The 55,500-nt window shown below is 71.3% G+C and carries 53 protein-coding genes; 39 read left to right on the forward strand and 14 right to left on the reverse strand.

Going from position 1 to position 55,500, the window contains the following annotated elements; all coding sequences use genetic code 11:
• The 4 genes from ACIPYQ_RS26535 to ACIPYQ_RS26550 all read left to right on the forward strand — a co-directional run.
• Positions 1-1,026: vitamin B12 dependent-methionine synthase activation domain-containing protein (locus ACIPYQ_RS26535; RefSeq protein ID WP_401255800.1), on the forward strand; the 1,026-nt coding region annotated here is incomplete at its 5' end.
• Positions 1,027-1,137: 111 nt separating this feature from the next.
• The gene (locus ACIPYQ_RS26540) at positions 1,138-1,839 is read left to right on the forward strand and encodes an HAD family hydrolase (RefSeq protein ID WP_401255803.1); all 702 of its coding nucleotides are present in this window, start codon (positions 1,138-1,140) and stop codon (positions 1,837-1,839) included.
• A gap of 571 nt (positions 1,840-2,410) precedes the next feature.
• Positions 2,411-4,015, forward strand: a complete 1,605-nt coding sequence (locus ACIPYQ_RS26545) for an ABC transporter substrate-binding protein (protein WP_401255806.1) — start codon at positions 2,411-2,413, stop codon at positions 4,013-4,015.
• A gap of 70 nt (positions 4,016-4,085) precedes the next feature.
• Complete coding sequence (locus tag ACIPYQ_RS26550) at positions 4,086-5,669, forward strand: ABC transporter substrate-binding protein (RefSeq protein ID WP_361764873.1); 1,584 nt, start codon at positions 4,086-4,088, stop codon at positions 5,667-5,669.
• A gap of 74 nt (positions 5,670-5,743) precedes the next feature.
• Here the strand turns inward: ACIPYQ_RS26550 and ACIPYQ_RS26555 are convergent, their stop codons facing one another.
• A complete protein-coding gene (locus ACIPYQ_RS26555; RefSeq protein ID WP_319730008.1) occupies positions 5,744-6,415 on the reverse strand; it encodes a response regulator transcription factor in 672 nt (223 codons plus the stop codon).
• Between the two features lie 64 nt (positions 6,416-6,479).
• Positions 6,480-7,373 carry a RecB family exonuclease gene (locus tag ACIPYQ_RS26560; protein WP_401255810.1) on the reverse strand — a complete coding sequence of 298 codons (894 nt, stop codon included), beginning with the start codon at positions 7,371-7,373 and terminating at the stop codon, positions 6,480-6,482.
• Here ACIPYQ_RS26560 and ACIPYQ_RS26565 point away from each other — a divergent pair.
• The 3 genes from ACIPYQ_RS26565 (at position 7,372) to ACIPYQ_RS26575 (ending at position 10,478) form a co-directional block, all read left to right on the forward strand.
• On the forward strand, positions 7,372-8,742 hold the full coding sequence (locus ACIPYQ_RS26565) for a site-2 protease family protein (RefSeq protein ID WP_401255813.1): 1,371 nt from the start codon (positions 7,372-7,374) through the stop codon (positions 8,740-8,742). The two genes, ACIPYQ_RS26560 and ACIPYQ_RS26565, sit on opposite strands and share 2 nt — an antisense overlap.
• A gap of 18 nt (positions 8,743-8,760) precedes the next feature.
• The gene (locus tag ACIPYQ_RS26570; protein WP_030016358.1) at positions 8,761-9,657 is read left to right on the forward strand and encodes a tRNA (adenine-N1)-methyltransferase; all 897 of its coding nucleotides are present in this window, start codon (positions 8,761-8,763) and stop codon (positions 9,655-9,657) included.
• A 278-nt stretch (positions 9,658-9,935) separates the two neighbouring features.
• On the forward strand, positions 9,936-10,478 hold the full coding sequence (locus ACIPYQ_RS26575; protein ID WP_401256363.1) for a hypothetical protein: 543 nt from the start codon (positions 9,936-9,938) through the stop codon (positions 10,476-10,478).
• Positions 10,479-10,482: 4 nt separating this feature from the next.
• On the opposite strand, the gene ACIPYQ_RS26580 is transcribed toward ACIPYQ_RS26575, so the two are convergent.
• Positions 10,483-10,803, reverse strand: a complete 321-nt coding sequence (locus tag ACIPYQ_RS26580; protein WP_361764864.1) for a ferredoxin — start codon at positions 10,801-10,803, stop codon at positions 10,483-10,485.
• 264 nt (positions 10,804-11,067) lie between these two features.
• Here ACIPYQ_RS26580 and arc point away from each other — a divergent pair, with 264 nt between their 5' ends.
• From arc to prcA, 6 genes are all read left to right on the forward strand, one after another.
• Positions 11,068-12,834, forward strand: a complete 1,767-nt coding sequence (gene arc, locus ACIPYQ_RS26585; RefSeq protein ID WP_319730019.1) for a proteasome ATPase — start codon at positions 11,068-11,070, stop codon at positions 12,832-12,834.
• Positions 12,835-13,096: 262 nt separating this feature from the next.
• Positions 13,097-14,608 (forward strand): depupylase/deamidase Dop, encoded by a 1,512-nt coding sequence (dop, locus tag ACIPYQ_RS26590; RefSeq protein WP_376619386.1) that lies wholly within the window; start codon positions 13,097-13,099, stop codon positions 14,606-14,608.
• A 184-nt stretch (positions 14,609-14,792) separates the two neighbouring features.
• Positions 14,793-15,005: a ubiquitin-like protein Pup gene (locus ACIPYQ_RS26595; RefSeq protein ID WP_030233608.1), complete on the forward strand. Its 213-nt coding sequence runs from the start codon at positions 14,793-14,795 to the stop codon at positions 15,003-15,005.
• Between the two features lie 358 nt (positions 15,006-15,363).
• The gene (locus ACIPYQ_RS26600; protein WP_401255819.1) at positions 15,364-15,606 is read left to right on the forward strand and encodes an endonuclease VII domain-containing protein; all 243 of its coding nucleotides are present in this window, start codon (positions 15,364-15,366) and stop codon (positions 15,604-15,606) included.
• The gene (gene prcB, locus ACIPYQ_RS26605) at positions 15,587-16,426 is read left to right on the forward strand and encodes a proteasome subunit beta (protein ID WP_365483794.1); all 840 of its coding nucleotides are present in this window, start codon (positions 15,587-15,589) and stop codon (positions 16,424-16,426) included. The genes ACIPYQ_RS26600 and prcB overlap by 20 nt, the downstream gene beginning before the upstream one ends.
• Before the next feature lie 46 nt (positions 16,427-16,472).
• Positions 16,473-17,237 carry a proteasome subunit alpha gene (prcA, locus tag ACIPYQ_RS26610; RefSeq protein ID WP_351295700.1) on the forward strand — a complete coding sequence of 255 codons (765 nt, stop codon included), beginning with the start codon at positions 16,473-16,475 and terminating at the stop codon, positions 17,235-17,237.
• A 72-nt stretch (positions 17,238-17,309) separates the two neighbouring features.
• Here prcA and ACIPYQ_RS26615 read toward each other — a convergent pair whose 3' ends face one another.
• Positions 17,310-18,308 carry a LacI family DNA-binding transcriptional regulator gene (locus ACIPYQ_RS26615; RefSeq protein WP_401255824.1) on the reverse strand — a complete coding sequence of 333 codons (999 nt, stop codon included), beginning with the start codon at positions 18,306-18,308 and terminating at the stop codon, positions 17,310-17,312.
• 135 nt (positions 18,309-18,443) lie between these two features.
• On the opposite strand from ACIPYQ_RS26615, the gene ACIPYQ_RS26620 reads away from it, so the two are divergent.
• From ACIPYQ_RS26620 to ACIPYQ_RS26690, 15 genes are all read left to right on the forward strand, one after another.
• Complete coding sequence (locus ACIPYQ_RS26620) at positions 18,444-19,706, forward strand: MFS transporter (RefSeq protein WP_401255826.1); 1,263 nt, start codon at positions 18,444-18,446, stop codon at positions 19,704-19,706.
• 138 nt (positions 19,707-19,844) lie between these two features.
• Positions 19,845-21,206 carry a Pup--protein ligase gene (pafA, locus tag ACIPYQ_RS26625; RefSeq protein WP_030016332.1) on the forward strand — a complete coding sequence of 454 codons (1,362 nt, stop codon included), beginning with the start codon at positions 19,845-19,847 and terminating at the stop codon, positions 21,204-21,206.
• Between the two features lie 115 nt (positions 21,207-21,321).
• The gene (locus ACIPYQ_RS26630) at positions 21,322-22,263 is read left to right on the forward strand and encodes an FKBP-type peptidyl-prolyl cis-trans isomerase (protein WP_361764845.1); all 942 of its coding nucleotides are present in this window, start codon (positions 21,322-21,324) and stop codon (positions 22,261-22,263) included.
• 28 nt (positions 22,264-22,291) lie between these two features.
• Positions 22,292-22,687 carry an FKBP-type peptidyl-prolyl cis-trans isomerase gene (locus ACIPYQ_RS26635; RefSeq protein WP_361764842.1) on the forward strand — a complete coding sequence of 132 codons (396 nt, stop codon included), beginning with the start codon at positions 22,292-22,294 and terminating at the stop codon, positions 22,685-22,687.
• A gap of 125 nt (positions 22,688-22,812) precedes the next feature.
• On the forward strand, positions 22,813-23,769 hold the full coding sequence (locus ACIPYQ_RS26640; RefSeq protein ID WP_361764839.1) for a WYL domain-containing protein: 957 nt from the start codon (positions 22,813-22,815) through the stop codon (positions 23,767-23,769).
• 136 nt (positions 23,770-23,905) lie between these two features.
• Positions 23,906-24,874: a helix-turn-helix transcriptional regulator gene (locus tag ACIPYQ_RS26645; RefSeq protein ID WP_401255832.1), complete on the forward strand. Its 969-nt coding sequence runs from the start codon at positions 23,906-23,908 to the stop codon at positions 24,872-24,874.
• A gap of 14 nt (positions 24,875-24,888) precedes the next feature.
• Positions 24,889-25,116: a hypothetical protein gene (locus ACIPYQ_RS26650; protein WP_327413009.1), complete on the forward strand. Its 228-nt coding sequence runs from the start codon at positions 24,889-24,891 to the stop codon at positions 25,114-25,116.
• Positions 25,117-25,142: 26 nt separating this feature from the next.
• Positions 25,143-25,343 (forward strand): hypothetical protein, encoded by a 201-nt coding sequence (locus ACIPYQ_RS26655; protein WP_327413008.1) that lies wholly within the window; start codon positions 25,143-25,145, stop codon positions 25,341-25,343.
• Between the two features lie 169 nt (positions 25,344-25,512).
• Positions 25,513-25,806 carry a Sec-independent protein translocase subunit TatA gene (gene tatA, locus ACIPYQ_RS26660; protein ID WP_401255836.1) on the forward strand — a complete coding sequence of 98 codons (294 nt, stop codon included), beginning with the start codon at positions 25,513-25,515 and terminating at the stop codon, positions 25,804-25,806.
• Positions 25,807-25,853: 47 nt separating this feature from the next.
• A complete protein-coding gene (gene tatC, locus ACIPYQ_RS26665) occupies positions 25,854-26,810 on the forward strand; it encodes a twin-arginine translocase subunit TatC (protein WP_361764829.1) in 957 nt (318 codons plus the stop codon).
• Positions 26,811-26,827: 17 nt separating this feature from the next.
• Positions 26,828-27,715 carry a diacylglycerol kinase gene (locus ACIPYQ_RS26670; RefSeq protein ID WP_401255840.1) on the forward strand — a complete coding sequence of 296 codons (888 nt, stop codon included), beginning with the start codon at positions 26,828-26,830 and terminating at the stop codon, positions 27,713-27,715.
• A 46-nt stretch (positions 27,716-27,761) separates the two neighbouring features.
• The gene (locus ACIPYQ_RS26675) at positions 27,762-30,602 is read left to right on the forward strand and encodes a DEAD/DEAH box helicase (protein ID WP_361764823.1); all 2,841 of its coding nucleotides are present in this window, start codon (positions 27,762-27,764) and stop codon (positions 30,600-30,602) included.
• Between the two features lie 90 nt (positions 30,603-30,692).
• Complete coding sequence (locus tag ACIPYQ_RS26680; RefSeq protein ID WP_401255843.1) at positions 30,693-31,355, forward strand: helix-turn-helix domain-containing protein; 663 nt, start codon at positions 30,693-30,695, stop codon at positions 31,353-31,355.
• 73 nt (positions 31,356-31,428) lie between these two features.
• Complete coding sequence (locus tag ACIPYQ_RS26685) at positions 31,429-32,055, forward strand: RNA polymerase sigma factor (RefSeq protein ID WP_401255846.1); 627 nt, start codon at positions 31,429-31,431, stop codon at positions 32,053-32,055.
• On the forward strand, positions 32,055-33,155 hold the full coding sequence (locus ACIPYQ_RS26690; protein ID WP_401255849.1) for a CU044_5270 family protein: 1,101 nt from the start codon (positions 32,055-32,057) through the stop codon (positions 33,153-33,155). The genes ACIPYQ_RS26685 and ACIPYQ_RS26690 overlap by 1 nt, the downstream gene beginning before the upstream one ends.
• Here ACIPYQ_RS26690 and ACIPYQ_RS26695 read toward each other — a convergent pair.
• The 4 genes from ACIPYQ_RS26695 to ACIPYQ_RS26710 form a co-directional block, all read right to left on the reverse strand.
• Complete coding sequence (locus ACIPYQ_RS26695) at positions 33,127-34,125, reverse strand: pseudouridine synthase (protein ID WP_401255852.1); 999 nt, start codon at positions 34,123-34,125, stop codon at positions 33,127-33,129. The two genes, ACIPYQ_RS26690 and ACIPYQ_RS26695, sit on opposite strands and share 29 nt — an antisense overlap.
• Before the next feature lie 19 nt (positions 34,126-34,144).
• Positions 34,145-35,698, reverse strand: a complete 1,554-nt coding sequence (locus tag ACIPYQ_RS26700; RefSeq protein WP_401255855.1) for a serine hydrolase — start codon at positions 35,696-35,698, stop codon at positions 34,145-34,147.
• Positions 35,699-35,958: 260 nt separating this feature from the next.
• Entirely contained in the window at positions 35,959-36,798 is an 840-nt protein-coding gene (locus tag ACIPYQ_RS26705) for a siderophore-interacting protein (protein WP_401255858.1), read from the reverse strand.
• Between the two features lie 49 nt (positions 36,799-36,847).
• Positions 36,848-37,753, reverse strand: a complete 906-nt coding sequence (locus tag ACIPYQ_RS26710; protein WP_401256366.1) for a 5'-3' exonuclease H3TH domain-containing protein — start codon at positions 37,751-37,753, stop codon at positions 36,848-36,850.
• A gap of 265 nt (positions 37,754-38,018) precedes the next feature.
• Here ACIPYQ_RS26710 and ACIPYQ_RS26715 point away from each other — a divergent pair, with 265 nt between their 5' ends.
• Both ACIPYQ_RS26715 and ACIPYQ_RS26720 read left to right on the forward strand, forming a co-directional pair.
• Entirely contained in the window at positions 38,019-38,567 is a 549-nt protein-coding gene (locus ACIPYQ_RS26715) for an XRE family transcriptional regulator (protein WP_361764885.1), read from the forward strand.
• A 4-nt stretch (positions 38,568-38,571) separates the two neighbouring features.
• The gene (locus tag ACIPYQ_RS26720; protein WP_401255860.1) at positions 38,572-39,318 is read left to right on the forward strand and encodes a helical backbone metal receptor; all 747 of its coding nucleotides are present in this window, start codon (positions 38,572-38,574) and stop codon (positions 39,316-39,318) included.
• Here the strand turns inward: ACIPYQ_RS26720 and ACIPYQ_RS26725 are convergent.
• A complete protein-coding gene (locus ACIPYQ_RS26725) occupies positions 39,287-40,411 on the reverse strand; it encodes a TDT family transporter (protein ID WP_401255863.1) in 1,125 nt (374 codons plus the stop codon). The two genes, ACIPYQ_RS26720 and ACIPYQ_RS26725, sit on opposite strands and share 32 nt — an antisense overlap.
• 70 nt (positions 40,412-40,481) lie before the next feature.
• Here ACIPYQ_RS26725 and ACIPYQ_RS26730 point away from each other — a divergent pair, with 70 nt between their 5' ends.
• A complete protein-coding gene (locus ACIPYQ_RS26730) occupies positions 40,482-41,405 on the forward strand; it encodes a LysR family transcriptional regulator (RefSeq protein ID WP_401255866.1) in 924 nt (307 codons plus the stop codon).
• 191 nt (positions 41,406-41,596) lie between these two features.
• On the opposite strand, the gene ACIPYQ_RS26735 is transcribed toward ACIPYQ_RS26730, so the two are convergent.
• The 3 genes from ACIPYQ_RS26735 to ACIPYQ_RS26745 all read right to left on the reverse strand — a co-directional run bounded on the left by ACIPYQ_RS26735 (position 41,597) and on the right by ACIPYQ_RS26745 (position 44,748).
• Entirely contained in the window at positions 41,597-42,304 is a 708-nt protein-coding gene (locus tag ACIPYQ_RS26735; protein ID WP_401255869.1) for a gamma-glutamyl-gamma-aminobutyrate hydrolase family protein, read from the reverse strand.
• Between the two features lie 45 nt (positions 42,305-42,349).
• Complete coding sequence (eat, locus tag ACIPYQ_RS26740) at positions 42,350-43,831, reverse strand: ethanolamine permease (RefSeq protein WP_361764791.1); 1,482 nt, start codon at positions 43,829-43,831, stop codon at positions 42,350-42,352.
• A 170-nt stretch (positions 43,832-44,001) separates the two neighbouring features.
• Complete coding sequence (locus ACIPYQ_RS26745; protein ID WP_401255872.1) at positions 44,002-44,748, reverse strand: FadR/GntR family transcriptional regulator; 747 nt, start codon at positions 44,746-44,748, stop codon at positions 44,002-44,004.
• A 77-nt stretch (positions 44,749-44,825) separates the two neighbouring features.
• Here ACIPYQ_RS26745 and ACIPYQ_RS26750 point away from each other — a divergent pair, with 77 nt between their 5' ends.
• The 4 genes from ACIPYQ_RS26750 to ACIPYQ_RS26765 all read left to right on the forward strand — a co-directional run bounded on the left by ACIPYQ_RS26750 (position 44,826) and on the right by ACIPYQ_RS26765 (position 49,799).
• Positions 44,826-46,190 carry a glutamine synthetase family protein gene (locus ACIPYQ_RS26750; protein ID WP_361764785.1) on the forward strand — a complete coding sequence of 455 codons (1,365 nt, stop codon included), beginning with the start codon at positions 44,826-44,828 and terminating at the stop codon, positions 46,188-46,190.
• Between the two features lie 46 nt (positions 46,191-46,236).
• Complete coding sequence (locus ACIPYQ_RS26755) at positions 46,237-47,616, forward strand: aldehyde dehydrogenase family protein (RefSeq protein WP_401255876.1); 1,380 nt, start codon at positions 46,237-46,239, stop codon at positions 47,614-47,616.
• A gap of 5 nt (positions 47,617-47,621) precedes the next feature.
• On the forward strand, positions 47,622-48,416 hold the full coding sequence (locus ACIPYQ_RS26760; RefSeq protein ID WP_361764780.1) for a 3-oxoacyl-ACP reductase: 795 nt from the start codon (positions 47,622-47,624) through the stop codon (positions 48,414-48,416).
• Between the two features lie 102 nt (positions 48,417-48,518).
• On the forward strand, positions 48,519-49,799 hold the full coding sequence (locus ACIPYQ_RS26765; RefSeq protein WP_401255879.1) for a haloacid dehalogenase-like hydrolase: 1,281 nt from the start codon (positions 48,519-48,521) through the stop codon (positions 49,797-49,799).
• On the opposite strand, the gene ACIPYQ_RS26770 is transcribed toward ACIPYQ_RS26765, so the two are convergent.
• Positions 49,796-50,998: an amino acid deaminase/aldolase gene (locus ACIPYQ_RS26770; protein ID WP_401255882.1), complete on the reverse strand. Its 1,203-nt coding sequence runs from the start codon at positions 50,996-50,998 to the stop codon at positions 49,796-49,798. The two genes, ACIPYQ_RS26765 and ACIPYQ_RS26770, sit on opposite strands and share 4 nt — an antisense overlap.
• Positions 50,999-51,141: 143 nt before the next feature.
• On the opposite strand from ACIPYQ_RS26770, the gene ACIPYQ_RS26775 reads away from it, so the two are divergent.
• From ACIPYQ_RS26775 to ACIPYQ_RS26785, 3 genes are read left to right on the forward strand one after another with little or no spacing between them, the layout of a single operon-like run.
• Positions 51,142-51,936 carry a hypothetical protein gene (locus ACIPYQ_RS26775; protein WP_401255884.1) on the forward strand — a complete coding sequence of 265 codons (795 nt, stop codon included), beginning with the start codon at positions 51,142-51,144 and terminating at the stop codon, positions 51,934-51,936.
• Complete coding sequence (mycP, locus tag ACIPYQ_RS26780) at positions 51,933-53,156, forward strand: type VII secretion-associated serine protease mycosin (RefSeq protein WP_401255887.1); 1,224 nt, start codon at positions 51,933-51,935, stop codon at positions 53,154-53,156. Before ACIPYQ_RS26775 ends, mycP begins: the two co-directional genes overlap by 4 nt.
• Positions 53,157-53,177: 21 nt before the next feature.
• Positions 53,178-53,918, forward strand: a complete 741-nt coding sequence (locus tag ACIPYQ_RS26785) for an SseB family protein (protein WP_361765623.1) — start codon at positions 53,178-53,180, stop codon at positions 53,916-53,918.
• 103 nt (positions 53,919-54,021) lie between these two features.
• Here ACIPYQ_RS26785 and ACIPYQ_RS26790 read toward each other — a convergent pair whose 3' ends face one another.
• On the reverse strand, positions 54,022-54,399 hold the full coding sequence (locus ACIPYQ_RS26790; RefSeq protein WP_351303530.1) for a DUF1844 domain-containing protein: 378 nt from the start codon (positions 54,397-54,399) through the stop codon (positions 54,022-54,024).
• A gap of 325 nt (positions 54,400-54,724) precedes the next feature.
• Here ACIPYQ_RS26790 and infC point away from each other — a divergent pair, with 325 nt between their 5' ends.
• A complete protein-coding gene (gene infC / locus ACIPYQ_RS26795) occupies positions 54,725-55,444 on the forward strand; it encodes a translation initiation factor IF-3 (RefSeq protein ID WP_361765619.1) in 720 nt (239 codons plus the stop codon).
• Positions 55,445-55,500: the final 56 nt, after the last annotated feature.

A 55,500-nucleotide genomic window follows, 5' to 3' on the forward strand; every position in this document is an offset into this window, starting at 1 on the left:
GCCTACGTCGAACAAGACCTCCACGAAATCTACGAAGGCGAAGTCCGCTACGCCCGCGACGCCTTCGAAGGCCTGCGCCTCATGGACGCCCTGATCGCCGTCAAGCGCGGCGTCCCCGGCGCCTCCCTCCCCGAGCTCAAGCAGCGCCGCGTCGCCAAGCGCGACACCCCGGTCCTCCAGGTGGACGAGCCGGAGGAGACCGGTGGCCGCTCCGACGTGTCCGTCGACAACCCGGTCCCGACCCCGCCGTTCTGGGGCACCCGCGTCGTCAAGGGCATCCCGCTCAAGGACTACGCCTCCTGGCTCGACGAAGGCGCCCTCTTCAAGGGCCAGTGGGGCCTCAAGCAGGCCCGCGCGGGCGGGGCCACGTACGAGGAGCTCGTCGAGAGCGAGGGCCGCCCGCGCCTGCGCGGCCTCCTGGACAAGCTGCACACCGAGAACCTCCTCGAGGCCGCGGTCGTCTACGGGTACTTCCCCTGCGTGTCCAAGGGCGAGGACCTGATCATCCTGGACGAGGCGGGCAACGAGCGGACCCGTTTCACCTTCCCGCGCCAGCGCCGCGGCCGCCGCCTGTGCCTGGCGGACTTCTTCCGCCCGGAGGAGTCCGGCGAGACCGACGTCGTCGGCCTCCAGGTGGTCACCGTCGGTTCGAGGATCGGCGAGGCCACGGCCAAGCTCTTCGAGTCCGACTCCTACCGCGAGTACCTGGAGCTGCACGGCCTGTCCGTGCAGCTCGCCGAGGCCATGGCCGAGTACTGGCACGCCCGCGTCCGCGCCGAGCTCGGCTTCGGCGGCGAGGACCCGGCCCAGGTCGAGGACATGTTCGACCTCAAGTACCGCGGCGCCCGGTTCTCCCTCGGCTACGGGGCCTGCCCCGACCTGGAGGACCGCGCGAAGATCGCCGACCTCCTCCAGCCGGAGCGGATCGGCGTCCACCTGTCGGAGGAGTTCCAGCTCCACCCGGAGCAGTCCACCGACGCGATCGTGATCCACCACCCCGAAGCGAAGTATTTCAACGCACGCTGAGGTCAACCGACGTACACTTGTCGGTCCCATACAGGCCGGTCGCCTGTTCCCAGGGGAATGCCCCGCGGGAAGAGGTGACCGGCCTTCTCGTCCCTTCTGAGAGGTCCGCGCATGACGAGCACCATTCCCGCCCCCGTCGCCCGTACGGCCGACGGCTCGGCCCTGCAGGCGGTGCTCCTCGACATGGACGGCACCCTGGTCGACACCGAGGGCTTCTGGTGGGAGATCGAGGCGGAGATCTTCCAGGAGCTGGGCCACCGGCTCGACGAGTCCTGGCGCGACGTGGTCGTGGGCGGCCCGATGAGCCGCAGCGCGGCCTTCCTGATCGAGTCCACCGGCGCCGCCATCGGCCTCGCCGAGCTGAGCGTCCTGCTCAACGAGCGCTTCGAGGCCCGCATCGCCGACCGGGTGCCGCTGATGCCGGGCGCCGAGCGGCTGCTGTCCGAGCTGGCCCGGCACAACGTGCCCACCGCCCTCGTCTCCGCCTCGCACCGCCGGGTCATCGACCAGGTCCTGCTCACCCTCGGCCGGGACCGCTTCACGATGACGGTCGCCGGAGACGAGGTCGCCCGTACCAAGCCGCACCCGGACCCGTACCTGCTCGCTGCGCGGACGCTGGGCGCCCACCCCTCGCGCTGTGCGGTCATCGAGGACACCAGCACCGGGGTGGCGGCCGCCGAGGCCGCCGGCTGCCGGGTCGTGGCGATCCCCTCGGTGGGCGTGATCGAACCGGCTCCGGGACGTACGGTCGTGCGCTCGCTGGAGGACGTGGACCTGGCGTTCCTGCGCTCCCTCATCGCCCCGATGAACTGAGCGGGAGCCCGCACCGCCGTGGCACCCCCCCCGGTTACCCACGGCAACCTCGGCACGCATCCCCAGATGCCGACACGGACCGACACCTTCTGGGCACGCTCCGTACCGAACGGAACGCCTGCGAGATGAAGGTCCTGCGGAAGGATCTTCCGTCACAGGCCCCGGAGGCTGAAATTCCATCCTCCTCCGGGGTGGTTGCTCAGAGTGAGCTTGGTCACGCGCCAAACCCCCCAAGGGCCTGTCCAGGGGCCCCAGGGCCTTCCCTTGTGTCCGGATTGATTAGTCACTGACCGAATCTGCGCACCCCTGCGCATGAACAGGCAGTTCGCTCCCATCACGGTGCGATTACACCGCAAGTCCGGCCAGTTCCAGCCATCCCGTCCCGGGCCACTAATGTCAACGCGGGCACCAAGCCGCACCTCTGCCGTCCCGGGCGCACACCCCTGTGCCGGGACCGCGTGGACCGATCGTCACTTCACCGGCCCGATCGTTCCGCCCTGAACGGGCGACCGTCGCGAAGTGCCCTTTACGCCGCTTTGAGCAAGTGCCGGTTACAGGGAGTACTTCCAGCATGAACCGCAAGACCATGGTGCTGACGGCCGCGGCCGGACTGCTCACCCCCGTACTCGCCGCATGCGGCAGCGCGAGCGGCGGAGGAGCAGGATCCGGAGCGATCGTCGTCGGGACCACCGACCGGTTCGAAGCCGCAGACTTCGCTCCCGCCCCCTTCGACCCGGCCTACGCCTACGACGCCGGCGCCTGGAACGTCCTGCGCCAGACCGTCCAGACGCTGATGCACACCCCGCGCGGCGGCGGCCAGCCCGTCCCCGAAGCGGCCTCCGCCTGCCGCTTCACCGACGCCAGCAACGAGAGCTACCGCTGCACCCTGCGCCCCGGCCTCAAGTTCGCCGGCGGTGACCCGCTCACCGCCAAGGACGTCAAGTTCTCCATCGACCGCGTCCTCGCGATCAAGGACGAGAACGGCCCCTCCTCGCTGCTCTCCACCCTCGACAGCGTCGAGGTCAAGGGCGCCGACACCGTCGTCTTCCACCTGAAGACCCCGGACGCGACCTTCCCGTACAAGCTCTCCACCCCCGCCGCCGGCATCGTCAGCGAGAAGACCTACGACGCCAAGAAGCTCCGCGAGGGCTTCTCCGTGGACGGCTCCGGCCCGTACACGATGAAGGCCGAAGTCAAGGACAACCGGCTCGTCCGCGCCGTCTTCAGCAAGAACCCGAACTACAAGGGCGACATCAAGCTGCAGAACGACAAGGTCGAACTGCGCACCTTCGCCGACTCCCGGGCCATGGGCAAGGCACTCACCGACGGGAAGATCCACATGGTCTCCCGCACCCTGTCGCCCGCCCAGATCACCGAGTACTCCGCCCAGCCGCCCAAGGGCGTCAAGCTCGTCCCGATGCCCGGCCTGGAGATCCGCTACATCGGCTTCAACACCGACGCGCCGGTCGTCAAGGACAAGGCCGTGCGCCAGGCCCTCGCCGCCGCCGTCGACCGCGGCGCACTCATCTCCAAGGTCTACGGCAAGTCCGCGCAGCCGCTCTACTCGCTGGTCCCCACCACCGTGACCGGCCACGTCAACTCCTTCTACAACAAGTACGGCGAGGCCAACACGGCCAAGGCCGCCGCACTGCTGAAGGAAGCCGGGATCAAGACCCCGGTCAAGCTGACCCTGCACTACACCAACGACCACTACGGCGACGGCACGGCCGCCGAGTTCGAGGCCCTCAAGGCCCAGCTCAACTCCACCCAGCTCTTCGACATCACCGTCCAGGGCAGTGAGTGGGCAGAATTCCGTCCCGCGCAGAAGAAGGGCGACCACGCCGCCTACGGGCTCGGCTGGTTCCCCGACTACGCGGACGCCGACAACTTCCTCGCTCCGTTCCTGGAGCAGGACAACTTCCTGGGCACGCCGTACGCCAACAACGCGGTGCGCACCAGGCTCATCCCCGAATCGCGGCGCGCCGCCGACCGAGGCGTCGCCGTCCCCGCGATCACGGAGATGCAGGACATCGTCGCCGAGGACGTGCCCGTCCTGCCCCTGTGGCAGGGCCGGCAGTACGTCGCCGCACGCGACGGGATCACCGGAGTGGAGTGGTCGGTCAACGCCATCTCCGACCTCCAGCTGTGGGAGCTCGGCCGCGGCGTAAGCGGCTGAGCAAGGCAACGACCGGCAGCGGGTGTCGCGAGCCGGGCAACGAAACAGTTCGACTGTGAAGGACGTTCGCGTGAATCGACGTAACCAGTGGCTGGCGGCTCCGCTCGGCGCAGCCACCGCCGCCGCGCTGCTCAGCGGTTGCGGTTCGACCGATGGCTCCAATGCCGGCAGCGGCAAGGGCGTGGTCATGGGCATATCCGACAAGGTGAAGTCCACCGACCCGGCCTCGGGCTACGACCCGGGCTCCTGGCTGCTCTTCAACAACGTCTTCCAGTCGCTGCTGAGCTTCCCCAAGGGCGGTACCACCCCCGAGCCCGACGCCGCGCAGACCTGCGGCTTCGAGGGCGCGGACAGCAAGCTCTACAAGTGCACCCTGAAGGCCGGCCTGAAGTTCAGCAACGGCCACAGCCTCACCTCGAAGGACGTCAAGTTCTCCTTCGAGCGCACGCTGAAGATCAACGACGAGAACGGCCCGGCCGTGATGCTCTCGTCGATCGCCGGCATCGACGCCCCCGACGACAAGACCGTCGTCTTCCGCCTCAAGACCTCCGACGCGACCTTCCCCAGCAAGATCGCGTCCGGTGCGGGCTCCATCGTCGACCACAGCGAGTACCCCTCGGACAAGCTGCGCACGGACAACAAGGCGATCGGCTCCGGCGTCTACAAGCTCGACTCGTTCAGCGACAAGAGCGCCAGCTTCTCGGTCAACGACTCCTACACCGGCAAGGCCAAGGCCAAGAACACCGGCGTCACGCTGAAGTTCTTCAACGGCGACCAGAGCGGCCTCAAGAAGGTCCTGGAGAGCGGGGACGTGGACTTCGCGTTCCGCGGCCTCGCCGCCAAGGACATCGCCGCCCTCGCCTCGACCAAGACCGGCGACAACAAGGTCGACGTCGTCCAGGGCACCGGCGCCGAGGTCGAGCACATGGTCTTCAACGTCAACGACCCCGTCGTCGGCAAGCTGCCCGTCCGCAAGGCCATCGCCTACCTCGTCGACCGCGAGGCGCTCGTCCGGGACGTGTACGCGGGCACCGCCACCGCGCTCTACTCCATCGTGCCGACCGGCATCGCCGGCCACACCACCCCGTTCTTCGACCGCTACGGCGGCTCCCCCCAGCCCGAGAAGGCCAAGGCCGTCCTCAAGGCCGCCGGCATCAACGGCAAGGTCAAGCTGACCCTGTACTCCACCCCGTCCCGCTACGGCCCCTCCACCGACCAGCAGTTCGAGGTCATCGCCAAGCAGCTCAACGAGAGCGGCCTCTTCGACGCCGACGTCAAGTCCGTCGAGTTCGAGCAGTACGAGAAGGACATCCAGGACGGCAAGTACGGCGTCTACGTGAAGGGCTGGGTCCCCGACTACCCGGACGCCGACAACTTCACGCAGCCGTTCTTCGGCCCGGACAACGTCCTGAACAACAACTACGAGAACAAGGAGATCACCGGGACGATCATCCCGTCGACCTCCGCCAAGTCCGACCGCACCGCGGCCAACACGGACTACAACCGCCTCCAGGACATCGTCGCCGACGAGCTCCCGCTCCTCCCGCTCTGGCAGGGCAAGCAGTACGCCGTCACCCGCCAGAACGTGAGCGGCCTCCAGTGGTCCCTCGACGCCTCGACCGTCTTCCGCTTCTGGGAGATCAGCAAGGGCTGACCCCTACCGGGCCACGCACAACGGGCCGGCAGCCGCACCACGCGGCTGCCGGCCCGTTCGCGTCCCCCCGGCCACTACTGGGCGCCGGGACGCACCAGACCGCTCTCGTACGCGTACACCGCCGCCTGGACCCGGTCGCGCAGCCCCAGCTTCGTCAGCACGTGCCCCACATGCGTCTTGACCGTCGTCTCGCTCACGAACAGGTCCGCCGCGATCTCCGCGTTCGACAGCCCCCGGGCCACCAGCTTCAGCACCTCGACCTCACGCTCGGTCAGCGTCCCCAACGAGTCCGGGACGCTCTCCTCACCCGACGGCAGATGCCCCGCGTACTTGTCCAGCAGCCGCCGCGTGATGCTCGGCGCGAGCATCGCCTCACCACCCGCCACCACCCGGATCGCCTGCACCAGCTCCGCGGCCGGCGCATCCTTCAACAGGAACCCGCTCGCCCCCGCCCGCAGCGCCTCCACCACGTACTCGTCCAGATCGAACGTCGTCAGCACCAGCACCTTCGCCGGCCCGTCCCGCCCCGGACCGGTGATCTGCCGGGTCGCCTCCACCCCGTCCATCCGCGGCATCCGGATGTCCATCAGCACCACATCGGGCTGCAGCGCCCGCACCTGGTCCAGCGCCTGCAGACCGTCCCCGGCCTCACCGACCACCGCCAGGTCCTCCTCGGCCTCCAGGATCATCCGGAAGCCGGTGCGCAGAAGGGGCTGGTCGTCGACCAGCAGGACGCGGATGGCCACGGGGTCTACCTCGTATTCGTCGGACGGCTACGGCGGGCCCGTCCATTCTGCCCTGATCCGACGATCATGATTCCGCCGGGCGCTCCGACCCCGGCCGCGGGCCGATCACCAGCGGATACGGCGGGGGAGTCCCCCCGAACTCCGGACACACCGCCTGATGATCACACCAGCCGCACAGCTTCGTCGGCCGCGGCCGCCACTCACCCGACTCCGTCGCCTCCCGGATCGCCTCCCACAACGCGAGCAGCTTCCGCTCCACCCGCTCCAGGTCCGCCACCACCGGGTCGTACGTCAACACGTCCCCACTGCCCAGATACACCAGCTGCAGCCGCCGCGGCACCACCCGCTTCAGCCGCCACACCACCAGCGCGTAGAACTTCATCTGGAACAACGCACCCTCGGCATACTCCGGCCGCGGCGCCTTGCCCGTCTTGTAGTCGACGATCCGCACCTCACCCGTCGGCGCCACGTCCACCCGGTCGATGATCCCCCGCAACCGGAGCCCCGACTCCAGCTCCGTCTCCACGAAGAACTCCCGCTCCACCGGCTCCAGCCGCGTCGGATCCTCCAGCGTGAACCAGCGCTCGACCAGCGCCTCCGCCTCCGTCAGCCACCGCGCCAGCCCCGCCCCCTCGTCACCCTCCGGGAACAGCTCCGTCAGCTCCGGCTTCGCCTCCAGCAACCGGTCCCACTGCCCCGGAACCAACTCCTTCGCCCGCGGAACCGTCCGCTCCGGCGCCGGATGATCGAAGAGCCGCTCCAGCACCGCATGCACCAGCGTCCCGCGGGTAGCCGCCGCACTGGGCTTCTCCGGCAACCTGTCGATCACCCGAAACCGGTACAGCAGAGGGCACTGCATGAAATCACTCGCCCGCGAAGGGGAGAGCGAAGCGGGCGCCACAGCACTCGGCGTCGCGGCATCGGCTGCGCCTGGCACAGCACCGGGGCTCGTCGTCATGGACAAAACCCTACGACCCGCCACCGACAGCACGCGCATACCATCGACGCCGGACCCCCTCGCACTGCATGATCGGAGCATCACAGCCCGCTTACGCACTGCGGACCACACTGGAAACACCGATCCCCGGAACTCCCTCCCGGGGCACCCCGAGGAACGAAGGACAGCCGTGGCAGACACCGACGAAACCGGCGAGCGCGCGGGCCGGCGCTCCGGACCGGGCGGCGGACTCCTCATGGGCCGCCCCTTCGGCGTACCCGTCTACGTCTCGCCCAGCTGGTTCCTCGTCGCCGCCCTCATCACCTGGGTCTTCGGCGACCAGCTCGACCGCGTCCTGCCCGACCTCGGACCCGTCCGCTACCTCGTCTCCCTCTTCTTCGCCGTCGCCTTCTACGCCTCCGTCCTCGTCCACGAACTCGCGCACACCGTCGCCGCCCTCCGCTTCAAACTCCCCGTGCGCCGCATCCAGCTCCAGTTCTTCGGCGGAGTCTCCGAGATCGAAAAGGAATCCGAGACACCCGGCCGCGAATTCGTCCTCGCCTTCGTCGGCCCCCTGCTCTCCCTCGTCCTCACCGGAGCCTTCTACCTCGGCATGAAGGCCGTCGACCCGGCCACCGTCCCCGGCGTCCTCCTCGCCGGCCTGATGATCTCCAACCTCCTCGTCGCCGCCTTCAACCTGCTCCCCGGCCTCCCCCTCGACGGCGGCCGCATGCTCCGCGCCGTCATCTGGGGCATCACCGGCAAACCCATGACCGGCACCGTCGCCGCCGCCTGGGTCGGCCGCGGCCTCGCCATCGCCGTCCTCCTCGGCCTCCCCCTCCTCACCCACACCGGCGTCCTCGGCAACCGCACCTCGGAAATCGGCGGCATGAACACCGTCATGGACGCCCTCCTCGCCGCCATCCTCGCCGGCATCATCTGGACCGGCGCCGGCAACAGCCTGCGCATGGCCCGCCTGCGCGAACACCTCCCCGAACTACGCGCCCGCACCCTCACCCGCCGCGCCATCCCCGTCGAGAACGCCACCCCCCTCTCCGAAGCCCTCCGCCGGGCCAACGAAGCAGGAGCACGCGCCCTCGTCGTCGTCGACGGCCACGGCGACCCCACCGCCATCGTCCGCGAGAGCGCCATCGCCTCCGTCCCCGAACACCGCCGCCCCTGGGTCGCCGTCAGCACCCTCGCCCAGGACCTCACCGACGGCATGAAGGTTTCCGCGGAACTCACCGGCGAAGAACTCCTCGACCGCCTCCGCGCCAACCCCGCCACCGAGTACCTCGTCCTCGAACCCGGCGGCGCCATCTACGGCGTCCTGTCCACCCTCGACGTCGAAAAGGCCTTCGTGAAGGCCATGGCACGGCCCCAGTCCTGAAGCCAATACACTGGTCACATGTCCGAACCGACCGGTGCCGCCCGCCGACGCGGGCCCTTCGAGGTCGGGGACCAGGTTCAGCTCACCGACCCCAAGGGCCGCCACTACACGTTCACGCTCGAAGCCGGGAAGAATTTCCACACCCACAAGGGTTCCTTCCCCCACGACGAGCTGATCGGTGCCCCCGAGGGCAGTGTTGTCCGCACCACGGGCAACGTCGCCTACCTCGCGCTGCGTCCCCTGCTCCCCGACTATGTCCTGTCCATGCCCCGCGGCGCCGCCGTGGTCTACCCGAAGGACGCCGGCCAGATCCTGGCCTTCGCCGACATCTTCCCCGGCGCCCGCGTCGTGGAAGCAGGTGTCGGCTCCGGCTCCCTGAGCAGCTTCCTGCTGCGCGCCATCGGCGACCAGGGCATGCTCCACAGCTACGAGCGCCGCGCGGACTTCGCCGAGATCGCCACCGCCAACGTGGAACGCTACTTCGGCGGACCCCACCCGGCCTGGCAGCTGACCGTCGGCGACCTCCAGGACAACCTGTCCGACACGGACGTCGACCGCGTCATCCTCGACATGCTCGCCCCCTGGGAATGCCTGGAGGCCGTCTCCAAGGCCCTGGTGCCCGGCGGCATCCTCTGCTGCTACGTGGCCACCACCACCCAGCTGTCCAAGACCGTCGAGTCCATCCGCGAGATCGGCTGCTTCGCCGAGCCGCAGCCCTGGGAATCGATGATCCGCAACTGGCACGTCGAAGGCCTGGCCGTCCGCCCGGACCACCGCATGATCGGCCACACCGGCTTCCTCGTCACCGCCCGCCGCCTCGCGGACGGCGTCGAGCCCCCCATGCGCCGCCGCCGCCCCGCCAAGGGCGCCTACGGCGAGGACTACGACGGACCCGGCAGCGACCGCTCCGCGTAACCCCACCGCCGACCCAACACGAAGGCGCTGTGGCACAGTTCCCCCGGCCAACCGGGAACTGCGCCACAGCGCCTTTTCGTTGTCCCCGTGCCGACCCCGTCCCGTCCGCCCCCGCGGCTCACACCGCACCGGATCCAACGGGACCGGACCCGGCCGTTCCACCTCCGTGTGAGGTATGGCACGATGCTGGCTCCCCGTCACCCTTCGCACAGGAGACACCCCGCGTGCTGCACAGCCCCGCCGAGCTGACGCCGACCCCGGACACCCTGGCGCACAGCATGGCCAGGCCCCTCCACTGGCTCGCCACGGCCACCGCCATGGCCGCCGTCATAGCCACCGCGGGACTCGTACAGCCGGCCACCGGCACCCCCGCCGCCACGCCGGACCCCACCGCGAACGGCCCCCAGGCCGCCGCTCCCGACCCCGCGGCCGCCACCTACCCCCTCGACTGCAAGGGCGCCCCGCAGACCGTCACGGCCACCGCCCAGGGCGACCTCGACGGCGACGGCCGCCCCGAGACCGTGGCCGCCGTCCGCTGCGAAGCCGGCTCGGGCACCCCGCCCCACGCGATCTACGTCCTCGTCCAGGACCGCACCGAAGGCGCCCGCCCCCGCGTCGTCGCCACCCTCCTCGACCCCGGACAACGCCAGACCGCCACGGAACTCACCGTGCGCGACCGCACCGTCACCGCGAACCTCCTCGGCTACTCCGCACCCGAGGTCCCGCGCTGCTGCCCCGACAAGAAGCAGCTCGCCAAGTGGCGCTGGAGCGACGGAAAATTCCGCCAGGAGCTGACGGACTCAGCCGCCAGAAGTGTTTGAAGCGTCACTCCGCGTCAGGACCGAAGACTTCCACCCTGTCCGAAACGCGCCTTACGTGAATACAGTCCCCCGGGCATTCCTTCGCCGAGTCGACCACGTCCTGGAGCAGCGTCAGCGGAACCGGAGTGCTCGCCCCCGCCTCCTGCAACAGCTCGTCCTCGGGACTCTTCACGTACGCCAGACCATCGATGTCCAGCTCGAACACCTCGGGCGCGTACTGCACGCAGATGCCGTCCCCGGTGCAGAGGTCCTGGTCGATCCAGACCTCAAGCGGCTCGCCGGCCTCACCGGCCGCGCCCGTCGGAGCCTCGTGCTGCACGGTCATATCTCCTGCCGTTCCCTGCGCTGAGTGATCCATCCCGGTCACAACCCGCAGCAAGTCGCGCGAGCCCTGACGGGTGTTGAACAGTTCGACCTTACAACCGGCCGCTTCCCGAGTTTGATGGGTGGGTATTTCCTTGGCGTGAGGGAGTACGCAAGGGTGAAGATCGGACACACCTCTACCGTCTTTGTGATCTAGGGGTTTCAATCACCACCAGCCCAGGTAGGGTCAGGAAGCGTCCAGCTCCCCTTGGAGGAGGTGAGGACCGTGGCAGCCCACGACGACGACATCAACCGCGGCATCCGGCCCGGGCGAGGGTCTGAGGACCCCGCCGGCCAGGTTGCCTATCTCGAGCAGGAAATCGCCGTCCTGCGACGTAAGCTCGCCGACTCTCCGCGACACACGAGGATTCTCGAAGAGCGGATCGTCGAGCTGCAGACAAATCTTGCCGGCGTCTCCGCACAGAACGAACGACTCGCGAATACCCTCCGTGAGGCCCGTGACCAGATCGTGGCCCTCAAGGAAGAAGTCGACCGGCTCGCACAGCCGCCGGCCGGTTTCGGTGTCTTCCTGCAAGCCAACGAGGACGGCACCGTCGACATCTTCACCGGAGGTCGAAAGCTCCGCGTGAACGTCAGCCCCAGCGTCGACCCGGAAGACCTCCGGCGCGGCCAGGAGGTCATGCTCAACGAGGCCCTCAACGTGGTCGAGGCCATGGAATTCGAGCGGGCCGGGGACATCGTCACCCTCAAGGAGATCCTCGAGGACGGCGAGCGCGCCCTGGTCGTCGGGCACACCGACGAGGAGAGGGTGGTGAGGCTCGCCGAGCCGCTCCTGGACATCACCATCCGCCCCGGCGACGCCCTCCTGCTCGAACCCCGCTCCGGCTACGTCTACGAGGTCGTCCCCAAGAGCGAGGTCGAAGAACTCGTCCTCGAAGAGGTCCCCGACATCGACTACGACAAGATCGGCGGCCTGGGCGACCAGATCGAGCTGATCCGCGACGCGGTCGAGCTCCCGTACCTCTACCCGGACCTCTTCAAGGAACACGAACTGCGCCCGCCCAAGGGCATCCTGCTCTACGGCCCGCCCGGCTGCGGCAAGACGCTCATCGCCAAGGCCGTCGCCAACTCCCTTGCCAAGAAGGTCGCCGAGGTGACCGGCCAGCCCGCCGGGAAGTCCTACTTCCTGAACATCAAGGGCCCCGAACTCCTCAACAAGTACGTCGGCGAGACCGAGCGGCACATCCGCCTCGTCTTCCAGCGTGCCCGGGAGAAGGCGAGCGAGGGCACCCCCGTCATCGTCTTCTTCGACGAGATGGAATCCCTCTTCCGCACCCGCGGATCCGGAGTCAGCTCGGACGTGGAGAACACCATCGTCCCCCAGCTGCTCGCCGAGATCGACGGCGTGGAAGGCCTGGAGAACGTCATCGTCATCGGCGCCTCCAACCGCGAGGACATGATCGACCCGGCCATCCTGCGCCCCGGCCGCCTCGACGTGAAGATCAAGATCGAGCGCCCGGACGCCGAGGCCGCGAAGGACATCTTCGCGAAGTACCTCAAGGCCTCGCTGCCCCTGCACACGGACGACCTGTCCGAACACCAGGGCTCCAAGGACGGCACCGTCCACAGCATGATCCAGACCGTCGTCGAGCAGATGTACGCCGAAACCGAGGAAAACCGCTTCCTCGAGGTCACGTACGCCAACGGCGACAAGGAAGTCCTCTACTTCAAGGACTTCAACTCGGGCGCCATGATCCAGAACATCGTGGACCGTGCGAAGAAGATGGCGATCAAGGCCTTCCTCGAGCACAACCAGAAGGGCCTCCGGGTCTCCCACCTCCTCCAGGCGTGCGTGGACGAGTTCAAGGAGAACGAGGACCTGCCCAACACCACCAACCCGGACGACTGGGCCCGAATCTCCGGAAAGAAGGGAGAGCGGATCGTATTCATCCGCACCCTCGTCACCGGAAAGCAAGGCGCGGACACCGGACGCTCCATCGACACGGTGGCGAACACCGGTCAGTACCTCTGACGCGGAGCGGCTGCGGATGCCCTCCCCGGGCATCCGCAGCCGACTGCTTTACCCGACCGCTTTACCGGCCGCTTTTCAGCCGGTGAAAGGGCGGATTCAATGACGGAAATGATCTCCCCACGAGCGCGCAGTGGTTCTAGGCTCTTCCGTACCGCCGGACGCGCAGTGCGGGGACGGGCACCGCACAGGCACACGCACCGGAGCACCAGCGGTACTTGAGCGCCGCTCCCGAAGGGGAGCGCCGCCGGGCAAGGAGGGCCGCATGACCGTACGGCGAGTAATGGGGATCGAGACGGAGTACGGGATCTCCGTCCCGGGGCACCCGAACGCCAATGCCATGCTCACCTCGTCCCAGATCGTCAACGCCTACGCGGCGGCGATGCACCGGGCGCGACGCGCCCGCTGGGACTTCGAGGAGGAGAATCCGCTGCGGGACGCCCGCGGCTTCGACCTCGCCCGCGAGGCCGCCGACAACAGCCAGCTCACCGACGAGGACATCGGCCTCGCCAACGTCATCCTCACCAACGGCGCACGGCTCTACGTCGACCACGCGCACCCCGAGTACAGCTCGCCGGAGATCACCAACCCGCTCGACGCCGTGCTCTGGGACAAGGCCGGCGAGCGGATCATGGCCGAGGCCGCCGTACGGGCCGCCCAGCTGCCCGGCGCCCAGCCGATCCACCTCTACAAGAACAACACCGACAACAAGGGCGCCTCCTACGGCACGCACGAGAACTACCTGATGAAGCGGGAGACCCCCTTCTCGGAGATCGTGCGCCACCTGACCCCCTTCTTCGTCTCCCGGCAGGTCGTGACCGGCGCCGGCCGCGTCGGCATCGGCCAGGACGGCCGCGACCACGGCTTCCAGATCAGCCAGCGCGCCGACTACTTCGAGGTCGAGGTCGGCCTGGAGACCACCCTCAAGCGCCCCATCATCAACACCCGGGACGAGCCGCACTCCGACGCCGAGAAGTACCGCCGGCTCCACGTGATCATCGGCGACGCCAACCTCTCCGAGATCTCCACGTACCTGAAGCTCGGCACGACCGCACTTGTCCTGTCCATGATCGAAGACGGGTTCATCAACGTCGACCTCGCCGTCGACCAGCCCGTACGCACCCTCCACCAGGTCTCCCACGACCCCGACCTGAAGCACCTCATCACGCTGCGCAGCGGCCGGACACTGACCGCGGTGCAACTGCAGATGGAGTACTTCGAGCTGGCCCGCAAGTACGTGGAGGAGCGTTTCGGCTCCGACGCGGACGAGCAGACCAAGGATGTGCTGGTCCGCTGGGAGGACGTGCTGGGCCGGCTGGAGAGCGACCCGATGAGCCTGTCGGGCGAGCTGGACTGGATCGCCAAGCGGGAGATCCTGGAGGGCTACCGGCGCCGGGACGGGCTGGGCTGGGACGCGGCGCGGCTGCACCTGGTCGACCTCCAGTACTCGGACGTACGGCCCGAGAAGGGTCTCTACAACCGCCTGGTGGCCCGGGGCAAGATGAAGCGCCTGGTGGAGGAGCCGGCGGTGGAGCGGGCACAGAGCAAGCCCCCGGAGGACACCCGGGCCTACTTCCGCGGCCGCTGCCTGGAGCAGTACGCGGACGACGTGGCCGCGGCGTCCTGGGACTCGGTGATCTTCGACCTTCCCGGCCGGGACTCGCTCCAGCGGGTCCCGACGCTGGAACCCCTGCGGGGGACCCGGAACCACGTCAAGGAGCTCCTGGACCGCTGCCGCACGGCGGAGGACCTGGTGCGGGTGCTTTCGGGGCAGTGAGCGGTGCCATGGGGGCCTGAAAAGGCCCCGGTCCGGGAATCATGAGGAGAACCGGACGTTGTGAAAGTGCGGGGACGAATGTCGGACCCTCCTAGTAAGGTCCGACATAGGGTCTGATCTTGAGAGATCCCGAATCCCGGGGTCTCTCGACGTGAGCGTGCGAACCGAGCGGGGTGAGGTAGACATGGCGACCAAGGACACCGGCGGCGGACAGCAGAAGGCGACGCGCTCGACCGAGGAGGTCGAGGAGGCCGCGGTCGAAGAATCGACCGACCTCAAGGAGCGCCAGGAAAAGCTCTCCGACGACGTCGACTCCGTACTTGACGAAATCGATGATGTGCTCGAGGAGAACGCCGAGGACTTCGTGCGATCCTTCGTTCAAAAGGGTGGCGAGTGATTTCATCTTCGAATCGAAGGTGATGGCCCCAGGGAGGGGTTGGGTGACAGGGGCTGTGAAGCGGTGTCCTCGCTGTGGTGCAGAGAAGCCTCGTGAGGCATTCGCGGCCAACCGTGCCGCGCGAGATGGCCTGCAGTGCTATTGCAGGCCGTGCGCGGCGGAGTATCACCAAGAGCGTCAGCTGGCCAAGGGGAAGAAGGTCCGCCCCTTGGTCGCGGCTCCACCCGGGCATAAACACTGCCGCCGATGTGGGGAGATCAAGCCCCACTCGGAATGGGATCGGAACAGAACGGCCTCCGACGGTTTGTCGACGCGCTGCAAAGCGTGCCGAGCCGTTGAGGGCCGAGCGCACTATCTCATGCGTTCGTACGGCATCACTGAGGCTGTGCGAGACGCGATCATTGCAGCTCAGGGAGGGGTCTGCTACCTCTGCCTTCGGGCTCCGGCCGTTCATGTGGATCATTGCCACAAGACGGGTAGGGTCCGAGGCGTACTTTGCTTGAACTGCAATGTGGGCGTAGGCCTGTTCAAGGAAGACCCCGAACGCATGCGTCGGGCCGCTGAGTATCTGGAGGGAACGCGTGGAAGCCAACACTCGTAGCACAGGGCGTCTACCGGCAGCCTTCCTGACGCCGGGGTCGTCGTCCTTCATGGACTTCCTGGGCGCGCACTCGCCCGAGATGCTGCCCGGCAACCGCAGGCTGCCGGAGGGCGTGGTCGAGGCGCCGCACGGGACGACCATCGTGGCCGCCACCTTCCCCGGCGGGGTCGTCCTCGCCGGTGACCGGCGGGCGACCATGGGGAACATGATCGCGCAGCGGGACATCGAGAAGGTGTTCCCGGCGGACGAGTACTCCGCCGTCGGCATCGCCGGTACGGCCGGCCTGGCCGTGGAGATGGTGAAGCTGTTCCAGCTGGAGCTGGAGCACTTCGAGAAGGTGGAGGGGACGACCCTCTCCCTGGAGGGCAAGGCCAACCGGCTGTCCACCATGATCCGGAGCAATCTGGGCATGGCGATGCAGGGGCTGGCCGTCGTGCCGCTGTTCGCGGGGTACGACGAGGCCAAGGAGAAGGGCCGGATCTTCTCCTACGACGTGACCGGCGGCCGCTCCGAGGAGCACGGCTTCGCCGCCACCGGTTCCGGTTCGATCTTCGCCCGGGGTTCGATGAAGAAGCTCTTCCGCCCCGATCTGACGGAGGAGCAGGCCACCACGCTGGTCGTGCAGGCGCTGTACGACGCCGCCGACGACGACTCGGCGACCGGTGGGCCGGACCTGTACCGCCACATCTATCCGATCGTCACCGTCATCACCGACGAGGGATTCCGCAGGCTGACGGACGCAGAGTCGCAGGAACTCGCCCGTACGGTCACCAACCGTCGTCTGGAGCAGCCCGACGGCCCGCGCGCCGCCCTGCTCTGACCATCCGTCGCCCCTCAGGAGCCCAGAAGAAAGGGACGGAAAGCCGGTGTCGACTCCGTTCTATGTGTCACCCCAGCAGGCCATGGCCGACCGGGCGGAATATGCCCGGAAGGGCATCGCCCGCGGTCGCAGCCTTGTCGTGCTGCAGTACGCCGACGGCATCGTGTTCGTCGGCGAGAACCCGTCCCGTGCGCTGCACAAGTTCAGCGAGATCTACGACCGGATCGGCTTCGCGGCCGCCGGCAAGTACAACGAGTACGAGAACCTGCGGATCGGTGGTGTGCGGTACGCGGATCTGCGCGGGTACACCTACGACCGTGACGATGTGACGGCCCGTGGGCTGGCGAACGTGTACGCGCAGACGCTCGGCACGATTTTCTCCAGTGCGGGTGAGAAGCCGTACGAGGTGGAGCTGGTCGTCGCCGAGGTCGGTGCGACGGCGGCCGGGGACCAGATCTACCGGCTGCCGCACGACGGGTCGATCGTGGACGAGCACGGTTCGGTCGCGGTCGGTGGCAATGCCGAGCAGATCAGTACGTTCCTCGATCAGCGTCACCAGGACGGGATGACCCTGTCGGAGGCGTTGAAGCTGGCGGTGCAGGCGCTGTCCAGCCAGGCGAACGGTGCGGACAAGGCGATTCCGGCCGAGCGGCTGGAGGTGGCGGTGCTGGACCGTACGCGGGCGCAGCAGCGCAAGTTCAAGCGGATCCGGGGCCGGCAGCTGTCGCGGTTGCTGGAGGCGGACGTGCCGGCGGCCGCGCAGGCGGATGCCGTGTCGAACGACGAGGCGCCGGAGGACGACGCCGAGTAGTCCGGTGGTGCGAGGGCCCCGGTTCACCGTGTTCGGTGGGCCGGGGCTTCGTCGTGTCCGGGTCCCGTCCGGTCAGGGGATGGGGGCGGGGCCGGTGGAGTCGCGGACGACGAGGCGGACGGGGATGTCGGGGGCGGTCCAGGGGGTGCCTTCGAGGACGGCGAGGAGGGCGGTCATGCCTTGTTCGCCGACGCGTTCGGCGGGGAGGTGGACGGTGGTGAGTTCGGGTTCGACGGCGGTGGCGAGGGCGAGGTCGTCGAAGCCGGTGACGGAGAGGTCCTCGGGGATGCGCAGGCCGAGGCGGCGGGCGGCCTTGCAGGCGCCGGCGGCGAGGATGTCGTCGTCGCAGACGATGGCGGTGGGTCTGTCCCGGGGGGTGGCGAGGGCGGCCTCCATGGCGGTGCGGGCGCCGTCGACGGTGAGGGGGGACCGTACGGTGCGCAGTTCGGTTCCGGGGCCCAGGAGGGCGGTCAGGGCTTCGGCGCGGGTGTCGAAGGTCCAGGAGTCGACGGCGGAGGCGAGGTGGAGGAAGCGGCGGTGGCCGAGGGTGAGGAGGTGTGCGGTGATCTGGCGCATGCCGTCGGCCATGGCGAGGTTGACGTGGGCGGCGGCGGTGCCGGCGGCGGGGTCGCTGTCGAGCATGACGAGGGGGAGGGTGTCGCCGCCGATGGCGTCGAGGGCGTCGGCGGCCATGGAGGAGGCGATGACTCCGTCGAGGGCGGCGCGGGCGGAGGCGAAGGGGTCGCGGGCGGGGCCGGTGCCGTCGGGGGAGGGGTAGAGGACGACGCCGAAGCCGTGTTCGGCGGCGATGCGGGCGGCGCCGGTGTAGACGCGGGCGAAGAATTCGTTGGTGAGGGCGGGGACGACGAGGAGGGCGGTGCGGGTGGAGCCGAGGCGGAGGTTGCGGGCGGCGAGGTTGGGGCGGTAGCCGAGGCGGGTGGCGGTTTCGCGGACGAGGGCGGCGGTGCGTTCGGAGACGCGGCCGGGCCATTTGTCGCCGAGGACGAGGGAGACGGTGGCCTGGGAGACCCCGGCGGCGGTGGCCACGTCGCGGCTGGTGGGTCTCGTCACAGGTGGCTCCTGAAGTGCGAGGTCGGGGGTGGTGTCGGGGTCCGTGGGGTGGACCCGTGGACTGCGGCCATGGTACGTATGACGGGTCACGTTATACGTATTACCCCGGCGGGATCCGGGCAGAAGGGGGCGGACATGGCCGCGGGATACGCGGAGCTGCTGCGGACCCGGCACGCCGCGAGGCTGCTGGTGGGCACGCTCATAGGGCGGCTGCCGAACGCGACGGCGCCGATCGCGATCGTGCTGTTCACGCGTGCCGAGGGAGGCAGCTACAGCCTCGCGGGGGCCCTCGCCGCCGCGTACGGGGTGGCCAACGCGGTGGGCCAGCCGTTGCTGGGCCGGGCGGTGGACCTGTTCGGGCAGCCGCGGGTGCAGCTGCCGGCCGCCGTGGTGTCGGCGCTGGGCGTGGTGTGGCTGGCGCTGGCGGGCACGGGGTCGGCGGTGGCCGCGTATGCCGCGGTGGTGGTCGCGGGGCTGTTCACGCCGCCGCTGGAGGGCGGGCTGCGGGCGCTGTGGCCGGGTGTGCTGGGGGGCCGCGAGGAGAAGGTGCACGCGGCGTACGCGATGGACGCGGTGGCCCAGGAGGTCATGTTCACGGTCGGTCCGCTGCTGGTGACGCTGTTCGTGGCGCTGTGGTCGCCGGCCGGGGCGCTGCTGGCGCTCAATGCGATCGGGGTGCTGGGTGCGCTGTCGGTGGTGGTGAGCGAGCCTTCGCGCAGGTGGCGTTCGGCGCCGCGGGAGGCGCACTGGCTGGGGGCGCTGCGTTCGCGGGGGCTGCTGGCGCTGCTGGGTGCGTTCTTCTTCGTGGGGATGGCGCTGGGTTCGATCACGGTGGCGGGTGTGGCGTACGCGGACGATCACGGGAACCAGGCGGTGTACGGGTGGCTGATGGCGGCGCTCGGGCTGGGTGCGCTGATCGGCGGGGTGACGTACGGGGCGCGGCAGTGGGCGGGTGCGCCGGAGCGGCGGCTGCGGATGCTGGTGGCGTTGCTGGCGCTGGGGTATCTGCCGCTGATGCTGATTCCGGGGCCGGTGGCGATGACGGCTCTGGCGGCGCTGTCGGGGGTGTTCCTGGCGCCTGCGCTGGCGTGTGCGTTCATCGTGGTGGACCGGCATGCTCCGGCGGGCACGGTGACGGAGGCGTTCTCGTGGCTGGTGACGTTCTTCGGGGTGGGTGCGGCGATCGGTACGGCGGTGGCGGGGCCGGTGGTGGAGCTGGGCGGTACGGCGGCGAGCTTCGGGGTGGCGTCGGTGGCGGGTGCGGCTGCGCTGTTGGTGCTGATGGTCACTCAGCGGGTGATGGCAACTGCGGTGCCGAGCCGCGCGGTGGCGGGTTCGTCTGACGGGGTGTCGGGTGGCGGGCGCGAGGTGGCGTCAGAGGCCTCGTCGGCGGGGTGATTGCGGGCGCCACACCGGTCGGCGGGCCGTTGCCGGGGCCTGTTCGGCGGCGAGTCGGCGGGCCTGCTGCGGGGAACTGATCGAAACGGCGCTCCCGAACCCGGTTTCAGAAGAGGGCAGAAGGCGTAATGTTCAGTCATGGACCGCCGCATTTTCGGGCTGGAGAACGAGTACGGCGTCACGTGCACGTTCAGGGGACAGCGCCGACTGTCTCCTGACGAAGTGGCGCGCTACCTCTTCCGCCGTGTTGTGTCATGGGGCCGCAGCAGCAATGTCTTCCTGCGGAACGGCGCCCGCCTGTACCTCGATGTGGGTTCGCATCCGGAATATGCAACTCCCGAATGCGACAACGTGACCGAACTGGTCACCCACGACAAAGCAGGCGAGCGCATTCTCGAAGGACTGCTCGTCGACGCCGAACGCCGCCTGCACGAGGAGGGAATCGCGGGCGACGTCTATCTCTTCAAGAACAACACCGACTCGGCGGGCAACTCGTACGGCTGCCACGAGAACTACCTGGTGGCCCGGCACGGGGAATTCTCCCGCCTGGCGGACATTCTCATTCCGTTCCTTGTCACGCGGCAGCTGATCTGCGGCGCCGGCAAGGTGCTGCAGACGCCACGGGGCGCGGTCTACTGCGTGAGCCAGCGGGCCGAGCACATCTGGGAGGGTGTCAGTTCCGCCACGACCCGTTCGCGGCCGATCATCAACACCCGGGACGAGCCGCACGCGGATGCCGAGCGCTACCGCCGGCTGCACGTGATCGTGGGTGACTCGAACATGTCCGAGACGACCATGCTGCTCAAGGTCGGGGCCACCGACCTGGTGCTGCGCATGATCGAGGCGGGCACGGTGATGCGGGACCTGACCCTGGAGAACCCGATCCGGGCGATCCGCGAGGTCAGCCACGACATCACGGGTCAGCGCAAGGTGCGCCTGGCGAGCGGCCGGGAGGCGTCGGCGCTGGAGATCCAGCGGGAGTACTACGACAAGGCGGTGGACTTCGCCGAGCGCCGGGGGATCCGTACCGGTGTGGTGGACCAGGTGCTGGAGCTGTGGGGCCGCACGCTGGACGCGATCGACGCGGAGGATCTGGACCGGATCGGGACCGAGATCGACTGGGTCATGAAGTACCAGCTGATCGAGCGGTACCGGGCCAAGCACAACATGACCATGTCGAATCCGCGGGTGGCTCAGATAGACCTCGCGTATCACGACATCCACCGTCGGCGCGGGCTGTACTACCTGCTGGAGCGCAAGGGGCAGGCGGCGCGGATCTGCAACGACCTCAAGATCTTCGAGGGCAAGTCGGTGCCCCCGCAGACGACGCGGGCGCGGCTGCGCGGGGACTTCATCCGGCGGGCGCAGGAGCAGCGGCGGGACTTCACGGTCGACTGGGTACACCTGAAGCTCAATGACCAGGCGCAGCGGACGGTGCTGTGCAAGGACCCGTTCCGGTCGGTGGACGACCGGGTGGAGAAGCTGATCGCCGGCATGTAGGCCGGCAATGTGACATCGCACTCCTTACCGGGGCCCCGTACGTCTCTCGTACGGGGCCCTGTGCACGGCTTAGAGTGGCGGGCGACCGCCTTGCCGTCTGAGATCTGAGGAACCCGTGCGCCGACTTGCCGGCCTGCTTGTCGTACCCCTTCTGCTGCTGACGACAGCAGCGTGTGGCGACGACAGCGGCTCCGACTCCGCCCAGATGAAGAACGGGGCGCCCGCGATCACGAAGGGTGCCAAGTTCGGGGAGACGCCCACCCTGTCGAAGGGGAAGGGTGCGCCGCCCAAGGAGCTGAAGGTGGTGACCATCAGCGAGGGCACCGGGCAGGTGCTGAAGAAGAACGACATCGCGCAGGTCAATTACCTCGGCCAGGTGTGGGACGGCAAGGAGCCGTTCGACCAGAGCTTCGGCCGGCCCGCGCCGTTCGACCTGACCATCGGTGCCGGCGCCGTGATCAAGGGCTGGGACCAGGGCCTGGAGGGTCAGAAGGTCGGCAGCCGCGTCGAGCTGGTGATCCCGCCGGAGCTCGGTTACGGGGCCCAGGGCTCGGAGCCGAAGATCAAGCCGAACGCCACGCTGGTCTTCGTCGTGGACATCGTCAAGGGCGCCACCGTCCCGGCCTCGGCGACGGGCAAGGAGGTCGCCCAGGACAACAAGGACCTGCCCAAGGTCGGCACGAACACGGACGGCAACGAGGTCTCCGTGACCGTCCCGAAGGACACCGCCGAGCCGGCCAAGCTGGTCTCGAGCTACGTCCTGGAGGGTGACGGCGCGGTGGTCAAGGACACCGACTCCGTGGTCGTGAAGTTCAACGGCAAGACGTGGAAGGACGACAAGTCCTTCGAAAGCACGTACACCTCGGGCCAGACGGTGACGTGGCCGCTGAAGGAGCTCTCGGTCGCGGGCCTGAAGGACGGCCTGATCGGCAAGAAGGTCGGCAGCCGCATCCTGCTGGTCATCCCGCCGGACCAGGCCTTCGGTGACAAGGAGCAGGGCACCATCCCGGCGAAGTCGACGCTGGTCTTCAGCCTCGACATCCTCACCGTGATGTAAGACTGTTCCGGTTGACCGTTTCGTACGTATGAGGAGCAGTTCCGTGAGCGACAAGCTCGAGAAGCCCGAGATCGACTTCCCCGAGGGCGAAGCCCCCAAGGACCTCGTCATCGAGGAGATCCAGGTCGGCGACGGCGCCGAGGCCAAGAAGGGCGACCGGGTCTCCGTGCACTACGTGGGCGTGGCTTTCTCCACCGGTGAGGAGTTCGACGCCTCGTGGAACCGTGGTTCCGCGCTCCAGTTCCAGCTCGGTGTCGGCCAGGTCATCGCCGGATGGGACCAGGGCGTCCAGGGCATGAAGGTCGGCGGCCGTCGCAAGCTGACGATCCCGGCGCACCTCGCCTACGGTGACCGCGGCGCGGGCAGCGCGATCGCCCCGGGCGAGACGCTGATCTTCGTCTGCGACCTGGTGAAGGTCGGCTGATCCGGACTTCCGTGATCTGCTGAGGGCCCCTGCCGTGAGGCGGGGGCCCTCGCTTTTGCCGGGGACCGCCGGGGCGGTACGGTCAACGGTCACGAGTGTGTGTCGAGAACGGGGGAAGGGCGTCGATGGCGATTGCCAAGGCCGAGCGGCTGATGAATCTGGCGCTGTGTCTGCTGGGGACCCGCCGGCCGCTGAGCAAGCGCGAGTTGCGCGGCTCCATCGAGGCCTACATGGAGGCCGGCAACGACGAGTCCTTCAACCGCATGTTCGAGCGGGACAAGGACGATCTGCGGGAACTCGGCCTGGTCATCGAGACGGTGGAGAACCTGGAGGGCGAGACCGGCTACCTGGCCCGCCGGGACAGCAACCGGCTGCCCCCCGTCTCGCTGGACGCCGAGGAGGCCGCCGCCCTGGGGCTGGCGGCCAAGGTCTGGCAGCAGGCCCGTCTGGCGGGGGCCGCCAGCGGGGCCCTGCAGAAGCTGCGCGCGGGCGGGATGCCCGAGGCGGGCGACCCGTACGAGGGCCAGCACAGTGCCATCGAGCCGCGCATCCCGGTCCACGAGGCGGCCTTCGAGCCGCTGATGCTGGCCTGCCGGGACCGCCGGCCGGTGGTCTTCGACTACCGCAAGTCCACCGCGGCCCGGCCCGAGACCCGGCAGGTGGAGCCCTGGGCGCTGGAGTGCTGGCGCGGTCACTGGTACCTGGCCGGCTACGACCGGGACCGCGGGGCGGAGCGGGTGTTCCGGCTGTCCCGGATCACCGGCAAGGTCCGCTCCCGGGCGGCCAAGTACACGGCGGAGGTTCCCGACGTGGTGACCGTGCGGGAGACCGTGGCGAGCTGGGCCGGGGAGAGCGCGGACCGCTCCGCGCTGATCCGGCTGCGCGCGGGTGCGGGCTACCCGCTGCGGGCCAAGGCCACCGCGGTGCGCGAGGGCGCGGACGGCTGGGACGAGCTGGAGATCCCGTACGGGCACGGGCTGGACGCCTGGCTGGTGGAGTTCGGGCCGGACGTCGTCGTGGTCGGGCCCGCCGACCTGCGGGCCGACGTGGTGGACCGCCTGCGGGCCGTGGCCAAGGCCTGACCCGGTGCGCGGGGGCGGGGCCCGCGTCCGCCGCCGCACCGTCCGGGATCCGCGACATGCGGGAGCCCGATCCGAGATCCGCCAGCTTCGAGACCGCCACATTCGAAGACGTGCCCTGAGGGGGAGACGTACCAGCATGGCTGCCAACGCCATCGACCAGACCCGCCGGATGCTGTCCCTGGTGACCTACCTGCGCGAGCGCCCCGGGGCGCACGTCGCCGACGTCGCCCGCGCCTTCGGGATCACCGAGGACGAGCTGATCTCGGACCTCGACGTGCTGCCCATGTGCGGGACCAGCTTCCGGGGCGGGGACCTGCTCGACATCGACACTGACGGGGAGCGCATCTGGTGGCGCAACCCCGACGCCTCGGGGGAGTCCACCGCCGAGCCGCTGCGGCTGGCCGCCGACGAGGCGACCGCGCTGCTGGTGGCGGCGCGGGCCGTGGCGACCCTGCCCGGGCTGCGCGAGAGCGACCGGGAGGCCCTGCTGCGGGCCACCGCCAAGCTGGAGGCGGCCGCGGGCGAGGCGGCCGGGGCCAGCTCCCGGCTGTCGGTGACCTTCGAGTCGGAGGGCGGGGTCTTCGCGGACGTCGACCGGGCCATCGCGGAGCGCCGGCGGCTGTGGCTGCGCTACTACTCGCCCGCGCGCGACGAGCTCACCGAGCGCAAGGTCGATCCGATCCGCCTGTTCGCGGTGGGGCACACGTACATGGAGGGGTGGTGCCACCTCTCCGAGGCCCGGCGCACCTTCCGGCTCGACCGGGTGGCGGAGATCCGGCTGCTGGACGAGCGGGCCGAGCCGCCGGCGATCGAGCCGCGCGATCTGTCCGAGGGCCTCGTCCAGCCGGCCGCCGAGGACCCGGAGGTCGTCGTCGAGGTGGGGCCGGGCGGGCGCTGGGTCGCCGAGTACTACCCGCACGACAGCGCGGAGGAGCTGGCCGAGGGGGGCCTGCGGATCACGCTGCGCAGCCCGGATCCGGCGTCCCTGCGCCGGCTCGCGCTGCGGCTCGGGCGCGAGGGGCGGATCGTCGCCCCCACAGAGCTGGCGGAGAGCGCGCGGAGCGCCGCTCGAGAAGCACTCGCGGGGTACGGGGAACAGGTCTGAGGGGAGCGCGGTCGATGTCGCCAACGTCAGGGCCCGTCGCCTTCAAGGCCTCCTGTCCCGACTGCCGGGCCCGCTTCGAGCTGGACGCGGGCGCCCTGCGGCTGGCCATCGGCGGCAGCCGGCGGGCCACCTTCTACTCCTTCACGTGTCCTGAATGCGGTGCCTCCGTGCGCAAACCTGCTGGTGAGCGCATCGTGGAGCTGCTGACGGGCGGTGGCGTGAGCACCCTGCGCAGCATCTGAGGGGGGTGGTGGCCTAGGCTCGGCCCATGCTGTGGCCGATGTTCGCAATTGCCCTGGGCTTCCTCGGAGTCGCCGTGCTCGCCGTGCTGGCGGTGCGGGTCTACGCGGAGGTGCGCAGACTGTCCGTGCAGGTCGCGCAGGCCAGCCGCCGGATCACCGATGCCTCGGGCGATCTGGAGCGGGCGGCCGCGGATCTGGCCAGGGCGGGCCGCGACGTGCGACCGTAGCGAATGAGACGGGCGTGTGACCGGGGGATTGACATCCGGCCAGGACGCAAGACGGGGGACGCCGGGGGATTGCCGGGCGTTAACCCCCTGGGGTTACGATCCTCGGTAGAAGACAGTCCCAGGCGCCCGTGCCGGTGCGCTGTCAACCTCGGAGAAAAGGAAGATTTCTATGGGCAACCTCAGGGGTTGGGAAATCCTCGTCATCGTCGGAGTCATCATCCTTCTGTTCGGTGCCAAGAAGCTTCCCGACATGGCCCGCTCCCTCGGCAAGTCGGCCCGCATCCTCAAGAGCGAGGCCAAGGCCATGAAGAAGGACGGCGAGGCCGAGGACGCGGCCACCGCCACGACCGCCGCGGACCAGTCCGCGCAGCAGCCCGTCGCGCCGCGCACCATCCAGGCCGCGCCCGGTGACGTCACCAGCTCCCGTCCGGTCAGCGAGCCGAACCGCGCCGCCCAGGGCTGACGCACGCCGTACGCGCCAGTCATCTGCAACGAGACAAGGGACGTGGGTTGCTCAAGTCTGCCCGCAAGCAGGAGAAAGCGGACAAGGACGCCGAAGGGCGGATGCCTCTTGTCGAGCACCTGCGTGAGCTGCGAAACCGTCTGCTGAAGTCGGTCCTCGCGATCCTGGTGATCACCGTCATCGCGGCCTTCTTCTACCGGGACATCATCAACTTCCTGCTGAAGCCGATGCTGGACTCCGTCGGCTGCAGGGACGGTGTGGTGACCCAGCGCAACGGCAAGCCCTGCGCAGACATGACCGTGAACGGTCTCATCTCGGCGTTCTCGATCGCCCTGAAGGTCTCGCTGATGTCCGGTGTGGTGCTGTCCGCGCCGGTGTGGCTGTACCAGCTGTGGGCGTTCGCGGCGCCCGGCCTGCACAGCCACGAGAAGAAGTACGCGCGCAGCTTCGTCGCGGTCGGTGCGCCGCTGTTCGCGGCCGGCGCCGTGCTCGCGTACAAGATCCTTCCGCAGACCGCGACGATCATGCTGGAGTTCACTCCGGATCACGCGCGGAACCTGCTGCCGGTCGACGACTACCTCGACCTGGTCACCCGCATGGTGATCGTGTTCGGCCTGGCCTTCGAGCTGCCGCTGCTGCTGATCCTGCTGAACTTCACGGGCGTGCTCACGGGCAAGCGGCTGGGCGGCTGGTGGCGGGGCATGGTCCTCGGCATCACGGTCTTCGCCGCGTTCGCGACCCCCACCGGTGACCCGCCGACCATGCTCGCGCTGGCCCTGCCCATCGTGGCCCTCTACTTCCTGGCCCTCGGTATCTGTCTCCTCAACGACCGCAGGCGCCGGCGCAACGACCCCGACGCGGGTCTGAGCGACGACGAGGCCTCCGAGCTGGACCTGACCCCGGCGCCGATCGGCGAGCTGGAGTCGGTGTCGGCCCCCGCCGCGGTGCCCGGCCAGGCCGACGGCGGACGCCAGCGGATCAACGGTTACGACGACGCGACCTGACAGGTAAATTCCCCGGGGTGAGCTCTGAGATCACCCTCTTCGTCAATCCCACCGCGGGCCGCGGCCGGGGCGCGCACGCCGCGCAGCCGGCCGCTTCCGCGTTGCGGGCGGCCGGCTTCTCCGTACGGACGGTGGTGGGCGCCGACGCCGAGGACGCGCTGGCCCGGCTGACCGCCGCCGTCCGCGAGGGCACCGGTGCGGTGATCGCGGTGGGCGGCGACGGGATGGTCTCGCTGGCGCTGCAGGCCCTGGCGGGGACCCGGGTGCCGCTCGGGGTGGTCGCGGCGGGCACCGGGAACGACTTCGCCCGGGCGATGGGACTGCCCGTGCGGGAGCCCGCGCGGGCCGGGCGGATGGCCGCCGGGGCCCTGAAGGAGAGCCGGATCCGGGAGATCGACCTGGGGCGGGTGGGTGCCGGCTGGTTCGGGACCGTGCTGTGCTCCGGCTTCGACTCGCGGGTCAACGACCGGGGCAACCGGATGCGGCTGCCGGCCGGCCGGTTCAAGTACGACCTGGCGATGATCGCGGAGCTGGCCGCCTTCCGCCCGTTCCCGTACCGGATCACCCTGGACGACGGCCCGGTGATCGAGACGGAGGCGACGCTGGTGGCGGTCGGCAACGGCTCCTCCTACGGCGGCGGCATGCGGATCTGCGCGGACGCCGTCCCCGACGACGGGCTCTTCGACGTCACGGTGGTCGGCGACTGCAGCCGGGCCACCCTGCTGTCGGTGTTTCCGCAGGTCTACAAGGGCAGGCACCTGGGCCACCCGAAGGTGAGCGTCCACCGGGCCCGGAAGGTCACCTTGGAGGCGCCGGGCCTGACGGCGTACGCGGACGGGGAGCCCCTGGGGGCGCTGCCGGTGACCGCGGAGTGCGTCCCCGGAGCGGTCCGGCTGCTCGCTTAAATGATCGCGACTGTTGTCAGAGGTGGCGGGTAGGCTCGACAACAAGATGACCGAAGAACTCTCACCCGCCGAGCGGTACGCCGCTGCCCGGATCCGCGCCGCCGAAGAGGCCTCTGCCCTGGCCCCCTTCCGCGAGATGTACGACTTCGATCTGGACCCGTACCAGGTCGAGGCCTGCAAGGCACTGGAGGCCGGCAAGGGCGTCCTCGTCGCCGCCCCGACAGGCTCGGGCAAGACCATCGTCGGCGAGTTCGCCGTGCACCTGGCCCTCCAGCAGGGCCGCAAGTGCTTCTACACGACGCCGATCAAGGCGCTGTCGAACCAGAAGTACGCCGACCTCGTCAAGCGCTACGGCGCCGACAAGGTGGGCCTGCTGACCGGCGACAACAGCGTCAACTCCGAGGCGCCGGTGGTCGTGATGACCACCGAGGTGCTCCGCAACATGCTGTACGCGGGTTCTCAGTCGCTGCTCGGCCTCGGCTACGTCGTGATGGACGAGGTCCACTACCTCTCCGACCGGTTCCGCGGGGCCGTCTGGGAGGAAGTGATCATCCACCTCCCCGAGTCGGTGACCCTGGTGTCCCTGTCGGCCACCGTCTCGAACGCCGAGGAGTTCGGCGACTGGCTGGACACCGTCCGCGGCGACACCGAGGTGATCGTCTCCGAGGAGCGGCCCGTTCCGCTGTGGCAGCACGTCATGGCCGGCCGCCGGATCTACGACCTCTTCGAGGAGGAGTCCGACCACGGCGGCCGCGGCTCCGCGCGCCGGGAGGTCAATCCCGACCTGCTGCGCATGGCGCGCGAGGAGAACAGCCGCACCTACAACCCGAAGGACCGGCGGCGCGGCAAGATGGTCCGCGAGGCCGACCGCGAGCGCGAGCGGCGCTCCCGCGGCCGGATCTGGACCCCCTCCCGCCCCGAGGTCATCGCCCGCCTCGACGGTGACGGGCTGCTGCCAGCCATCAACTTCATCTTCAGCCGGGCCGGCTGCGAGGCCGCGGTCCAGCAGTGCCTGTACGCGGGACTGCGGCTCAACGACGAGTCCGCGCGGCTCAGGGTCCGCGAGATCGTCGAGGCGCGGACCGCCTCCATCCCCACCGAGGACCTGCACGTCCTGGGGTACTACGAGTGGCTCGAAGGGCTGGAGCGGGGCATCGCCGCCCACCACGCGGGCATGCTGCCCACCTTCAAGGAGGTCGTGGAGGAGCTGTTCGTCCGGGGTCTGGTGAAGGCCGTCTTCGCCACGGAGACCCTGGCGCTGGGCATCAACATGCCCGCGCGCACGGTGATCCTGGAGAAGCTCGTCAAGTGGAACGGCGAGCAGCACGCCGACATCACCCCCGGCGAGTACACGCAGCTGACCGGCCGGGCCGGGCGGCGCGGCATCGACGTCGAGGGCCACGCGGTGGTGCTGTGGCAGCGGGGCATGGACCCGGCCGGGCTCGCCGGGCTCGCGGGTACCCGTACGTATCCGCTGCGCTCCAGCTTCAAGCCCTCGTACAACATGGCCGTGAACCTGGTCAGCCAGTTCGGGCGGCACCGCTCGCGCGAGCTGCTGGAGACCTCCTTCGCGCAGTTCCAGGCCGACCGCTCGGTCGTCGGGATCTCGCGGCAGGTGCAGCGCAACGAGGAGGGACTGGAGGGCTACCAGGAGGGCATGACCTGTCACCTGGGGAACTTCGAGGAGTACGCGCAGCTGCGCCGCGACCTGAAGGACCGTGAGACGGAGCTGGCCAAGCAGGGCGCCGCCCAGCGCCGGGTGCAGGCGGCCAGTTCGCTGGAGAAGCTCAAGCCGGGCGACATCATCCACGTCCCGACGGGCAAGTTCGCCGGGCTCGCGCTGGTCCTGGACCCGGGCGTGCCGGCCGGGCGGGTCCACGGGCACCGCGGCTACGAGTACGCGGAGGGCCCGCGCCCGCTGGTGCTCACTGCCGAGCGGCAGGTCAAGCGGCTCGCCGCGATCGACTTCCCGGTCCCGGTGGAGGCGCTCGACCGGATGCGGATCCCCAAGACCTTCAACGCGCGCTCGCCGCAGTCCCGTCGGGACCTGGCCTCGCAGCTGCGGAGCAAGGCCGGGCACATCACGCCGGAGCGGCGGGCCCGCGGCCGCGCCGCGGCGGCCGACGACCGCGAGATCGCCCGGCTGCGTTCCGAACTGCGGGCGCATCCCTGCCACGGCTGCGACGAGCGCGAGGACCACGCCCGCTGGGCGGAGCGCTACCACCGGCTCAAGCGGGACACCCTGCAGCTGGAGCGGCGGATCGAGGGCCGGACGAACACCATCGCCCGCACCTTCGACCGGATCCACGCCCTGCTGACCGAGCTGGACTACCTGCGCGAGGACGAGGTCACCGTGCACGGCAAGCGGCTCGCCCGGCTGTACGGGGAGCTCGACCTGCTGGCCTCCGAGTGCCTGCGGGCCAAGGTGTGGGAGGGGCTGAGCCCGGCCGAACTGGCCGCCTGCGTCTCGGCGCTGGTCTTCGAGGCGCGGCAGTCCGACGACGCGGTCGCGCCGAAGGTGCCGGGCGGCGCGGCGAAGGAGGCGCTGGGCGAGATGGTCCGCATCTGGGGCCGCCTCGACGCGCTGGAGGAGGAGCACCGCATCAACCAGGCGGAGGGCGTGGGCCAGCGGGAGCCGGACCTCGGCTTCGCGTGGGCGGCGTACCAGTGGGCCTCCGACAAGAGCCTGGACGAGGTGCTGCGCGAGGCGGAGATGCCGGCCGGTGACTTCGTGCGCTGGTGCAAGCAGGTCATCGACGTGCTCGGGCAGGTCGCGGCGGCGGCCCCCTCGGCCTCCGGCGACAGCGGGAGCACGGTGGCGCGCAACGCCCGCAAGGCCGTGGACGCCCTACTGCGGGGCGTAGTGGCCTACAGCTCGGTCGGCTAGCCGGTTTTGGGGCTTCCTCCGAGAGCGGGGCTGGCCTGATCTGATCTCTTGCCATGATCGAATTCGCGTGCCCTGTGCGACGATCGGTCCATGAGTGGGGGAGCGGACGAGGGTCCGAGACGGGTCGGTCGGCCACGCGCCGACCGGCTGAGACCGCAGAGCGGCCGGCCGCCGCGCGAGGAACTCCTCTGCGCGGCGGCCGAGTTGTTCACCGTCCAGGGGTACGCGGCGACCACCACGCGGGCGGTCGCCGGGCGGGCCGGAATGCGCCAGGCCACGATGTACCACTACTTCCGCGGCAAGGAGGACCTCCTCGCCGAACTGCTGGAGTCCACGGTCGCGCCCTCGCTGGTCCTGGCCCGCCGGCTGCTCGCCGAGGACGCCCGGCCCGCCGCGCGGCGGCTGTGGGAGCTGTGCCGCTCCGACGTGCTGCTGCTGTGCGGGGGCCCGTACAACCTGGGGGCGCTCTATCTGCTGCCCGAGGTGGGCGCCGCGCGCTTCGTGCAGTTCCGCCGGATGCGCGCGGAACTCAAGCACGCCTACCGGGTGTTGCTCGGCGGGACCTGCGCCGGCGCCGAACTGGCCGGGGACGGGGCGGGGCTCGCACTCCGCAACGACCTGGTCTTCGGACTCATCGAGGGTGTCATGCTGATCCACCGGGCCGATCCGGCGCGGCCGGTGGGGGCCTTCGCGGAGGCCACCGCCGACGCCGCGCTGCGGATCGCGGGGGTCGGCCTGCCCGGGAGCCGGTGACCCTTCCGGCTGTGGCGCAGGTCACGGGAACCCGGCCCCCGGTGCCGGACAGCCGACAGGAGTGACCACAGAAATGCGAACCCGGGTGCGGTCCGGGGATCCCGAGGCCTTCGCGGAGCTGTTCGACGGCCATGCCCGCACCCTGTACAACCATGCCTTCCGGCTGACCGGGGACTGGTCCGTCGCGGAGGACGTCATGTCGGCCGCCTTCATGGAGGCGTGGCGGCTGCGCGCCCGGGTGGACCCCGAAGGGGGCTCGCTCCGGCCGTGGCTCCTCGGCATCACCACCAACATCGCCCGCAACCACTGCCGGAGCAACCGGCGTTACCGGGCGGCGGCCGCAGCCGCCGCAGGCGCCGCGGCGGCCGCGGCCGTTCCCGACCACGCGGACGAGGTGGCCGGCCGACTCGACGACCGGCAGCGCATCGCCGTCACGCTGAGCCGGCTGAGCGCGCTGCGCAGGCCCGAGCGCGAAGTCCTCCTCCTGTGCCTGGGGGAGGGACTGGAGTACGCCGACGCCGCGCGGGTCCTCGGCATCCCGGTCGGCACCGTCCGCTCCCGGCTGTCCCGGGCCCGCGCCAAGCTGCGCAAACTCGCCGACGCGGAACTGAAGAAGAAAAGACGGGAACCCGGCGGTCGCCCGCGACAGACACATGGCGACCGCACGAACGCGGTCCGGTCCGCACAGGAGGGAATCTGATGAACGCCAACCTTTCCCAGCCCCAGCCCGGCGAGCGGGAAGAGCGCGCGCATCTCCTGCCGCACGTCGAGCGGGAGCTTCCGGCGGACCGCCACCGGTTCCACAAGGAGCGCCTCATGACCATGATCCAGGACGACCTCGGCGACCGCCGCACCGCCGGCGCCGCCCCCGCCCGCACCACGAAGCGGCTCGGCCCGCAGCTGCGCCGCGCGATCCTCCTGCCCGTGGCCGTCTGCGTCCTGGCCGGCACGGTGGTGGCCGGCGTCCAGGTCCTGTCCGACCAGGGCGACACGGTCACCGCGATCGCCACGGGCCCCGTCCTGACCACCCGGATCGGCGCCGCGAACCCCGCCGGGGCCGCGCAGCTCCTGGACCGGATCTCGCTCGCCGCGGCCGAGGTCTCCGGGCCGGCGGTGCGCAAGGACCAGTACATCTACATCGGTGTGCAGCAGGCCAGCACGTACGTGCGGACGGACCGCGGCAAGAACACCCTGGTCAGCGAGGAGCCGCACCTGCGCCAGACCTGGAACTCCCCGGACGGCGCCAGGGGCTGGCTGATCGAGCCCGGCAACACCGGCCCCGAGGGCTTCACCCTGGACCGCAAGACCAAGTCGGGCAAGCCCCCGCAGCCGTACCTCAACGCGCCCACCCACGACTACCTCGCCACGCTGCCCACCGACCCCGACGTGCTGCTGCGGAAGATCTACACCGAGACCCAGGGCATGGGCAGGACCCCCGACCAGGAGGCCTTCACCACGATCGGCGACCTGCTGCGTGCGAGCCACCCGCCGGCCGCCCTCACGGCCGCGCTCTACAAGGCCGCCGCGAAGATCCCCGGCGTGGTCCAGGTGGACGAGGCGGTCGACGCGGTGGGCCGCCACGGGGTCGCGGTCGCCCACCTGGACGAGACCTCCGGGCAGCGCACCGAATGGATCTTCGACAAGGACAGCCTCGTGTTCCTCGGCGAACGCACGGTCCAGGTCAGCGGCAGCGCGGGCGAGGGGGGCCTGATCAAGCCCGGCACGGTCGTGTCCACCAGCGCCGTCCTGACCCGCGCGGTCGTCGACCGGATCAAGGAGACTCCCGCCGGATCCCGCTGACCGGCTCGGTACCGGCCTCCCAGCCGGAGCGGTCGTGCCAGGCCTGGAGGGTGCGACCGCTCTCGAACCGGTGGGCGGTCCCGGTGACCGGGTCGGTGAACTCCAGGACCCGGGCCAGGAGCTGCAGCGGCCTGCGGTAGTCGTCCGGGGCCGGGTCGGTGACCCGCGGGTACACCGGGTCGCCCAGGATGGGCAGGCCCAGGCCGTTCATGTGCACCCGCAGCTGGTGGGTGCGGCCGGTGTGCGGGGTCAGCCGGTAGCGGCCCAGGTCCCCCCGGGTGCCGGTCAGTTCGATCAGGCTCTCGGCGTTGGGCTCGGCGCCGGGCACCTCGGTCGCCGCGATCACCCCGCGGGCCTTCTCGATCCGGCTGCGGACCGTGCGCGGGAAGGCGGGGGCGAGCGCGGGGTCGTGCAGGGCGAGGGCCTCGTACTCCTTGTGGACCTCGCGCCGCTGGAAGAGCAGCTGGTACGCGCCGCGGTCCTCGGGCCGGATGCTGAACATCACCAGCCCCGCCGTCAGCCGGTCCAGCCGGTGCGCCGGGCTGAGCGCGGGCAGGTCCAGCTCCTCGCGGAGCCGGGCCAGGGCGGTCTCGGTGATGTGGCTGCCGCGCGGGGTGGTCGCCAGGAAGTGCGGTTTGTCCACGACCAGCAGGTGCGGGTCCCGGTGGACGACGCGGACCGCGAAGGGCACCCGCGGCTCGGGCTCCATGTCCCGGTGGAACCACAGGTAGCCGCCCGGCTCGTACGGGTCCCCCGCGTGCAGGATCCGCCCGCCGGGGCCGAGCACCCGGCCGGCGGCCAGCAGGCGTGCGATGGAATCGGCGCCGCGGGTGCCGGCGTAGCGGGCGGTGAGGTAGGCGCCGAGGTCCGGCCAGATCCCGTCCGGGTCGGGCGGCAGCCGCAGCCGGACCGGGTCGATGCCGGACCGCTGGGGGAGGGGCGAGGGGGGTGCCTGGGCTCTGCGTCTCATCGGGGGACAGGCTATGCGGCTACGGCTGGGTGAAGGTGCCCAGGTGGTTGACGTCGAGGTACTCGACGCGGAGCGTGCCGTCGGCGAAGGTCACCCCGGTGCGGCCGACCGCGTTCTCGCCCGTGGTCTCGAAGCTGAAGGTGTCCCCGTCGTAGTGGGTGAGCGGGAAGCGCAGCGGCTTCGGGCCGAGGGCCAGGGTGAGCGCGCCGTCGTCGGCCGCGGTCACGGTCGCCTTGCCGTAGTAGGGGTTGTCGTAGGTGCCGGTGTACGCGGCGCTGTCCCGGGCGGGCTTCGCGCCGACGGGCGGGTGGGCGTAGTCGGTGGTGGAGCGGCCCGGGTCCTCGAGCGCCTGGGCGTAGGCGGACGCGGCCAGGGCCAGCCAGTCGGTGCTGACCTTGCCGTGCTCGGCGAAGTCGAAGAAGTCCAGGGCCACGGCGTCGGGGAGGCCGACCGGGGCGCCGTTGGTCAGGACGACGATGCCGAGCTGCTCCAGGGGGAGCATGGTGACGTTGGTGTTGGCGCCGAGTTCGAAGGCGCCGGAGTGGCTCAGGCGCAGGCGGCCGGCGCTGTCGTAACTCACGTTCCAGCCGAGCCCGTAGAAGCTGGTGGTGCCCACCGCGTTGGCCGGCTGCGACACGATCTCGGGCAGGTGGGTGCGGGCGAGGGTGTCGGCGGGGACGATCCGCTTCCCGTCGAGGGTGCCGCCGGCCAGCTGCAGCCGCAGCCAGCGGGCCATGTCGGTGGCGGTGGAGCTGACGCCGCCGGCCGGGGCCTGGGCGTCCGGGTCGCGGACGTAGCGGGGGCTCCAGGTGCCGTCCGGGTTCTTGACGTGGGTGGAGGCGTGGTCGGGGGAGTTGACGAAGGCGGAGAACTCGGTGCTCGTACGGGTCATGCCGGCGGGCTTGAAGAGGGTGTCCGCGCTGAGCTTCTGCCAGCTGCTGCCCTTGGCGCGGGCCACGGCCTCGGCGGCCGCGGTGAACCCGAAGTTGGTGTAGGCGTAGCTCGCGCGGAACGGGGCGAGGGCTTCGAGGCGCAGGTGGTCGAGGACGTACGCCTGGTCGTAGCCGAGGTCTTCGAGGAGGTCGCCGGCGTGGTCGGGCAGGCCGCTGCGGTGCGAGAACAGGTCGGTGGTGGTGACGTGGTCGGTGACCCAGGGGTCCTTGAGGGAGAACCCGGGAAGGGTGGTGCGGCTGTCCCACTCGTCGGGGCCGGTGAGGGCGCCGGCCACCACCGTGGAGGAGACGGGCTTGGAGAGGGACGCGATCTGGAAGACGGTGTCGGGGCCGACCTCGGCGCTCTCGCCGGTTCTGCGCAGCCCGTAGCCCTTGAGGTGGACGACCTCGTCGTCGTGGACGACGGCCACGGACACGCCGGGGACGCCGGTGCGGCGCATCATGTCCGCGACGGTGCGGTCGAGGCGGGCGACGGCCTTGTCGACTGCGTCGTCGCTGATCAGGGGCCGGGGTGGGGGCGGTGGGGTGGGCGCGGCGGTTGCCGCGGCGGCGGCGGTTGCCGCGGTGGCGGTGAGCAGGGCCGTGGTGGCGGCTGCCGCGAGTGCGCGGAGCGTACGCATGGCGCCATTGTCCTGCCGGACGGGTGGGGGCGCGCGGGGTGGCTCCTGCCGGGGCCGTCTGCGCGGCACCGTTGCGGGGGCGCTGCCCCCGAGCCCCCGCGCCTCAAACGCCGGCGGGGCTGGAATGCCGGGGCTCCGCCCCAGACCCCGCGCCTCAAACGCCGGCGGGGCTGGGGTGGGGCGGCGGGGCTGGAATGCCGGGGCTCCGCCCCAGGCCCCGCGCCTCAAGCGCAGGCGGGGCTGGGGTGGGCGCAGGAAGGTTACGCCGCTGCGGCGTGGTCCTGTTCGGCTTCGATGGTGGCGTTCCAGTCGCGCTTGATCGCGCGCCAGCCCTCGTCCGTTTCGCCCAGGCGCCAGTAGCCCGAGATCGAGAGGCGTTCGCGGGGGATGCCGCGTTCCAGGCGGAGGTGGCGGCGGAGGTCCTTGACGAAGCCGGCCTCGCCGTGGACGAAGGCGTGGACGTCCGTGGAGGGGAACGCCAGGGCGGTGACCGCCTCCACCAGTGCTTCGCCGACCGGGCGGCCGGCGCGGTGGAGCCAGACCGGGACCACGCCGTCCGGGGTGGCGACCTTCAGCTCGTCCTGCGGGCCCTCGATCTCCACGAAGGCGTGGACCCGGGCGCCCGCCGGCATCCGCTCCATCGCCGCGGCGATCGCCGGCAGCGCGCTCTCGTCGCCGACGAGGAGGTGCCAGGCGGCCGTCGGGTCCGGGGCGTAGGCGCCGCCGGGGCCGAGGAAGTGCACGCGCTCGCCCGGCTGCACCCGCGCCGCCCAGGGGCCGGCCACGCCCTCGTCGCCGTGGACGACGAAGTCGAGGGTCAGCTCCAGGTGCGCCTGGTCCCAGCTCCGTACGGTGTACGCGCGCTGGCGCGGCCACTGGGCCCGCGGGAAGTGGGCGCGGATCTCCTCGAGGTCCCAGGGCTCCGGGTAGACGACGCCGGTCGGGGGAAAGAGGATCTTGACGTAATGGTCGGTGTACTCGCCCGCGCCGAATTCGGCCAGGCCCTCACCGCCCAGCACGAGCCGCACCATGTGCGGCGAGAGCCGCTCGGTGCGTACGACGACGGCGGTGCCGACGGTGCGGGCGCGTCCTTCTGCCACGGTGTCTCCCCTGACTCCCCTGAAACTTAGCCTTACCTAAGTTAGCACCTCAGTGGAGCAGTGCACTGCTCAGCCGGGAGACTGCTCCACCGAGACCCCACCGATGGGCTAGTGCCTCGACCAGTTCGGGCTGCGCGGGAGCCTTCGGAAGGGCCGGATCGAAGGGCGGCAGCGGCACGTCCGAAGCCACCTGGACCACCTTCGGGGCCACGGCCAGATACGGTCGCGACTCGTCCAGCCGCTTGCGCTGAGTAGGGGTCAGCTTCGACTTCGGGTCGTCGACCGCGGCGATGATCCCGGCCAGGCTGCCGTACGCGTCGAGGAGCTTCGCCGCCGTCTTCTCGCCGATGCCGGGGACGCCCGGCAGGCCGTCGCTCGGGTCCCCGCGCAGCAGCGCCAGGTCCGCGTAGCCGGGGCCGTCGACCCCGTACTTCTCGCGCAGCCAGGCCTCGTCGGTCACCTGGAGGGTGCCGACGCCCTTCAGGGGGTACAGGACCCGGCGCTGCCGGGCGTCGTCCACCAGCTGGTAGAGGTCGCGGTCGCCCGTGACGATGTCCACCGGGCCACTAGCGCGGGCCGTTAGGGTGCCGATCACGTCGTCCGCCTCGTATCCGGCGACGCCCACCCGGGCGATGCCGAAGGCGTCCAGCGCGGTCTCGATGACGGGGACCTGGGGGGCGAGGGTGTCCGGGGTCTCCTCGACGTCGGGTCCGCTCTCGGTCTCCTCGGCGACCCGGTGGGCCTTGTAGGAGGGGATCAGCTCCACCCGCCAGTGCGGGCGCCAGTCGGCGTCCATGCACGCCACCAGATCGTCCGGGCGGTGGTCCTGCACGAGCCGGCCGATGAAGTCGAGCAGCCCGCGCACGGCGTTGACCGGGGTGCCGTCGGGGGCCTTCACGGAGTCCGGCACACCGAAGTAGGCGCGGTAGTAGAGGGAGGCGGTGTCCAGGAGCATCAGGCGTCGTGTCGTCACGGAGACGATGATGCCGCAACCCTTCGGCACGGACCGTGAGCGGTCGGGTACGGGAAGGCCCGTGCACGCGAAACCGGGGCCGGTTGCTGCGTAAGGTGCTTACAGCACACCGATGTGCGACGGACATGGGGAGGGCAGCCCCGACATGAACGACAGGGACGGCACCGACGGTACGGACGGCCTGGGCCGCAAGCTGACCGACCGGGACGAGAAGAGCAAGGACAAGGACGGCAAGGAGCCGCTGCGGGTGGGAGTCGCCGTGCGCAAGCGGCGCCGCGCGCTGCACCTCACGCTGGCCGCCGTGTCGGCGCGCAGCGGCCTGTCGGTGCCCTTCCTGAGCCAGATAGAGAACGAGCGGGCCCGGCCCAGCATGCGGTCCCTGGAGCGGGTCGCGGACGCGCTGGAGACCACGGCCGTCGAACTGCTGGCCGCGTCCGACACCGCGCGCACGGTGGACCTCGTACGGGCCGGCGACGCCTCCGGGCTGGGCCCGGTCCACGGCGTACGGCCCCTCGTGCGCGGGCACCACCAGCTGCACGCCCTGGAGTTCACCGGGGACCAGGACGCCGGCCGCGAGTACCAGCACCGCAACGACGAGCTGATGTACGTGGTCGAGGGCGCCTGCCAGGTGGAGGCGGAGGGGCGGGCCTACCGGCTGGAGAGCGGCGACGCGCTGTTCCTGTCCGGGGGCGTGCGCCACCGCTGGCGGGCCGTCACCGAGGACACCCGGATCCTGGTGGTCGCGGTGGGCGAGCACATCCACGCCACCTCCGAGCCGCCTTCGCCCGGGCACTGAGCCGGTGCGCGTCGTCTCGCTGGTGCCCTCGCTGACGGAGGCGGTGGCCGTGAGCGCCCCGGGCCTGCTGGCCGGGGTCACGGACTGGTGCACGCACCCCGCGGACCTCGGGGACGCGGTGCGGATCGGGGGCACGAAGAACCCCGACGTACGGAGGATCGCGGAGCTGCGCCCCGACCTGGTGATCGCCAACGAGGAGGAGAACCGGGCCCCGGACCTCGCGGCGCTGCGGGCGGCCGGGCTGGAGGTGCTGGTCACCGAGGTACGGGACCTCCCGCAGGCGCTGCGGGAGCTGGACCGGGTGCTGGTGGGGGCGCTGGGGCTGACGAGGCCGGGGTGGCTGGCGGACGCCGAGCGTGCGTGGGGCCGGGCGGAACCGGTCGGCGCGCTCACCGCTTTCGTGCCGATCTGGCGGCGGCCGTGGATGGTGCTGGGCCGGGACACCTTCGCGGGGGACCTGCTGGCGCGGCTGGGCGTCCGCAACGTGTACGCCGGGCACCCGGAGCGGTATCCCCGGGTGCCGGTGGAGGAACTGGCGGCCAGTGGCTGCGATCTGGTGGTGCTGCCCGACGAGCCGTACCGCTTCACGGCCGAGGACGGCCCGGAGGCCTTCCCCGGCCTGTCGGCCGCCCTCGTCGACGGCCGGCACCTGACCTGGTACGGACCCTCGCTGGCCACGGCGCCGGCGGTACTGGCGCAGGCGCTGCGAGGGGCTTTGCCTAGCGGGGGGCGGCGAGCAGGCGGCCGGTGAACAGGCCGCGCAGGGTGTGGGCGGCGGCCAGCAGCCAGGCGGTCAGCAGGGCGAGGAACAGTGCGGTGGCGAGCCAGGCGAAGGCGGTCAGGCCGGTGTGGTGGGCCAGGCCGGTGGCGCCGGTGACGCAGGTGCCGACGGGGAAGGTGAGGGCCCACCAGGTCATCGCGAAGCCCATGCCGTTCCGGGCGGCCCGCACCAGCATGGCCGCGGCGAGGGCCAGCCACAGCAGTGCGAACCCCATCACGGGGACCCCGTAGACCACGGCGAAGGCGCTCATCGCTCCGGCGTAGGGGGCGCCGATCGACTGGTGGGCGACGTCGGCGAGCTGGTTCACGGCGGTGGTGGACTGGCCGAGGGGGCCGAGGACCAGGAAGAGGGTGGGGGTCAGGGCGAGGGGCAGGGGCCCGCCGACGATCAGCCGGCCGAAGATCAGGGGGAGCATCAGCAGGGTGGCGAGCAGGCTGATGCCGAACATGGCGTAGCAGGCGAGCAGCAGGGCCTCGCGGGGCTGGCCGGCGGGCAGGTGGGGGACCAGCAGGGGGCCGAGGGCCGCGGAGACCATCGGGGCGACCAGGGGGAGCAGCCAGACGGGAGTGGCCTGGCGGGGCTCGACCTTGTGGCGCACCACCATCAGGTAGGGCACGGCTACGGCCATGACCAGGCCTATCGCGGTGCCGACGGTGAAGAGGACGGCGTCCACGGCGACGGCCGCGCCGGTCCCGATGAGGTCCTTGCCGACGATGAGGGTGCCGCCGCCGACGGCCAGCAGGGCCATCGACAGACAGCCGTAGAAGGGGGCGACGGCGGGGTCGAGGAGGTGGGCGCGGGCCTGGTCGCGGTGGTGGATCCAGTGGCCGGCTCGCGCGGTGAGCAGGACGGCGAGGACGGCGGCGGACAGGGCCCAGAGGAGCTGGCAGGCCACGCGCTGCCCGGGCAGCTGGTACGGGAGGGTCGCGCCGGCGTTGGCGATGATCGCCGTGCCCATGACGGACGCGTACCAGTTGGGGCCGAGGTGCCGGAGCGCGGGAGCCTTGTGGGCGGCGGGCAGCCGGGAAATCGTGGTGCGGGGTCGCACGAGGGTGGTGGCCATGGCTCCAGCCTCGCGCCGGGGCGGACGGGGCGGCAGAGGCCATCCCTCTATGAGGTCATAAACTGATGTTATGGGTAATGAGGAGTGGGTTCCGCTGGCGCACCGGGTGCCGGACCTGGGCGCGCTGGAACTGCTGCTCGCGGTCGCGCGGGTCGGCAGCCTGAGCGGCGCGGCCCGGCGGCTGGGCATCACCCAGCCCGCGGCGAGCAGCCGGATCCGGGCGATGGAGACGCGGCTCGGCGTGGCCCTGGTGGACCGTTCTCCGCGCGGGTCGACGCTGACGGCCGAGGGCGCGCTGGTCACGGACTGGGCCCGGCGGGTGGTGGAGGCGGCGGAGGCCTTCGACGCGGGCGCGCAGGCCCTGCGGGGCCGGCGGGACTCGCGGCTGCGGGTGGCGGCCAGCATGACGATCGCGGAGTACCTGCTGCCGGGGTGGCTGATCGCGCTGCGCGGGGAGCGGCCGGACACGGCGGTCTCGCTGCACGCCGGGAACTCGGCGGTCGTCGCCGAACGGGTCCTCACGCACGAGGCCGACCTCGGCTTCGTGGAGGGGCTGACGGTGCCGGAAGGGCTGGACTCGGCGGTGATCGCACAGGACCGGCTGGTGGTCGCGGTGGCGCCGGGGCACGCGTGGGCGCGGCGCACGCGGGGGGTCGAGGCGGCGGAACTGGCGGCGATGCCGCTGATCCTGCGGGAGCGGGGCTCGGGGACGCGGCAGGTGCTGGACGCTGCGCTGGCCGGGTGCGGGGGGCTGGCGGCGCCGCTGCTGGAACTGGCCTCGACCACCGCGGTGAAGGCTGCGGCGCTGAGCGGTGCGGGGCCGTGCGTTCTGTCGGAGCTGGCGGTGGGGGACGAGCTGGCGTCGCGGCGGCTGGTGGAGGTGCCGGTGTCGGGTGCGGGGCTCGGCCGGGCCCTGCGCGCCGTCTGGCCGGCCGGCTCCCGCCCGGCCGGCCCGGCCCGCGACCTGCTGTCGCTGACCCGCAGCCTGGCCTAGCCGGGGGCCGCACCCCGCGCGGGGGCTTCCGCCCCGCGCCCCGCGCCTCAATCGCCGGCGAGGCTTAAGGACCGGGGCTCCGCCCCAGACTCCGTCCGGGGGGACCCCCACGCCTCAAACGCCGGCGAGGCTGAAAGGCCCGGGGCTCAATCGGCGGCGGGGCTTGAAGATGCGGGGTTGGGGCCGCGCCGTCAGGACACCGGGACCGCCGCGCGGGCGTGGGCGGCTTCGATCAGGGATGACATCACCCGGGTGTCCTTGTCCCGTTCCGGGTGCCACTGGACGCCCAGGATCCACCGCTCGGGGTCGGGGACCTCGATCGCCTCCACCGTGCCGTCCAGCGCGTGGGCCGAGACCACCAGGCCGCGGCCCAGGCGGTCGACGGCCTGGTGGTGGTAGGTCGGGACCTGTGCCTCCTCCGGGACCAGCTCCGCGTACCGGGTGCCCGGGACCGGGCGGACCGGGTGCCAGGAGGTGCCGCCCGGTGCGTCGACGTGGCCGTCGATGTGCTGGATCAGGGTGCCGCCCAGGGCCACGTTCAGCGCCTGCATGCCCCGGCAGATGCCGAGTACGGGGGTGTCCGACTCGAGTGCGGCGGCGATCAGGGCCAGTTCCCAGTGGTCGCGGACCGTCGCGGGGGCACCCGTACGGGGGTCGCGCGCGGCGCCGTAGTGGACCGGGTCCACGTCCGGGCCGCCCGCGACCACCAGGCCGTCCACCCGGCTCAGCACCTCCGCCGCCGACCCGGGTTCGTCCGGCGGGAGCAGCACGGCCGCGCCGCCCGCCGCCTGGACGAGCTCGTAGTACCCGGTCGGTACGAGGGACGTCGGGAGGTCCCACACCCCGTAGCGGGTGGATTCCTCGACGTAGGTGGTGATGCCGATGAGCGGCCTGGGCACGTTCGTTACCTCCAGCAGGGGTCCGGGCAGGGCAGGAACAGGGTTTCAGTCACGGCTCAGTTCCGCCTCGGCTTCCGCCAGAGCCGCGAACTCCTCCTCGGGCGCCGAGGCCACGAGGTGGTGCCGACTGTAGAACGCGAAGTAGGCGAGGGCGACGGCGTACACGGCCAGGGCGATGAACGCCGCGTCCTTGTCCACCAGGAAGGTGGCGACCAGGGCCGACAGGGCGAGTGTGAAGGCCACCGAGGAGGTCAGGATCCCGCCGGGGGTGCGGTACGGGCGCTCCAGGTCGGGCTCCCGGCGGCGCAGCACGATGTGCGAGAGGGCCATCAGGGCGTAGGAGATGGTCGCGCCGAACACCGCGATGTTCAGCATGCGCGCGCCGTTCCCGGTGGCGGCGGCCAGGGCGAAGCCGATCGCGCCGGGGATGACGAGACCCAGGTACGGGGCCTTGCGCTTCGAGGTGAGCGAGAGGAAGCGGGGCAGGTAGCCGGCCCGGGAGAGGGCGAAGAGCTGGCGCGAGCCCGCGTAGATGAGGGAGAAGAAGGAGGCCACGAGGCCGGCGAGGCCCGCGTAGTTCACGAAGCGGCTCAGCGCGGTGGGGCCGTCGTCCCCCTCCAGGGCGACGACCAGCGGGTTGCCGGCCGCCTTGACGGCGTCGGCGCCCTGGGCGCCGGTCGCGGCGAAGAAGGTGATCAGCGCCAGCAGGGCGAGGATGCCCATGGAGATGGCCAGGGCCTTCGGCATGGAGCGGACCGGGTCCTTGGCCTCCTCGGCCGCCAGCGGTACGCCTTCGACGCCGAGGAAGAACCACATGCCGAAGGGGAAGGCGGCCCAGATGCCGAGGACGCCGAGCGGCAGCCAGGAGTTCGAGCCGAAGGCCTCCGGGTCGACGGGGATGTCGTTGAGGCCGTCGGCGCTGAACTCGGTGAAGGCGCCCACGGCGAAGATGAGCAGCGCGGCGACGGCGATCGCGGTCACGACGAGGCTGAAGCGGAGGGCCTCGCCCACGCCCCAGAGGTGGACGCCGATGAAGACGACGAAGCAGCCGAGGTAGACCGGCCAGCTGGAGGTCAGGCCGAAGAGGCCGAGGGATTCGACGTAGTCGCCGATGAAGATGACGATCGCGGCCGGGGCCAGGATGTACTCGATGAGGATGGCGGTGCCGGTGAGGAAGCCGCCCCAGGGGCCCAGCGCGCGGCGGGCGAAACCGTAGCCGCCGCCCGCCGTCGGCAGGATGGTGGACAGCTCCGCGAGGGAGAAGACCAGGCAGGCGTACATCGCACCCATGAGGACGGTGGCGATGGCGAGGCCGCCGAAGCCGCCCTTGTCGAGGCCGACGTTCCAGCCGGAGAAGTCGCCGGAGACGACGTAGGCGACGCCGAGGCCGGTCAGGAGCAGCCAGCCGGCGCTGCCCCGGCGCAGGGTGCGGCGCTCCAGGTAGTCGTCCGTGGCTGCGCCGCCGTCCTCGGCGGACTTGGTGGGTGCGGGTACGGCTGCCAGCCGTGCCTCGATGTCGTCGGCCATCGTGCGCTCCTGCCTCAGGGCAATGGTTGTGGGGCGTACCTTTGCTCTAGTGGGGTGGAGAGCGCAAGACCTCTGCGTTAAACAGAAGTTACGAAAACCTCCCGGGCCCCCCGTTCCGGTTCCGCTCCCGGCCCCGTTCCGGTGCCCCTCGGGCCCCGTTCCGGTTCCGCTCAGGCCAGGAAGCCCCGCAGCAGCGCGGCCGTGCCGCAGCAGTGCTCGCGCATGGTCTCGCGCGCCCCCGGCGCGTCCCTGGCCAGGACCGACTCCACCAGCGCGGTGTGCTGCTGCTGCGAGTGCTCCAGGTTGCGCACGAGCAGCGGGATGCAGTCCAGCAGGTCGTTGACGGTGGCGCGGACGGCCGCGTACTGGGCCGTGAGGGTGGCGGATCCGGCGAGCTCGCACAGGGTCAGGTGGAAGAGCGTGTCCTGGCGGCGGTAGTCGGCGAGCTGGGCGTCGTGCGTGGCCCCCAGCGCGGCGAGCAGCCGCTCGGAGCCCTCCTCGGTCAGCCCCTGGGAGGCGCACAGCCCGGCCGCCCCCACCTCCAGCACCTCGCGGAAGCGCAGCGCGTCCTCGATGTCCACGCCCGCGACGCGCCGGCGCAGCTCTTCCTCGGCGCCGCCCGCCGGGGTGTCGGGGCGGGGCAGCACGAACGTCCCGCCGTACCGTCCGCGCCGGGCCTCGACCAGGCCCTGGTCCTGCAGGACCTTCAGCACCTCGCGCAGGGTGACCCGGCTGATCCCCATCCGCTCGGCCAGTTCGCGCTCGGGCGGAAGGCGTTCGCCGCCCGGTACCAGACCCAGCCGGACCACCTGGAGGATCTGCTCCAGCGCCTCCTCGAAGCCGTTGCCCGCCCGCACCTGCCGCAGTACGGGATTCAGCCGCGCGATCGCGTCGCCTTCACTCGCCGTATCGGTCATCTCGGCTCCTCCCCTTCCCAAGCAATGGTTCTATTCAATACCTTAGGCGCACTCGGCTCACCGAAGGAGAGATTCCAGTGGTAGACCGCACGCCGCCGCTCGCGCCCGAGGAGCTCCGCTCCCTCGTCGCCAGCGGCGAGATCGACACAGTGGTCCTGGCCTTCCCCGACATGCAGGGGCGGCTCCAGGGCAAGCGGTTCGCCGCACAGTTCTTCCTCGACGAGGTCCTCGAACACGGCACCGAGGGCTGCAACTACCTTCTCGCCGTCGACACCGACATGAACACCGTCGACGGGTACGAGATGTCCTCCTGGGACCGGGGCTACGGCGACTTCGCCATGCACCCCGACCTCGCCACCCTGCGCCGCATCCCCTGGAACCCCGGCAGCGCCTTCCTCATCGCCGACCTCGCCTGGAACGACGGCACGCCCGTCGTCGCCGCGCCCCGGCAGATCCTGCGCCGCCAGCTGGAGCGCCTCGCCGAACACGGGTACACGGCGATGGTCGGCACCGAGCTGGAGTTCATGGTCTTCCAGGACACCTACGAGCAAGCCTGGAACGCCAACTACCGCGGCCTGACCCCCGCCAACCAGTACAACATCGACTACTCCGTCCTCGGGACCGGCCGCGTCGAACCCCTGCTGCGCCGCATCCGCAACGAGATGCAGGCCGCGGGACTGATCGTCGAGTCGGCCAAGGGGGAGTGCAACCTCGGCCAGCACGAGATCGCCTTCCGCTACGACGAGGCGCTGACCACCTGCGACCAGCACTCCGTCTACAAGACCGGGGCGAAGGAGATCGCGGCCCAGGAAGGCGTCTCGCTCACCTTCATGGCGAAGTTCGACGAGCGCGAGGGCAACTCCTGTCACATCCACCTCTCGCTCGCTGATACCGACGGACGCAATGCGATGGCCGGGGACGGACCAGGCGGAATGTCACCGGTGATGCGGCACTTCCTGGCCGGCCAGCTGGCCGCGCTGCGCGACTTCTCCCTTCTCTACGCCCCCAACATCAATTCGTACAAGCGTTTCCGGCCGGGATCCTTCGCGCCGACCGCCGTCGCCTGGGGCGTGGACAACCGGACCTGCGCGCTGCGGGTCGTCGGCCACGGCCGCTCCATGCGCTTCGAGAACCGCCTCCCCGGCGGCGACGTCAACCCGTACCTCGCCGTCTCCGGCCTGGTCGCGGCCGGTCTCTACGGCATCGAGAACCGGCTGGAGCTGCCCGAGGCCTGCGGCGGCAACGCCTACACGGCCGACTACGCGCACGTCCCCGCCACCCTGCGCGAGGCCGCCGAGCTCTGGGAGAACAGCGAGATCGCCAAGGCGGCCTTCGGCCCCGAAGTGGTCGCCCACTACCGGAACATGGCCCGCGTGGAACTCGACGCGTACGACTCCGCGGTGACCGACTGGGAGCTGCGCCGCTCCTTCGAACGCCTCTAACCGCCCCGCCGCCCCGCCGAACCACCGAAAGTCTGTGAGGCAACACGTGTCCGATGAGCTGGCCCCACTCACCCTGCGAGTGCTGAACCCGGCCACCGAGGAAACCGTCGCCATCGTCCCGGCCGCCACACGGGACGATGTCGACGCCGCCGTCGCCCGGGCCGCCACGGCCCAGCGCGCCTGGGCGGCCGCCGCCCCCGCCGACCGGGCCCGGCTGCTGCGCCGCTTCGCCGCCGTCGTCGACGGCCACGTCGAGGAACTGGCGCAGCTGGAGGTCCGCGAAGCCGGCCACACCATCGGCAACGCCCGCTGGGAAGCCGGCAACGTACGCGACCTCCTCGACTTCGCCGCCGGGGGAGTGGAACGGCTCTCCGGCCGCCAGATCCCCGTCGCCGGCGGCATCGACGTCACCTTCCTCGAACCCCTCGGCGTCATCGGCGTGATCGCCCCCTGGAACTTCCCCATGCCGATCGCCGCCTGGGGCCTGGCCCCGGCCCTCGCCGCCGGCAACGCCGTCATCCTCAAGCCCGCCGAGACCACCCCGCTGACCGCGCTGCGCCTCGCCGAACTCGCCCTCGAAGCCGGGATCCCCGAGCACCTCTTCCAGGTGCTCCCCGGCCACGGGGCGGTCGCGGGCGACGCGCTCGTCGAACACCCCGGCGTCGCCAAGATCGTCTTCACCGGCTCCACCCGCGTCGGCAAGCAGATCATGGCCAAGTGCGCCGACCGGGTGAAGCGCGTCACCCTCGAACTCGGCGGCAAGAGCCCCAACATCGTCTTCGCCGACGCGGACCTGGAGGCCGCCGCGGCCGCCGCCCCGATGTCCTTCCTCGACAACACCGGCCAGGACTGCTGCGCCCGCACCCGGATCCTCGTACAGCGCTCCGTCTACGACCGCTTCCTGGAGCTCGTCGCCCCCGGCATCGCCGCGGTGGCCGTCGGCGACCCGCTCGACGAGAAGACGCAGATGGGCCCGCTGATCTCGCGGACCCAGCTGGACCGCGTACGGTCCTTCGTCACCGACGACCTCACCGCCATCCGCGGCACCGCACCCGAGGGCCCCGGCTTCTGGTACCCGCCGACCCTCGTCACGGACGTCGCCCCCACCGCACCCGTGGCCGCCGAGGAGGTCTTCGGCCCGGTCGCCGTCGTCCTGCCCTTCGAGGACGAGGAGGACGCCGTACGCCTGGCCAACGCGACCGAGTACGGGCTCTCCGGCTCCCTCTGGACCCGCGACATCGGCCGCGCCCTGCGCGTCTCGCGCGCCGTCGCCGCGGGCAACCTGTCCGTCAACTCCCACAGCAGCGTCCGCTACTGGACCCCCTTCGGCGGCTACAAGCAGTCCGGCCTCGGCCGCGAGCTCGGACCCGACGCCCTCACCGCATTCACCGAGACCAAGAACGTCTTCATCAGCACGGAGGCCTGAAGAACATGACCAGCCAGACCCCTGAAGAGATCGTCTGCCGCCGCCTGGTCGGCCGTACCGCCGTCATCACCGGAGCCGGCAGCGGCATCGGCCTCGCCACCGCCCGGCGCCTCGCGTCCGAGGGCGCCAACATCGTCTGCGCCGACATCGACGAGACCGCCGGCAAGGCCGCCGCCGAGGAGGTCGGCGGGACCTACGTGAAGGTCGACGTCACCGACAAGGAGCAGGTCGACGCCCTGTTCAAGACGGCCTTCGACACCTACGGCTCCGTCGACATCGCCTTCAACAACGCGGGCATCTCGCCGCCGGACGACGACTCCATCCTCACCACCGAGCTCGACGCCTGGCGGCGCGTCCAGGACGTCAACCTCACCTCCGTCTACCTGTGCTGCAAGGCCGCCCTGCCCTACATGCAGCGCCAGGGCCGCGGCTCCATCATCAACACCGCCTCCTTCGTGGCCATCATGGGCGCCGCGACCTCCCAGATCTCCTACACCGCCTCCAAGGGCGGCGTCCTGGCCATGTCGCGCGAGCTCGGCGTGCAGTTCGCCCGCGAGGGCATCCGCGTCAACGCCCTGTGCCCAGGGCCGGTCAACACCCCGCTGCTCCAGGAGCTGTTCGCGAAGGACCCCGAGCGCGCCGCCCGCCGCCTCGTGCACATCCCGCTGGGCCGCTTCGCCGAGCCCACCGAGATCGCCGCCGCCGTCGCCTTCCTCGCCAGCGACGACTCCTCCTTCATCAACGCCACCGACTTCCTCGTCGACGGCGGCATCTCGGGCGCGTACGTCACCCCGCTGTAGACCACTGCGCTGTGGACCACCCCGCAGCAGAGCACCCCGTTCCGAGCCGGCCGGGCGCCGCGAGGCGCCCGGCCGTTCCGTGCCCGAACCCCGAGGAGCAGCATGCGCAGCAACAGAACCGCCACCCTCGCCCTCGTGGCGGCCGCCGGCTCCGGACTCCTGCTGGCCCCGCCCGCCGAGGCGGACCAGAGCCACTGCCGCCGGGTGACGGTCGGCTCCGGCTGGTACGGGGACAACCAGGCGCGCCTGCAGCAGCTGATCGACCGGTACGGCAGCTGCAATCCGTACCGGCCGGACCGCGCCAGGCCCGTCGCCGTCTTCGACTGGGACAACACCGTCGTCAAGAACGACGTCGGCGACGCCACCATGTTCTGGCTGCTGCGCAACGGGAAGATCCGCCGCCCCGCCGACTGGGCCGCCACCAGCCGCCACCTCACCCCCGCCGCGGCCGGGGCCCTCGCCGCCGCCTGCGACGCACTCGCCCGCCCCGGCGCCCCGCTGCCCACCGGCACCCCCGCGGGAACCGGCTGCGCGGACGAGATCAACGCCGTCTACGGGACCGCCGCCACCCGCACCGGAGCCGCCGCCTTCGCCGGCTGGGACCGCCGCACCACCGAACCCTCGTACGCCTGGCTGCCCCAGCTGATGCAGGGCTGGACCGCCCGCGAGATCCGCGGCTTCGCCGCCGCCGCCCGTGCCGAGAACCTCGCCGCGCCCGTCGGCGCCGCGCAGCGGGTCGGCAGCGGCACCGCCACCGGCTGGGTGCGCTACTACGACCAGCAGAAGGACCTGATCGGCGCCCTGCAGAAGTCCGGCTTCGACGTCTGGATCAGCTCGGCCTCGCCCCAGCCGGTCGTCGAGGTGTGGGCCGAGGGCGTCGGCATCGACGCGGACCACGTGATAGGCATCCGCAACACCACCACCCGCGGCGGGAAGTTCACCTCCCACCTGCAGGGCTGCGGATCCGTCCGGGACGGCGCCGACACGATGATCACCTACATCGACGGCAAGCGCTGCTGGATCAACAAGGAGGTCTTCGGCGTCCGCGGAGCGGCCGCCGAGAAGGTCCGGCCCGCCGCCCGCCGCCAGGTGTTCGCCGCCGGCGACTCCGACACCGACATCTCCTTCCTGCGCGACGCCACCGCCCTGCGGCTCGTCGTCAACCGCAACAAGAACGAGCTGATGTGCCGGGCCTACGACAACAGCGACGGCCGCTGGATCGTCAACCCCATGTTCATCGAGCCCAAGCCGCAGAAGACCGCCCCCTACCCGTGCGCGACGACGGGCTACGTCGACCACGACGGCACCAAGGGGCCGGTCCTGCGCGGCGACACCAGCGTCATCCCGGACCAGACGGACTCGGTCTTCCAGAGGAACGGCTAGAGGAAGGTGCGGCCCTCGCCCCGGTAGGTCGGGGCGGTGGCCGTCACCCGGTCGCCCTCCACCAGGTGCAGCGTGTCGAAGCGCTCGCACAGCTCGCCCGCCTTCGCGTGCCGGAACCAGACCCGGTCGCCGATCAGCAGATCGTCGGCCGGGCCGCCCAGCAGCGGGGTCTGCACCTCGCCGGCCCCCTCCTGGGGGTCGTAGCGCAGCCCCTGCGGCAGGTACGGAACCGGCAGCCGGTCGGCGCCGGCCGCACCCGAGGCCGGGTAGCCGCCCCCGAGCACCGTCACCACGCCCACACCGGGCCTGCGCACCACCGGCTGGGCGAACAGCGCCGCCGGACGCCCGCTGAAGGAGCTGTAGTTGTCGAAGAGCCGCGGCAGGTACAGCCCCGACCCGGCCGCCACCTCCGTCACCGCGTCCTCGGCGGCGGTCTGCTGCACGCTGCCGGTCCCGCCGCCGTTGACGAACTCCAGGTCCGGTACGACGGCCCGCACGGCCCGCACCACCTCGGCCCGCCGCGCCGCGAGCTCCCTGCGGGCCGCGCCCTGCATCAGCCGGATGGCGCGGGAGCGCAGCGGCCGGCCGGCCAGTGCGTCCCCGACCCCGGCGACGTGGCCCTCGTACGCCATCAGGCCCACCACCCGGAAGCCCGGCCGGGCGGCGACCGTACGGGCCAGCGCGGCCAGCTCGGCCGGCTCGCGCAGCGGGGACCGGCGGGCCCCGACCCGTACCCGGCCGCCGAACAGCTGCAGGGCGGTGTCCAGTTCCAGACAGACGCGGATCTCCTCGGCGCCCCCGTCACGGGCCCCGTCCATCAGCTCCAGCTGCGCGGGATCGTCGACCATCACCGTGACCGCACCGGCCAGCTTGGCGTCGTTCGCCAGCTCGCCGAAGCCGGCCCGGTCGGCGGAGGGGTACGCCAGGAGCACGTCCTCGAACCCGGACCGGGCCAGCCACAGCGACTCGGCCAGGGTGTACGACATGATCCCGGCGAACCCGGGCCGGGCCAGCACGCGTTCGAGCAGCGCGCGGCAGCGGACCGACTTGCTCGCGACCCGGACCGGCTTCCCGCCGGCCCGGCGCACGAGGTCGTCGGCATTGGCGTCGAAGGCTTCGAGATCCACGAGGGCCAGCGGCGCGTCCAGGTGCGCGGTCGCCCGGTCGTACCGGGCGCGGTCGGCGGCGGGGGAGTTCATGGGCGGCAGCTTGCCAGAGGTCTCTACCGGTGGGTAGGGGTCGACGGCGCCCGGAGGCGGGGACACCGGCCCCGCGGCCCCCCGTCGGGGACCCCGTAGAGTACGGGCAGGCAGCCGTACGGAACGGGGGGCGGAGCCGCCGGATGACCACGACGACACCGCGGACCACGATCCCGGGCGAGCCCGACCCCTGGTCCCAGCCCCTGCACACCCCGCCGCGCCGCCACCCCGGACGCGTCCTCGCCGCCGCGCTCTGCCTCCTCCTCGGGGGCGGCCTCGTCGGCGGAGCCGCCGTCACCACCTGGGCGGAACACCGCGCCGAGAACCGCCCGTTGCCCGCCGACGCCGCCTACCGCAAGGCCGGGTCGCTGTGGCGGTCCGCGCCCGTGGACCAGCTCCTGCCGCCCGTCGTCACCGGCCCCGCGGCCGGCCCCGGCGGCGCGGACCGGACGTGGACCCGCATCGCGCTCGCCCCCGACGCCGACTGCGCGTCCGGCCTCGCCGCCGACTGGCAGGGCCTGTTGGCCGCCACCGGCTGCACCCGCGTGCTCCGCGCCACCTACACCGACGCCACCCGCAGCTCCCTGACCACCGTCGGCCTGGTCTTCACCCCCGGCGACGCCCCCGCGATGACCGCCCTCACCGGGCGGATCACCGCCCCGGCCGCGTACGGATTCACCGACGCCCAGCGCGCGGCATGGGCCGCGTCCGTCCTCGACGAGGCCCCCGTCGTCGTCTACACCGTCTCCGCCTTCGCCGACGGCCGCCCCCTGGACGCGCCCCGCCCCGCCGAGGACCTGATGAAGAAGGACGCCACCGGAGCCGCCGCCCGGGCCGGACTCGGCCACGAGGCCAAGGCGGTCGCCGACCGCATCGGGCACGCCGTGGCCCTCCTCGCCGCACCGCCCGTCACACCCGCCCCGAAGGCCCGCCGATGACCCCGCACCGGGCGCTCGGGCAGGCCGCCGCCGCCCTGACCGCCGCCGCCCTCCTCACGGCCGCCACCGCGTTCCCGGCCACCGCCGACACCATCCGCGACCGCCAGTGGGGGCTGCTCGCGCTGCGCGCCGAGGAGGCCTGGGGCACCACCCGCGGCGACGGGGTGACCGTCGCCGTCCTCGACACCGGGGTCGACGACTCCCACCCCGACCTCGCGGGGCAGGTCCTCGAAGGCACCGACCTCATCGGCATGGGCGCCGGCCGCGGCGACCGCTCGTGGGCCCGCCACGGCACCGCCATGGCGAGCATCATCGCCGGGCACGGCCACGGCCCCAGCCGCGGCCAGGGCGTCCTCGGGATCGCCCCGCAGGCCCGGATCCTGCCGGTCCGGGTGATCCTCGAAGAGGGCGACCCGGGCCGCGGCAAGGCCCGCGACAGCAAGGGCGGAGCCCTCGCCGAGGGCATCCGCTGGGCAGCCGACCACGGCGCCGACGTGATCAACCTGTCCCTCGGCGACGACAGCGAATCCGCCCACCACGAGGCGGGCGAGGACGAGGCCGTCCAGTACGCGCTCGCCAAGGGCGTGGTCGTCGTCGCCTCCGCCGGCAACGGCGGCGAAACGGGCGACCGCGTGTCCTACCCGGCCGCCTACCCGGGGGTGATCGCCGTGACCGCCGTCGACCGCCGGGGCAAGAAGGCCAAGTTCTCCACCCGCAACTGGTACGCCACCGTCAGCGCCCCCGGCGTCGACGTGGTCATCGCCGACCCCGACCGCTCGTACTACGAGGGCTGGGGCACCAGCGCCGCCGCGGCCTTCGTCTCCGGCGCCGCGGCCCTCGTCAAGGCCGCGCACCCCGACCTGTCCCCGGCCCAGATCAAGAAGCTGCTGGAGGACACCGCCTCCGACTCCCCGGCCGGCGGCCGCGACGACGCACGCGGCCACGGGACGGTGGACCCCGCCGCCGCCCTCCAGGTCGCGGAGGCGATGCAGCCCGAGGCCGCGGTGCCCGCGCCCGCCGCGGCCGAGCGCCCCTACTTCGGCCCCGGTCCCGAACCGGTCCGGCCGCCCGAGCGCAGCGCCCGGCTCGGTGCCCCGGCGGCCGCGGTCGCGGGGGCGGTGCTGCTCGTACTGGCCGCCGTACTGGGCCGCCGCCCGCGGCGGGGCACCCGGGGCCGGGACCGCGCACCCCTCACCGCGCCCTCGCACCCGGCACAGTAGGGTCGGGTAACTGTGGCGAACATGGCGAACAAGAACATTCCCGACCCGGGCTTCTCCGACGACGACGGCTCGGCCGATCCCCGGCTGACCGCGGCCCTGGCCGCCTGGTCCGAGGACCGGGCCAAGGAGCCCGAGGTGCTGGCCGCCCTCAAGGGGGCCAGGCTGCTGGTCCCCGTGGTCGCCGTCCTCGGCGAGGTGGAGACCGACCCGGAGACGGGCCTGAAGCGCGAGAAGACCAGCGACATGGCCGTCCCGACCCTGCGGGCGGGCGACCGGCGGGCCCTGCCGGCCTTCACCTCGACCGCCTCGCTCGCGCTCTGGGACCCGGCCGCCCGCCCGGTGGCGGTCCCACTGCACCAGGCCCTGGCCGCCGCCGCCCACGAGAAGGCCGACACCGTGGTCCTGGACCTGGCCGGGCCCGTCACCTACCAGCTGACCGGGCCCGCGCTGCTCGCCCTCGCCGAAGGCCGTACGGACGCGGGCCCGCTGGCCGACCCCGCCGTACGGGAGGCCGTACGGGCCGCCGTGTCCGCGGAGCCCGCCGTACTGCGCGCCCACCTCGGCCCGGGCGGCGCGGACGCCGACGGCACCCTCGCGATCGTGCTGGCCGGCGGGGCGCAGGCGGCCGCCGCGGCCCGCCGCGTCGCCGAGGCCCTGGCGGCGGACACCACCCTGCGGGCCCGGCTGGTGCGCGGGCTGGACCTGGCGCTGCTGCCGCCGGACGCCCCGGCTCCGCCCGGCGAACCGCTCTTCACCCGCTGACCGGAAGGGCCCCGAGAGCCGATACGAAGAGGAGAGGCGTGTCACACGGGAACCTCCCGTGTGACACGCCTCTCCTCTTCGTATGTGCGGCGTCCGCGCGCGATCAGGCGAAGACGGGACCCGTGAACTTCTCGCCCGGACCCTGGCCCGGCTCGTCCGGGACGATCGACGCCTCGCGGAAGGCCAGCTGGAGCGACTTCAGGCCGTCGCGCAGCGGGGCGGCGTGAAAGGAGCTGATCTCGGTGGCGCTCGCGGTGACCAGGCCGGCCAGGGCCGTGATCAGCTTGCGGGCCTCGTCGAGGTCCTTGTGCTCGGAGTCCGGCTTGTCCAGGCCCAGGTTGACGGCCGCGGCGCTCAGCAGGTGCACGGCCACCGTGGTGATCACCTCGACGGCGGGCACGTCCGCGATGTCGCGGGTCATGGCGTCGTAGTCGGGGGCGCCGTCGGCAGCGGGGTCGGTGGAGGGTGTCGCGTCAGTCATGCACCCCACGATATGCCGTGCGGCGGGCTTGCAACGCGGGTGCTAGTATGTACTTCGACCGGCCGGACACTTCTGTGCCCGGCCCACAAGTGGAGGCTCCGTTTCTCCCACCTGACCGTCCTCCGGGACGGCGGGTCACCGGTCAGGCGGCATCCATCGTTCCGTACGGACGATGGAAAGCCGCCCGAGTCTACGCCCCGCGGTTCGCACGCGTCGGTGTTCCGGTTGTATTGGAGCCCCTGCCTGTGCCCGGCGGGGCTTTTTTGGTTTCCCGCTGTGGTCGGTCTGACGGAAATACACGTCAGCGGCTGTCTGCCAGGCAGTCGTGTGGTGCTACCGAGGAGGATCCATCAGCACCGAGCCCCGCATCAACGACCGGATTCGCGTTCCCGAGGTACGGCTTGTCGGTCCCAGCGGCGAGCAGGTCGGCATCGTGCCGCTTGCCAAGGCGCTTGAGCTCGCGCAGGAGTACGACCTCGACCTGGTCGAGGTCGCGGCGTCCGCACGCCCGCCGGTCTGCAAGCTCATGGACTACGGCAAGTTCAAGTACGAGTCGGCCATGAAGGCCCGTGAGGCGCGCAAGAACCAGGCGCACACGGTCATCAAGGAAATGAAGCTCCGGCCGAAGATCGACCCGCACGACTATGACACCAAGAAGGGTCACGTCGTTCGGTTCCTCAAGCAGGGCGACAAGGTCAAGATCACGATCATGTTCCGTGGTCGCGAGCAGTCCCGGCCGGAACTCGGCTACCGACTGCTGCAGCGTCTCGCTTCGGACGTCGAGGACCTCGGGTTCATCGAGTCGAACCCGAAGCAGGACGGCCGAAACATGATCATGGTCCTCGGTCCGCACAAGAAGAAGACCGAGGCGATGGCCGAAGCCCGCGAGGCGCAGGCCGCCCGCAAGGCCGAGCGCCAGGGTGTCGCCCACACCGGCGACGAGGCTCCTTCCGAGGAAGCCGCCGTCGAGGTCGAGGACACCACCGAGGTCGCCTCCGCCGACGTCACCGAGGCCCCCGCCGACGGGACGAACGCCGAGGCCTGATCCCGAGACAGCCCGTCTCGGATCACCGACACAACATGACGCTCCCACGAGCCGGT

Origin of the sequence: Streptomyces sp. NPDC090045 (assembly GCF_044747975.1) — a bacterium.
GTDB lineage: Bacteria > Actinomycetota > Actinomycetes > Streptomycetales > Streptomycetaceae > Streptomyces.

Bases quoted from the DNA above. Each gene is read 5' to 3' on its own strand.
- ACIPYQ_RS26710 (WP_401256366.1), bottom strand. From the start codon at position 37,753: ATGCTCCTGGACACCGCCTCCCTCTACTACCGCGCCTACTTCGGTGTG.
- eat (WP_361764791.1), bottom strand. From the start codon at position 43,831: ATGGCCGACGACATCGAGGCACGGCTGGCAGCCGTACCCGCACCCACC.
- ACIPYQ_RS26580 (WP_361764864.1), bottom strand. From the start codon at position 10,803: ATGACCGTGCAGCACGAGGCTCCGACGGGCGCGGCCGGTGAGGCCGGC.
- ACIPYQ_RS26730 (WP_401255866.1), top strand. From the start codon at position 40,482: ATGGGTAATGAGGAGTGGGTTCCGCTGGCGCACCGGGTGCCGGACCTG.
- ACIPYQ_RS26645 (WP_401255832.1), top strand. From the start codon at position 23,906: ATGGCTGCCAACGCCATCGACCAGACCCGCCGGATGCTGTCCCTGGTG.
- ACIPYQ_RS26760 (WP_361764780.1), top strand. From the start codon at position 47,622: ATGACCAGCCAGACCCCTGAAGAGATCGTCTGCCGCCGCCTGGTCGGC.
- ACIPYQ_RS26695 (WP_401255852.1), bottom strand. From the start codon at position 34,125: ATGAGACGCAGAGCCCAGGCACCCCCCTCGCCCCTCCCCCAGCGGTCC.
- tatA (WP_401255836.1), top strand. From the start codon at position 25,513: ATGGGCAACCTCAGGGGTTGGGAAATCCTCGTCATCGTCGGAGTCATC.
- ACIPYQ_RS26565 (WP_401255813.1), top strand. From the start codon at position 7,372: ATGGACAAAACCCTACGACCCGCCACCGACAGCACGCGCATACCATCG.
- ACIPYQ_RS26690 (WP_401255849.1), top strand. From the start codon at position 32,055: ATGAACGCCAACCTTTCCCAGCCCCAGCCCGGCGAGCGGGAAGAGCGC.
- ACIPYQ_RS26575 (WP_401256363.1), top strand. From the start codon at position 9,936: ATGGCCAGGCCCCTCCACTGGCTCGCCACGGCCACCGCCATGGCCGCC.
- ACIPYQ_RS26700 (WP_401255855.1), bottom strand. From the start codon at position 35,698: ATGCGTACGCTCCGCGCACTCGCGGCAGCCGCCACCACGGCCCTGCTC.
- pafA (WP_030016332.1), top strand. From the start codon at position 19,845: ATGGACCGCCGCATTTTCGGGCTGGAGAACGAGTACGGCGTCACGTGC.
- ACIPYQ_RS26635 (WP_361764842.1), top strand. From the start codon at position 22,292: ATGAGGAGCAGTTCCGTGAGCGACAAGCTCGAGAAGCCCGAGATCGAC.
- ACIPYQ_RS26770 (WP_401255882.1), bottom strand. From the start codon at position 50,998: ATGAACTCCCCCGCCGCCGACCGCGCCCGGTACGACCGGGCGACCGCG.
- ACIPYQ_RS26685 (WP_401255846.1), top strand. From the start codon at position 31,429: ATGCGAACCCGGGTGCGGTCCGGGGATCCCGAGGCCTTCGCGGAGCTG.
- ACIPYQ_RS26595 (WP_030233608.1), top strand. From the start codon at position 14,793: ATGGCGACCAAGGACACCGGCGGCGGACAGCAGAAGGCGACGCGCTCG.
- ACIPYQ_RS26790 (WP_351303530.1), bottom strand. From the start codon at position 54,399: ATGACTGACGCGACACCCTCCACCGACCCCGCTGCCGACGGCGCCCCC.
- ACIPYQ_RS26775 (WP_401255884.1), top strand. From the start codon at position 51,142: ATGACCACGACGACACCGCGGACCACGATCCCGGGCGAGCCCGACCCC.
- ACIPYQ_RS26600 (WP_401255819.1), top strand. From the start codon at position 15,364: ATGCGTTCGTACGGCATCACTGAGGCTGTGCGAGACGCGATCATTGCA.
- ACIPYQ_RS26745 (WP_401255872.1), bottom strand. From the start codon at position 44,748: ATGACCGATACGGCGAGTGAAGGCGACGCGATCGCGCGGCTGAATCCC.
- ACIPYQ_RS26560 (WP_401255810.1), bottom strand. From the start codon at position 7,373: ATGACGACGAGCCCCGGTGCTGTGCCAGGCGCAGCCGATGCCGCGACG.
- ACIPYQ_RS26570 (WP_030016358.1), top strand. From the start codon at position 8,761: ATGTCCGAACCGACCGGTGCCGCCCGCCGACGCGGGCCCTTCGAGGTC.
- ACIPYQ_RS26640 (WP_361764839.1), top strand. From the start codon at position 22,813: ATGGCGATTGCCAAGGCCGAGCGGCTGATGAATCTGGCGCTGTGTCTG.
- ACIPYQ_RS26725 (WP_401255863.1), bottom strand. From the start codon at position 40,411: ATGGCCACCACCCTCGTGCGACCCCGCACCACGATTTCCCGGCTGCCC.
- ACIPYQ_RS26765 (WP_401255879.1), top strand. From the start codon at position 48,519: ATGCGCAGCAACAGAACCGCCACCCTCGCCCTCGTGGCGGCCGCCGGC.
- dop (WP_376619386.1), top strand. From the start codon at position 13,097: ATGACCGTACGGCGAGTAATGGGGATCGAGACGGAGTACGGGATCTCC.
- ACIPYQ_RS26540 (WP_401255803.1), top strand. From the start codon at position 1,138: ATGACGAGCACCATTCCCGCCCCCGTCGCCCGTACGGCCGACGGCTCG.
- ACIPYQ_RS26620 (WP_401255826.1), top strand. From the start codon at position 18,444: ATGGCCGCGGGATACGCGGAGCTGCTGCGGACCCGGCACGCCGCGAGG.
- mycP (WP_401255887.1), top strand. From the start codon at position 51,933: ATGACCCCGCACCGGGCGCTCGGGCAGGCCGCCGCCGCCCTGACCGCC.
- ACIPYQ_RS26650 (WP_327413009.1), top strand. From the start codon at position 24,889: ATGTCGCCAACGTCAGGGCCCGTCGCCTTCAAGGCCTCCTGTCCCGAC.
- ACIPYQ_RS26545 (WP_401255806.1), top strand. From the start codon at position 2,411: ATGAACCGCAAGACCATGGTGCTGACGGCCGCGGCCGGACTGCTCACC.
- ACIPYQ_RS26680 (WP_401255843.1), top strand. From the start codon at position 30,693: ATGAGTGGGGGAGCGGACGAGGGTCCGAGACGGGTCGGTCGGCCACGC.
- ACIPYQ_RS26675 (WP_361764823.1), top strand. From the start codon at position 27,762: ATGACCGAAGAACTCTCACCCGCCGAGCGGTACGCCGCTGCCCGGATC.
- ACIPYQ_RS26785 (WP_361765623.1), top strand. From the start codon at position 53,178: ATGGCGAACAAGAACATTCCCGACCCGGGCTTCTCCGACGACGACGGC.
- ACIPYQ_RS26655 (WP_327413008.1), top strand. From the start codon at position 25,143: ATGCTGTGGCCGATGTTCGCAATTGCCCTGGGCTTCCTCGGAGTCGCC.